The 56140-nt window shown below is 67.7% G+C and carries 50 protein-coding genes and 1 pseudogene; 31 read left to right on the top strand and 20 right to left on the bottom strand.

All coding sequences use genetic code 11. The annotated features are described in order from the left end of the window. The 7 genes and pseudogenes from glyA to F3J15_RS17445 all read left to right on the top strand — a co-directional run. Positions 1-298 (top strand): annotated as a pseudogene (gene glyA / locus F3J15_RS17415) (serine hydroxymethyltransferase); the annotation flags it as partial. Between the two features lie 6 nt (positions 299-304). Further along, a complete protein-coding gene (gene nrdR, locus F3J15_RS17420; RefSeq protein ID WP_050011738.1) occupies positions 305-784 on the top strand; it encodes a transcriptional regulator NrdR in 480 nt (159 codons plus the stop codon). 152 nt (positions 785-936) lie between these two features. After that, the gene (locus F3J15_RS17425) at positions 937-1500 is read left to right on the top strand and encodes a GspH/FimT family pseudopilin (protein ID WP_166892935.1); all 564 of its coding nucleotides are present in this window, start codon (positions 937-939) and stop codon (positions 1498-1500) included. A gap of 5 nt (positions 1501-1505) precedes the next feature. After that, positions 1506-1907, top strand: coding sequence for a hypothetical protein (locus tag F3J15_RS17430; RefSeq protein ID WP_166892938.1), 402 nt, complete (start codon positions 1506-1508; stop codon positions 1905-1907). Then, complete coding sequence (locus F3J15_RS17435) at positions 1897-2736, top strand: PilW family protein (protein ID WP_166892941.1); 840 nt, start codon at positions 1897-1899, stop codon at positions 2734-2736. Before F3J15_RS17430 ends, F3J15_RS17435 begins: the two co-directional genes overlap by 11 nt. Positions 2737-2936: 200 nt before the next feature. Continuing rightward, positions 2937-3398, top strand: coding sequence for a pilus assembly protein (locus F3J15_RS17440; protein ID WP_166893048.1), 462 nt, complete (start codon positions 2937-2939; stop codon positions 3396-3398). Then, positions 3395-3841, top strand: a complete 447-nt coding sequence (locus F3J15_RS17445) for a type IV pilin protein (RefSeq protein WP_166892944.1) — start codon at positions 3395-3397, stop codon at positions 3839-3841. The genes F3J15_RS17440 and F3J15_RS17445 overlap by 4 nt, the downstream gene beginning before the upstream one ends. A gap of 57 nt (positions 3842-3898) precedes the next feature. On the opposite strand, the gene F3J15_RS17450 is transcribed toward F3J15_RS17445, so the two are convergent. The 3 genes from F3J15_RS17450 to F3J15_RS17460 form a co-directional block, all read right to left on the bottom strand. Further along, positions 3899-4342: a DUF3318 domain-containing protein gene (locus tag F3J15_RS17450; RefSeq protein ID WP_089483519.1), complete on the bottom strand. Its 444-nt coding sequence runs from the start codon at positions 4340-4342 to the stop codon at positions 3899-3901. A gap of 43 nt (positions 4343-4385) precedes the next feature. Further along, the gene (locus tag F3J15_RS17455; RefSeq protein WP_166892947.1) at positions 4386-4775 is read right to left on the bottom strand and encodes a phage holin family protein; all 390 of its coding nucleotides are present in this window, start codon (positions 4773-4775) and stop codon (positions 4386-4388) included. 116 nt (positions 4776-4891) lie between these two features. Next, entirely contained in the window at positions 4892-5194 is a 303-nt protein-coding gene (locus F3J15_RS17460; protein ID WP_006494044.1) for a YqjD family protein, read from the bottom strand. A 318-nt stretch (positions 5195-5512) separates the two neighbouring features. Here F3J15_RS17460 and F3J15_RS17465 point away from each other — a divergent pair, with 318 nt between their 5' ends. Continuing rightward, positions 5513-6151, top strand: a complete 639-nt coding sequence (locus F3J15_RS17465; RefSeq protein WP_069247250.1) for a peroxiredoxin — start codon at positions 5513-5515, stop codon at positions 6149-6151. 145 nt (positions 6152-6296) lie between these two features. Here F3J15_RS17465 and F3J15_RS17470 read toward each other — a convergent pair whose 3' ends face one another. Continuing rightward, the gene (locus tag F3J15_RS17470; protein WP_021157157.1) at positions 6297-7484 is read right to left on the bottom strand and encodes an acyl-CoA dehydrogenase; all 1188 of its coding nucleotides are present in this window, start codon (positions 7482-7484) and stop codon (positions 6297-6299) included. Between the two features lie 310 nt (positions 7485-7794). Between F3J15_RS17470 and F3J15_RS17475 the strand changes: the two genes are divergently transcribed. Together F3J15_RS17475 and F3J15_RS17480 are read left to right on the top strand one after the other, a co-directional pair. Next, positions 7795-8586 carry an IclR family transcriptional regulator gene (locus F3J15_RS17475; RefSeq protein ID WP_166892950.1) on the top strand — a complete coding sequence of 264 codons (792 nt, stop codon included), beginning with the start codon at positions 7795-7797 and terminating at the stop codon, positions 8584-8586. A 131-nt stretch (positions 8587-8717) separates the two neighbouring features. After that, on the top strand, positions 8718-9128 hold the full coding sequence (locus F3J15_RS17480) for a GFA family protein (protein WP_166892954.1): 411 nt from the start codon (positions 8718-8720) through the stop codon (positions 9126-9128). Positions 9129-9332: 204 nt separating this feature from the next. Here F3J15_RS17480 and F3J15_RS17485 read toward each other — a convergent pair whose 3' ends face one another. Further along, positions 9333-10136 (bottom strand): EAL domain-containing protein, encoded by an 804-nt coding sequence (locus F3J15_RS17485; protein WP_069247254.1) that lies wholly within the window; start codon positions 10134-10136, stop codon positions 9333-9335. Between the two features lie 364 nt (positions 10137-10500). Between F3J15_RS17485 and F3J15_RS17490 the strand changes: the two genes are divergently transcribed. From F3J15_RS17490 to fahA, 5 genes are read left to right on the top strand one after another with little or no spacing between them, the layout of a single operon-like run. Next, positions 10501-12162: an FAD-dependent oxidoreductase gene (locus tag F3J15_RS17490; RefSeq protein WP_166892957.1), complete on the top strand. Its 1662-nt coding sequence runs from the start codon at positions 10501-10503 to the stop codon at positions 12160-12162. Between the two features lie 28 nt (positions 12163-12190). Further along, on the top strand, positions 12191-12421 hold the full coding sequence (locus F3J15_RS17495; RefSeq protein ID WP_085039566.1) for a DUF2783 domain-containing protein: 231 nt from the start codon (positions 12191-12193) through the stop codon (positions 12419-12421). Continuing rightward, on the top strand, positions 12418-13779 hold the full coding sequence (locus F3J15_RS17500; protein ID WP_166892960.1) for an MFS transporter: 1362 nt from the start codon (positions 12418-12420) through the stop codon (positions 13777-13779). The genes F3J15_RS17495 and F3J15_RS17500 overlap by 4 nt, the downstream gene beginning before the upstream one ends. A 15-nt stretch (positions 13780-13794) precedes the next feature. Next, positions 13795-15129 (top strand): homogentisate 1,2-dioxygenase, encoded by a 1335-nt coding sequence (hmgA, locus tag F3J15_RS17505; RefSeq protein WP_166892963.1) that lies wholly within the window; start codon positions 13795-13797, stop codon positions 15127-15129. Next, positions 15126-16430 carry a fumarylacetoacetase gene (gene fahA, locus F3J15_RS17510; RefSeq protein ID WP_166892966.1) on the top strand — a complete coding sequence of 435 codons (1305 nt, stop codon included), beginning with the start codon at positions 15126-15128 and terminating at the stop codon, positions 16428-16430. Before hmgA ends, fahA begins: the two co-directional genes overlap by 4 nt. 171 nt (positions 16431-16601) lie before the next feature. Here the strand turns inward: fahA and F3J15_RS17515 are convergent, their stop codons facing one another. From F3J15_RS17515 to F3J15_RS17535, 5 genes are all read right to left on the bottom strand, one after another. Continuing rightward, positions 16602-17762, bottom strand: a complete 1161-nt coding sequence (locus F3J15_RS17515; RefSeq protein WP_069247261.1) for an MFS transporter — start codon at positions 17760-17762, stop codon at positions 16602-16604. A 93-nt stretch (positions 17763-17855) separates the two neighbouring features. Further along, a complete protein-coding gene (locus tag F3J15_RS17520) occupies positions 17856-19025 on the bottom strand; it encodes an MFS transporter (protein WP_166892970.1) in 1170 nt (389 codons plus the stop codon). Between the two features lie 235 nt (positions 19026-19260). Beyond that, entirely contained in the window at positions 19261-20025 is a 765-nt protein-coding gene (gene bluB, locus F3J15_RS17525; protein ID WP_166892973.1) for a 5,6-dimethylbenzimidazole synthase, read from the bottom strand. A 180-nt stretch (positions 20026-20205) separates the two neighbouring features. Then, the gene (locus F3J15_RS17530) at positions 20206-21204 is read right to left on the bottom strand and encodes a 2-hydroxyacid dehydrogenase (protein ID WP_166892976.1); all 999 of its coding nucleotides are present in this window, start codon (positions 21202-21204) and stop codon (positions 20206-20208) included. A gap of 30 nt (positions 21205-21234) precedes the next feature. Continuing rightward, positions 21235-22218: a LysR family transcriptional regulator gene (locus F3J15_RS17535; protein ID WP_069247265.1), complete on the bottom strand. Its 984-nt coding sequence runs from the start codon at positions 22216-22218 to the stop codon at positions 21235-21237. Positions 22219-22974: 756 nt separating this feature from the next. Between F3J15_RS17535 and F3J15_RS17540 the strand changes: the two genes are divergently transcribed. Then, a complete protein-coding gene (locus F3J15_RS17540) occupies positions 22975-24186 on the top strand; it encodes an alanine--glyoxylate aminotransferase family protein (protein ID WP_166892979.1) in 1212 nt (403 codons plus the stop codon). Positions 24187-24213: 27 nt separating this feature from the next. Here the strand turns inward: F3J15_RS17540 and F3J15_RS17545 are convergent, their stop codons facing one another. Further along, the gene (locus F3J15_RS17545) at positions 24214-25149 is read right to left on the bottom strand and encodes an AraC family transcriptional regulator (protein WP_089483531.1); all 936 of its coding nucleotides are present in this window, start codon (positions 25147-25149) and stop codon (positions 24214-24216) included. 135 nt (positions 25150-25284) lie between these two features. Between F3J15_RS17545 and F3J15_RS17550 the strand changes: the two genes are divergently transcribed. From F3J15_RS17550 to F3J15_RS17570, 5 genes are all read left to right on the top strand, one after another. After that, positions 25285-26175, top strand: a complete 891-nt coding sequence (locus F3J15_RS17550; RefSeq protein WP_069247268.1) for an EamA family transporter — start codon at positions 25285-25287, stop codon at positions 26173-26175. Positions 26176-26543: 368 nt separating this feature from the next. Beyond that, complete coding sequence (locus F3J15_RS17555) at positions 26544-27203, top strand: PAAR domain-containing protein (RefSeq protein ID WP_166892982.1); 660 nt, start codon at positions 26544-26546, stop codon at positions 27201-27203. A gap of 10 nt (positions 27204-27213) precedes the next feature. After that, a complete protein-coding gene (locus F3J15_RS17560) occupies positions 27214-27759 on the top strand; it encodes a hypothetical protein (RefSeq protein ID WP_166892985.1) in 546 nt (181 codons plus the stop codon). A gap of 4 nt (positions 27760-27763) precedes the next feature. Next, positions 27764-28474 carry a M35 family metallo-endopeptidase gene (locus F3J15_RS17565; protein WP_166892988.1) on the top strand — a complete coding sequence of 237 codons (711 nt, stop codon included), beginning with the start codon at positions 27764-27766 and terminating at the stop codon, positions 28472-28474. Continuing rightward, the gene (locus F3J15_RS17570) at positions 28471-28962 is read left to right on the top strand and encodes a hypothetical protein (protein ID WP_166892991.1); all 492 of its coding nucleotides are present in this window, start codon (positions 28471-28473) and stop codon (positions 28960-28962) included. Before F3J15_RS17565 ends, F3J15_RS17570 begins: the two co-directional genes overlap by 4 nt. Positions 28963-29062: 100 nt before the next feature. On the opposite strand, the gene F3J15_RS17575 is transcribed toward F3J15_RS17570, so the two are convergent. Then, positions 29063-30277 (bottom strand): MFS transporter, encoded by a 1215-nt coding sequence (locus F3J15_RS17575; RefSeq protein WP_166892994.1) that lies wholly within the window; start codon positions 30275-30277, stop codon positions 29063-29065. Positions 30278-30613: 336 nt separating this feature from the next. On the opposite strand from F3J15_RS17575, the gene xdhA reads away from it, so the two are divergent. The 4 genes from xdhA to F3J15_RS17595 all read left to right on the top strand — a co-directional run bounded on the left by xdhA (position 30614) and on the right by F3J15_RS17595 (position 35738). Continuing rightward, positions 30614-32164 carry a xanthine dehydrogenase small subunit gene (xdhA, locus tag F3J15_RS17580; RefSeq protein ID WP_166892997.1) on the top strand — a complete coding sequence of 517 codons (1551 nt, stop codon included), beginning with the start codon at positions 30614-30616 and terminating at the stop codon, positions 32162-32164. 18 nt (positions 32165-32182) lie between these two features. Beyond that, positions 32183-34546 (top strand): xanthine dehydrogenase molybdopterin binding subunit, encoded by a 2364-nt coding sequence (xdhB, locus tag F3J15_RS17585; RefSeq protein WP_089445031.1) that lies wholly within the window; start codon positions 32183-32185, stop codon positions 34544-34546. An 84-nt stretch (positions 34547-34630) separates the two neighbouring features. Further along, a complete protein-coding gene (xdhC, locus tag F3J15_RS17590; protein ID WP_166893000.1) occupies positions 34631-35248 on the top strand; it encodes a xanthine dehydrogenase accessory protein XdhC in 618 nt (205 codons plus the stop codon). A gap of 88 nt (positions 35249-35336) precedes the next feature. Further along, complete coding sequence (locus tag F3J15_RS17595; RefSeq protein WP_069247273.1) at positions 35337-35738, top strand: polyketide cyclase; 402 nt, start codon at positions 35337-35339, stop codon at positions 35736-35738. A gap of 34 nt (positions 35739-35772) precedes the next feature. Here the strand turns inward: F3J15_RS17595 and F3J15_RS17600 are convergent, their stop codons facing one another. From F3J15_RS17600 to F3J15_RS17610, 3 genes are all read right to left on the bottom strand, one after another. Continuing rightward, positions 35773-36720: a LysR family transcriptional regulator gene (locus F3J15_RS17600; protein WP_069247274.1), complete on the bottom strand. Its 948-nt coding sequence runs from the start codon at positions 36718-36720 to the stop codon at positions 35773-35775. Positions 36721-36788: 68 nt separating this feature from the next. Further along, a complete protein-coding gene (locus F3J15_RS17605; RefSeq protein WP_089445035.1) occupies positions 36789-37427 on the bottom strand; it encodes a DsbA family protein in 639 nt (212 codons plus the stop codon). A 94-nt stretch (positions 37428-37521) separates the two neighbouring features. Continuing rightward, positions 37522-38964 carry a TAXI family TRAP transporter solute-binding subunit gene (locus F3J15_RS17610; protein WP_166893003.1) on the bottom strand — a complete coding sequence of 481 codons (1443 nt, stop codon included), beginning with the start codon at positions 38962-38964 and terminating at the stop codon, positions 37522-37524. Between the two features lie 438 nt (positions 38965-39402). Between F3J15_RS17610 and F3J15_RS17615 the strand changes: the two genes are divergently transcribed. From F3J15_RS17615 to F3J15_RS17625, 3 genes are all read left to right on the top strand, one after another. Further along, a complete protein-coding gene (locus F3J15_RS17615) occupies positions 39403-39768 on the top strand; it encodes a BON domain-containing protein (protein ID WP_069247277.1) in 366 nt (121 codons plus the stop codon). A 139-nt stretch (positions 39769-39907) separates the two neighbouring features. Then, positions 39908-41998: a D-(-)-3-hydroxybutyrate oligomer hydrolase gene (locus tag F3J15_RS17620; RefSeq protein ID WP_166893006.1), complete on the top strand. Its 2091-nt coding sequence runs from the start codon at positions 39908-39910 to the stop codon at positions 41996-41998. A 616-nt stretch (positions 41999-42614) separates the two neighbouring features. Further along, positions 42615-44450 (top strand): peptidase S1, encoded by a 1836-nt coding sequence (locus F3J15_RS17625; protein ID WP_089430682.1) that lies wholly within the window; start codon positions 42615-42617, stop codon positions 44448-44450. Positions 44451-44604: 154 nt separating this feature from the next. Here F3J15_RS17625 and F3J15_RS17630 read toward each other — a convergent pair whose 3' ends face one another. The 5 genes from F3J15_RS17630 to F3J15_RS17650 form a co-directional block, all read right to left on the bottom strand. Continuing rightward, positions 44605-45393, bottom strand: a complete 789-nt coding sequence (locus tag F3J15_RS17630) for a sulfite exporter TauE/SafE family protein (RefSeq protein ID WP_069247280.1) — start codon at positions 45391-45393, stop codon at positions 44605-44607. 341 nt (positions 45394-45734) lie between these two features. Further along, entirely contained in the window at positions 45735-47174 is a 1440-nt protein-coding gene (locus F3J15_RS17635; RefSeq protein WP_166893009.1) for a DHA2 family efflux MFS transporter permease subunit, read from the bottom strand. A gap of 139 nt (positions 47175-47313) precedes the next feature. Beyond that, positions 47314-48045: a DsbA family oxidoreductase gene (locus F3J15_RS17640; protein WP_069247282.1), complete on the bottom strand. Its 732-nt coding sequence runs from the start codon at positions 48043-48045 to the stop codon at positions 47314-47316. 207 nt (positions 48046-48252) lie between these two features. After that, entirely contained in the window at positions 48253-49056 is an 804-nt protein-coding gene (locus F3J15_RS17645) for a PAS domain-containing protein (protein ID WP_166893012.1), read from the bottom strand. Then, complete coding sequence (locus F3J15_RS17650; protein WP_166893015.1) at positions 49053-50027, bottom strand: ornithine cyclodeaminase family protein; 975 nt, start codon at positions 50025-50027, stop codon at positions 49053-49055. Before F3J15_RS17650 ends, F3J15_RS17645 begins: the two co-directional genes overlap by 4 nt. A 379-nt stretch (positions 50028-50406) precedes the next feature. Here F3J15_RS17650 and F3J15_RS17655 point away from each other — a divergent pair, with 379 nt between their 5' ends. From F3J15_RS17655 to F3J15_RS17665, 3 genes are all read left to right on the top strand, one after another. Further along, entirely contained in the window at positions 50407-51186 is a 780-nt protein-coding gene (locus F3J15_RS17655; protein ID WP_166893017.1) for an ABC transporter substrate-binding protein, read from the top strand. 73 nt (positions 51187-51259) lie between these two features. Beyond that, positions 51260-52504: an FAD-binding oxidoreductase gene (locus tag F3J15_RS17660; RefSeq protein WP_166893020.1), complete on the top strand. Its 1245-nt coding sequence runs from the start codon at positions 51260-51262 to the stop codon at positions 52502-52504. A 481-nt stretch (positions 52505-52985) separates the two neighbouring features. Then, positions 52986-55967 (top strand): hypothetical protein, encoded by a 2982-nt coding sequence (locus F3J15_RS17665; RefSeq protein ID WP_166893023.1) that lies wholly within the window; start codon positions 52986-52988, stop codon positions 55965-55967. Positions 55968-56140 lie beyond the last annotated feature (173 nt).

Genomic DNA, 56140 nt, shown 5'->3' on the forward strand with positions numbered 1-56140 from the left:
GCTGGTGGACCTGCGTGCAAAGAACATCACGGGCAAGGCAGCGGAAGCGGCACTGGGCGCGGCGCACATCACGGTGAACAAGAACGCGATCCCGAACGATCCGGAAAAGCCGTTCGTGACGAGCGGCGTGCGCCTGGGTTCGCCGGCGATGACGACGCGCGGCTTCGGTCCGGCGGAAGCGGAGCAGGTGGGCAACCTGATCGCGGACGTGCTGGACAATCCGGAAGATGCCGCGACGATCGAGCGCGTGCGCGCGCAGGTCGCCGAGCTGACCAAGCGTTTCCCGGTCTATCGCTGATCGACGATGCGCTGCCCGTTCTGCCGGCATGACGACACGCAGGTCGTGGATTCCCGCGTGTCCGAAGATGGCGCCGCGATCCGGCGGCGCCGTCGCTGCTCGGCTTGCGACAAGCGCTTCACGACGTACGAGCGGGTCGAGCTGTCCCTGCCGTTCGTCGTGAAGAAGGACGGCAGCCGCACGGAATTCGACCGTCGCAAGATCGTCGCCAGCATGCAACTCGCGCTGCGCAAGCGGCCGGTGGCTGCCGACGCGATCGACGCGGCGGTCGCCCGCATCGAATATCAACTGCTCGCGACAGGCGAGCGCGAAGTGCGTAGCGAGAAGCTCGGCGAACTCGTGATGAACGAGTTGCGCGGCCTCGATACGATCGCTTATGTCCGCTTCGCATCGGTGTATCGCCAGTTCGAGGACGTTTCCGAATTTGCCGACGTGATCGAAGAGTTCCGTCGCGCCTCTCCCGCCAAGACTCCGCGTAAGCGCTGACGCGCTGCGTTCGTTCATCGTCTTCTCCGTTGGTCAGTTCGCGCCGATTGTGTCGGTCGCGATTGCATGCCGCCAGTCGGCCATTCGGCAAATGGTGCGTGTCCGCACGTATCGCTACAGTCGTCGCATCACCTTGGCGAAGGACGACTGCGATGGGACTGCACGCTCAACCCCTGAAAAATGTATTGCGACGCGCGGGCGGGTTCACGCTCGTCGAGCTGATGGTTGCCATCTCGCTGGCGGCCGGGCTCGCGCTGTATGCTGCGCCCGCGTTCGACCAGTGGCGCATGCGCGAACGTGTGGATGCCCGCTCGCGCGCGTTGCTCGGTGCGCTGTCGTTTGCACGTACCGAGGCGACGCGTCTCGGCGTGCGCGTCACGCTGTGCCGGGCGGGTAGCGCCGGCACCTGTCTGCGTGCAGGTGAGCGGTGCGATCCGGCTGAATGGTCGTGTGACTGGATCGTCAGCGGGCAGGTCGACGGGCAGTCACGCGTGCTGCGGCGCTATCCGAGCGATGCCGAAGTGGCCGTCGCGGGTGCCGCGCACGATCTCGCGTTCGCACCGCCGGTCGGTCAGGCAATCGGTGGCATCCGGCGCTTCGAATTGCGTCCGCGACGCGACGTGCCGGGGGGTAACGACGCGCATGCGTCGCGTTGCGTACGAATCGCGGCAGGCGGCCGGGCGCGGGTTGTCGCCGGCCGTTGCGACGCGGCGTGAGCGTCATGCGCAACGCCATGCGCGGCACGTCGCTGATCGAAGCGATGCTGGCCATCGCGCTGCTCGCGACCGTGATGCTGGCCGTAGCGGGCAGCCAGCTTGCGATGGCGCGTGCGCAGCGCGCGACGATCTGGCGTGAACGCGCGCTGTGGCTGGCCGATGCGCGTATCGAGCGCTTGCACGTCGCTGCGGAGGCCGACGATGGCCTCGCGGCGCGGGTCGCGGCGTCGCTGCCCGGCGGCACGATGACGCGCGGTGATCGGCCGGATGGCGTCCGCTACACGGTTGTCGGCTGGCGCGGCGGCAATGCGGCCACCGGGCCGCGATGCGAAGCGGCGGGAAGCTCGGCGCAGCCGCCGTCGTGCGTCCGGATTCCGTATCGGGAGGCTGAAGCCGATGAACGCTGATCGCCGCATGCGCGCGCATACGTTGCTTGAAGTGTTGATTGCGATGACCGTCGGTCTGCTCGTGCTCGCGGCGGCCGGTGCGCTGTACCACGCGCAGCGCGTCGCACAGCGGCGCGCGGATGACGGATTCCGGATGCGTGATGCTGCCGGCACCGCGCTGATGCTGATCGGCCAGCAGATCCAGATGGCAGGATTTCGGCCGCTCGATAGGGATGGGGAAGGCGTGCCGTCGTTGCCACCGGTGTTCGGCTGTTCGATGGCGCGCGTGCGGGGAGAGGGCGCGCAGTTACGGTGTGAGCCCGTGCGCGGTGCATCGGACGCGCTGTTGATCCGCTACGTCGGCGATGCCGTGTCGACGTGGTCCACCGTTGGCGGCCAGGTGTCGGATTGCCTTGGGCAGGGTGTCGGTGTGTCCGGCGAACCTGCGCCGGTGGAAAACCGCTTCGACGTGCACACCAGTCCGTCGACGGGCGAGCCTGAATTGTATTGCGAAGGAAGCGGCCGTCCGGGCACGCCGCAGCCGGTCGTGTCGGGAATCGATCAGTTGCGGATGCGCTATCTTCGCCGCGGTGGCACGCAGTTCGTCGATGCCGATGCATTGCGTGGCGACGACTGGCGCGATGTCCTGGCGGTGCATGTCTGCGTGCGGGCGCGTGGCGAACCGACGGGCGAGCCGATACGGCACGTCGACTGCGACGGCCGCACTGTCGTTGCGCAAGACGGCCGCGTGAGTCTGACGCTCGATCGCATCGTCGCGTTGCGGAATGCCGCGCGCACATTCGACAATACGCCGCGTGATGTCACGGATGAATCCGAGGTGCCGCGATGAACGGAGCGGGGCCGACGCGGGAGAGGTCGCGGCGCGTCGCGACACGCAACATGCATGAGCGAATCGAAGCACGCTGTGGCGGTCCGCGGCAGGCTGCAGGTGCGAAAGTCCAAACAGCGAGCCAGCAAGCGCCGCACATACGCCTGCGGTCAGCCAGCCGCGATTGGCGTCGCGACGCGGGCCTCGCCTTGCCTGCCGTGATCGCGGTTGGCGCAGCGGTGGCGGCGCTGACCGGCACGTGGTTCGAAGCCGCACTGACGGAATCGCGCCGTACACGCGCATTATCCGATCGGCTGGTCGCATTCCACGCGGCCGACGCCGCGCTGGCAGCGTGCACCGCGCGATTGCGCCGGGGCTCGGCGCCGTACGTGAGTGAACGCGAGTCGCACGCGGAGCCCGACGCGTGGCGGCGCATGCCGGCGCTGACGGTCGCCGAAGCGTTCGCGCCGTTCGCCGGATGGCCGATGGCCGTTCAACCGCCACGATGCCTGATCGAAGCGTGGCGCGGGGCGGGGCCGGCCGGCGGCCGCGCTTACGTCGTCACCGCGCGTGGCGTCGGTGCGCACGCATCGAGCGCAGTCTGGCTGCAGCATCAGGTCGCGATCCGTGATGGACACATCGTCGCCCTGCACTGGCGTCGCGTCGCGACGGTGCTTCGATGAACGGTCGCGCGTCCGTCTACCGCTCGGCGGGATTCACGCTGATCGAGCTGATGATCGTGCTCGCGATCGTCTCGGTGCTGGCCGGATGGGGCATCCCGTCGTATCGCGAGCATGTCGTGCGCGTTCATCGCGCGTCGGCGGTCGCCGCGTTGTACCGGGCGGCCCAATATCTCGAAACAGTGGACGGTGTGCCGCCTTCGGCATTGCCGATGGCGCTCACACAAGCGCCGCCGGACGGGCGCGCGGTCTATCGACTGGCGCTCAGGCGGCCGGACCGCGACGATTCGCCGGTGAGTTACGACCTGGAGGCCATCCCGCTCGACACGGGCCCGATGCACGACGATGCGTGCGGCGCATTCACGCTGCGTTCGGACGGGACGAAAGGTAATGTGCGGCGTGACGGCGCTGACGGACAGATCGCCGCGTGCTGGGGTGTGCGTTGAACTCGGAGGAAAGGCGCGCCGCGGCGCTTGGCCGTGCGCGCAGGATGCCGACGACGGTCAGTCGTCGTGCGTGTCGAGACCACGCTCGTCGCGGGACTGCTTCCAGATCCGGTAGACCTCCCATGCCGCGAAACCGACGGTACCCCACTTCAGCGCGGGGCCCGCGCTCGCGCGCAGCAGCGAGCGAACGGGTTTGGCGAGCACGAGCGACGCGAGCGAGCTCAGCATCGGATACTGGTTGACGAGCTGGCCGAGGCTCGCGTTCAGGTTCTTGGCGGACTGGCTGAACTTGTTGCTGGACAGGCCCGGGATGAACACCTTGAGCCAGCTGAAGCGCGTGACCGCGTGGCGCATTTCGCCGGCGGCTTCCGCGAGTTCGAGCCGCTCGACTTCGGATCGCAGGATCAGCAGTTCCTTGCGGAGCGCGCGATGCTGCGACGCGCTCCAGTTCGATCGCGACGAATGGGAGCGGGGTGAATTGCCCGTGACGTTCTGGCTCATGGCGCGTCGGCGAAGTAGGTGGGAGGGGTGAGCGCGACTGCGTTCACGGCTTGCCGCGGAACAGTTCGCGGTCTTTCTCGAGTTCGGCGAGCGTTGCCTCGAATACGGTCGGCGCATCGCGCAGGCCCGAGCGGGCTTTCAGTGCGCATGCGATCCCGCCCACCGCATACAGCACGGTGATCGCCGCGAGCGCCTGCCAGCGGTAGGTATCCCAGAACGCGATCGCGATGAGCACGGTCAGGCTGATGAGCGCCATCGTCGCGAGCATCATCGCGGCGAGCCCGAGGAACAGCACGCCCATCAGGCGCTCCTTCTCCTCGGCAAGCTCGATGCCCACCAGTTCGAGGCGCGTTTGCAGAAGGCCGATCGCGGAGCCGACGAAGCGGCGCAGCGGTCCTTGGCCGGACGGCGGCGAGGTGGTGTCTGTCGTCATGGGTGAGGTGCGTGCGCGTGCAGCTAGGACAAAGCCGGCCGGCGGAAACCGCCGGCTGGCTTCGACGCCCGCAGGCCGCGCGACGCGGCCGACGGGACGAAACGGCGCAGAGCGCGTTACTTGCGGTTGATCAGCAGGCCGATCAGCACACCCACGCCGGCGGCGACGCCGATCGACGTCCACGGATGCTCGTGTACGTAATCGTCGGTCGCGCGCGCGGCCTTCTTGCCTTTCTCGACCACCACGACCTGGACGTCGGCAGCCTTTTCCTTGGCCTGCTTGAGGCGCGACATGGCTTTCTCGCGCAGCTCGGCCGCACGGTCGCCCGTGCTGCTCGCAGCTTGCTTGAGCAGGTCTTCGGCGTCCGAGAGAACGGTTTTGATATCCGACATCAGTTTCTCCTTGTTGATTTCCGACATTGCAACTCCCTTCTTGCTGTCATGCTGCAGGTTCACATCGTAGCGAAACGCCTGCCTGCTGGCGAGCCAGGAAGACACACGACGGCAGTGCAAGACCGCATGGTAAACGACTTGTAATCATCAACAGAGCGGCAAACGGGGTGAAAAGTTTCCCGCGTGGCCGTCCGTCCGTCACCGACACCGGGCAAAAATGACAAAAAAGTATGAATATCAAACGGAATAATCGTTCGCATGCCCCATTGCTTCCCGTAAGCTGACAGACTTTCCCGCGCCGACCCGGGCGCGGTTTCAACCAGCATCGTTCGAGGAGGGAACATCATGAGTCTGCGTCTTGGCGACATCGCACCGGATTTCGAGCAGGAATCGAGCCTGGGCCCGATCAAGTTTCACGAGTGGCTGGGCAACAGCTGGGGCGTCCTGTTCTCCCATCCGGCCGACTACACGCCGGTGTGCACGACCGAACTCGGGCTGACCTCGAAGCTGAAGGGAGAATTCGAGAAACGCAATGTAAAAGTGATCGCGCTGTCGGTCGACGGTGTCGAATCGCACAAGGGCTGGATCAACGACATCAACGACACGCAGTCGACGGTCGTCGGCTTCCCGATCATCGCCGATGCTGACCGCAAGGTTTCGCAACTGTATGACATGATCCACCCGAACGCGAACGAAACGCTGACGGTGCGTTCGCTGTTCGTGATCGACCCGAACAAGAAGGTGCGGCTCACCATCACGTATCCGGCCAGCACGGGGCGCAACTTCGACGAAGTGCTGCGCGTGATCGACTCGCTGCAGCTGACCGACAACTACAAGGTCGCGACGCCCGGCAACTGGAAGGATGGCGACGATGTCGTGATCGTCCCGTCGCTGCAGGATCCGGAAGAGCTGAAGAAACGCTTCCCGAAGGGCTTCAACGCGGTGCGTCCGTATCTGCGCCTCACGCCGCAGCCGAACAAGTAAGCAGCGGCTGCAAATGAGCGCGATACCGGGCCGGTGGCCCGGTGCGCGAATCCGATGAAAAACGGCCCGCCCGGCATGACTGCCGGGCGGGCCGTGTGTTTTGCGCGAGCAGGGCGTGGCTGCCGCACTCGCCGCATCCGGACGATCAGAAGAATGCCTGGATGCCCGTCTGCGCGCGGCCGAGGATCAGCGCGTGGATGTCGTGCGTGCCTTCGTACGTGTTGACCACTTCGAGGTTCACGAGGTGGCGCGCGACGCCGAATTCGTCGGAGATACCGTTGCCGCCGAGCATGTCGCGCGCGAGTCGTGCGATGTCGAGTGCCTTGCCGCACGAGTTGCGCTTCATGATCGACGTGATCTCGACGGCCGCCGTGCCTTCGTCCTTCATCCGGCCGAGGCGCAGCACGCCTTGCAGGCCGAGCGTGATTTCGGTCTGCATGTCGGCGAGCTTCTTCTGGATCAGCTGGTTCGCGGCGAGCGGCCGGCCGAACTGCTGGCGGTCGAGTACGTACTGGCGCGCGGTGTGCCAGCAGGACTCGGCGGCGCCCAGCGCGCCCCATGCGATCCCGTAGCGCGCCGAGTTCAGGCACGTGAACGGGCCGCGCAGGCCGCTCACGTTCGGCATCAGGTTCTCTTCCGGCACGAACACCTCGTCGAGGACGATCTCGCCGGTGATCGATGCGCGCAGCCCGACCTTGCCGTGGATCGCGGGCGCCGACAGGCCTTTCCAGCCTTTCTCGAGGATGAAGCCGCGGATCGCGTCCTTGCCGTTCTCTTCCAGCTTCGCCCACACGACGAACACGTCGGCGATCGGCGAGTTCGTGATCCACATCTTCGCACCGGACAGCGAGTAGCCGCCGGGCACCTTTTTCGCGCGGGTGACCATGCTGCCCGGATCGGAGCCGTGGTTCGGCTCGGTCAGCCCGAAGCAGCCGATCCATTCGCCGGTGGCGAGTTTCGGCAGGTATTTCTGCTTCTGCGCATCGGAGCCGAATTCGTAGATCGGCACCATCACGAGCGACGACTGCACGGACATCATCGACCGGTAGCCCGAATCGACGCGCTCGACTTCGCGGGCGATCAGGCCGTAGCTCACGTAGTTGAGGCCGGGGCCGCCGTATTCCTCGGGAATCGTCGGGCCGAGCAGGCCGACTTCGCCCATCTCGCGGAAGATTTCGGCGTCGGTGCGTTCGTGGCGGAACGCTTCGGTGACGCGCGGTGCGAGCTTGTCCTGCGCGTACGCCTGCGCGGCATCACGCACCATCCGCTCTTCTTCGGTCAGTTGCTGGTCGAGCAGCAGCGGATCGTCCCAATGAAAAGTTGCAGCACTCATCGTCTCATCTCCTGTCGACCCGAGTTAGCGCTTCAGCGCTTACTCGGGTCCCATGCTTCGCGGTCGACCCGAGTTAGCACTTCAGCGCTTGCTCGGGTCCCATGCTTTGCGGTCGACCCGAGTTGGCACTTCAGCGCTTCCCCGGGTCCCATGCTTCGCGGTCGACCCGAGTTAGCGCTTCAGCGCTTCCCCGGATCCCATGCTTTGCGGTCGTCCCTGATTCAGCCGGGTTTATTACCTAAGAGTTTGCTTGACGGAAGTTCCGCTGTGCGGAACAATGTTTTGCAAATCGAACCCAGTGTAGCACCAGATGACACTTTCAACCATCGACGAAACCACGATCGACGAACGCAAGTTCGTCGTCGCGCTCGCGCGCGGGCTCGACCTGCTGCGCGCATTCCGGCCCGGGGAGACGATGCTGGGCAACCGCGACTTCGCGGAGCGCACCGGGCTGCCGAAGGCGACCGTGAACCGGCTCGCCTACACGCTGACCGTGCTCGGCTACCTGCGTTACGACGAGACGCTCGGAAAGTATGCGCTCGACGCCGGCGTGCTGTCGCTCGGCTACGCGCTGCTGTCGGGCGCGGGCACGATCGACCTCGCGCGGCCGCACATGCAGGCGCTCGCGCGCGACATCGGCGCGGCCGTGTCGCTCGGCTGCCGCGACGGGCTCGACATGATCTACCTGGAGACGATCCGCAGCGAGACCGCGCTGACGCTCGGGCTTGCGCCCGGTTCGCGGCTGTCGATGCTGACGAGCTCGATGGGGCGCGCGTACCTGGCCGTGCAGCCGGAAGACGCGCGACGCGCGCTTTATGCGGAGTTGCATCGTGCGGCCGGCGGCGCGGCCGACGCCGATGCGCTCGTCGCCGCCGCGCAGCAGGCGGTGGCCGAGTTCTCGACGGGGGGCTGTTGCTATTCGTTCAGGGCGTGGCACATGGACGTCAACGCGGCGGCCGTCCCGTTTCGCGAGCCGCGCGAGGGGCGCTGGCTGATCCTGAGCTGCAGCGGCCCCGCGTCGTCGATGGACGAGGACGTGTTCCGTACGCAGGTCGGGCCGAAGCTGAAGACGCTCGCGCAGCGGCTCGGGCAGACGGCCTGAGCGGGGGCGCGAGCGGTAGGGGGCCGTCGCCGGTACGGTCGGCGGCGTACGCGTGCGACACCGCCGCCGGTTGTGTCACGGACGAACCGCGCGCATGATCGATCGCCAGCTCACCGACGACGAGGCTTGCCATGTCTCACGCAGAACCGATGGAAGGCGGATGCGCATGTGGCGCGATCCGGTACCTGATCACCCATGTCCCGGCCGACGCCGGTTTTTGCCACTGCCGGCTCTGTCAGCGCACGACCGGCGCGGCGGTCGTCGCGTCGGCATCGGTGCCGATCGACGCGTTCGAATACCTGCAAGGTGAGCCGACGGTGTATGCGTCGAGCGCGTGGGGCGAGCGGCGCTTCTGCGGCCGTTGCGGCGCGCAGCTCGAATACCGGCAAATCGATGCACCGAAGACGGTCGAGATTAATTACGCGACGCTCGACGAGCCGTCGCGCCTACGTCCGGCCTGGCATGTCTGGTATGGGGATCGCTTCCCGGGCATCGAGATCGACGACGATCTGCCCAAGTACGATGATGGTGGAAGGGCGTAAGCGGTAGGTAACCGCCGACATCGACTGCGCCGGAAACGAGGCGCGCGCGTTCCCGCGAAGCCGGTCTTTTGACGAGGCGGGGAACTGCCCGCCGGACATCGGACAACGGGGCAAGCAAGGCGGCACGATCCCCCGTCACATCACCTGCATTCCACTTTCGGCACGCGACGCCCCGCGTGTGCGAACCCCCTCATCCACCGAGGCTCAGGCCGTCACGACCTTCGCAAACACGGGCCCCTGCATGAACCGGACATCGTACTGGCGCAGCAGCTCGCACTGCGTTTCGTCGACGACACCGTCGAAGATCAGCGGAATCCGCACGCGCTGCGCATACGCGACGAGCGCCTTGACCATCCCGTCGCGCAACGCGATGCCCGCATCCATCTTGATGTAGTCCGGGCGCGCCATGTCCGATTCGACCGCGAGGATGCGGCCCGGGTCCGGCAGCTTGTCGGCGACCTTGAAGCCGTGATGCTGGTAGCTGCGCGTCAGGTAGCCGAGGAAGGTCTTGTGCGCGACCGCGACCGCCGGCAGCTCGATCACGATCCGCTCGGCCGGCAGCCCGAAGCGCTGCAGCACCGACGAGAAATGCTTGCCGTGGTCGTACTTCACGCTCTTCAGCAGCCGTTCATGCACGCGCAGGAACAGCAGCCCGTGGCGCTGTGCGCCGAAGAAATTGATCGCGTGCAGCGCGCGCGACAGGCGGTCGATCGCGACGAGCGTCTGGTCGTCGACGGCCGAGTCGACCGGATCGTGCGGCGCGCCCGTGACGACCGTGACGGCCTGGAAGCCGAGCTCGTCGCCGTAGCGCTCGATCGCGTCCGCGAACGACGTCGATTGCGGTGCGCCCGGCATCGTCACGTCGTAGATCGGTTCGTAGGCGCTGCCGAGCGTGCGCTCGGGCAGGTTCGCGCTTGCGGTGCCGCCATCGGCGAGCGCGAGGTGATCCCGCAGATACGGCAGTTGCCCGGCACGGGCGACCAGCTCGGGAATGGTGGGCGGAATCATCGGCTTAAGAAGGAAAAACGGCGGCCGAACGGGCCGCCTCGTAGCTTGATATTAGCAGCGCCGGCCAAGCTCGGCTCGGCGTTTCGTTCATATGGTTATCCCGCCTTCGACGCTTCGCCTAGGGTTTACGTTGATTTTACTATTCGTAATTGGTTTTACTATTCGTAAATCCAGGATGTGTCGCCGATCAAGAAATGCGGCAGGCGGGCGCCGCGACACGGCGCCGTTCACGAATCAACAGGAAGCAAGGAGCGAGACGTGGCGGTTGACAGAAATGGCACGTGGGAGAGCGGTGTGGCGCGCCGGCAGGCGGCGGGCGGGATGACGGGCGTGCCAGCCCGCGTCCGGCAGGGTTGAGGAGCGGATGGCGACCATGAGCATCGATTACCAGACGCTGAAGTTCGAATACCGCCCGCGTGCGCAGGACACGACCGTTCACCCGGTGATCGTCGTCGGCGCGGGCCCGGTGGGCCTCGCGGCCGCGATCGACCTCGCGCAGCAGGGCGTGAGCGTCGTGCTGCTCGACGACGACGACACGCTGTCGACCGGCTCGCGTGCGATCTGCTTCGCGAAGCGCACGCTCGAGATCTTCGACCGGCTCGGCTGCGGCGAGCGCTTCGTCGACAAGGGGGTGAGCTGGCACGTCGGCAAGGTATTCCTGCAGGACGAGCAGCTGTACGCGTTCGACCTGCTGCCCGAGGAAGGGCATGCGCGCCCCGCGTTCATCAACCTGCAGCAGTACTACGTCGAAGGCTACCTGGCCGACCGCGCGTTCGAGCTGCCGAACATCGATATCCGCTGGAAGCACAAGGTCACGGGTATCGATCAGTCGGCCGAACACGCGATGCTGACGATCGAAACGCCGGAAGGCGTCACGACGCTGCGCGCGCAGTACGTGATCGCGGCCGACGGTTCGCGCAGCCCGATGCGCACGATGATGGGCCTCGAAAGCCACGGCCGCACGTTCAAGGACCGCTTCCTGATCGCCGACGTGAAGATGAAGGCGGAGTTTCCGACCGAGCGCTGGTTCTGGTTCGACCCGCCGTTCCACCCGAATCAGTCGGTGCTGCTGCATCGCCAGCCCGACAACGTATGGCGCATCGACTTCCAGCTCGGCTGGGATGCGGACCCCGTCGCCGAGAAGCAGCCGGAGCGCGTGATCCCGCGCGTGCGGGCGCTGCTCGGGCCGGACGTCGAGTTCGAGCTCGAATGGGTGAGCGTCTATACGTTCCGCTGCCAGCGGATGGCGTCGTTCCGGCACGGCCGCGTGCTGTTCGCGGGCGATTCCGCGCACGGCGTGTCGCCGTTCGGCGCGCGCGGCGCGAACAGCGGCGTGCAGGATGCCGACAACCTCGCGTGGAAGCTGAAGTTCGTGCTCGACGGCCGCTCGGCCGACAGCCTGCTCGATACGTATGCGAGCGAGCGTGAATTCGCAGCCGACGAGAACATCCGCAACTCGACGCGCTCGACCGACTTCATCACGCCGAAGAGCCCGGTGTCGCGCGTGTTCCGCGACGCGACGCTGAAGCTTGCGCGCGACTGCGAGTTCGCGCGCAAGCTCGTGAACAGCGGCCGCCTGTCGGTGCCGGCGGTGCTCGCCGATTCGCCGCTGAACACACCGGACCGCAACGGCGACGCCTTCGCGGGCGCGATGCGGCCGGGCGCGGCGGCGGCCGATGCGCCGGTGCGTACGCAGGGCGCGTCGGGCTGGCTGCTGCAGCATCTGGGCAGCGGCTTCACCGGCGTGCTGTTCGGGTTGCCGGGCGATGCGGCCGCACTCGCGCAGGCGCTCGACGGCCTCGCGCTGCCGGTGCGGCCCGTGCTCGTCGTGCCGGCCGGGCACGCGCAGCCGGTCGCGGGTGTCGACGTCGTGGAGGACGTCGACGGCTTCGCCGCGCAACGCTACGACGCGAAGCCCGGCACGTTCTACCTGCTGCGCCCCGACCAGCACGTATGCGCGCGCACACGCACGCTCGACCGTCAGGCGCTGGCCGACGCACTGGCGCGCGCGACCTGCGCACGCTGAAAACGATAAAGACACCGGAGACTCCGTCATGCCCTCACTCGACACCCGCCCGCGCCTGGCTGACCCGGACGCGTTCTACGAAGCGCTGATCGACATGCATCGCGACCTGTCCGACGCCGACAGCCAGCTCGTCAACGCGAAGCTGATCCTGCTGCTCGCGAACCAGATCGGCGACGCCGACGTACTGCGCGAAGCGATGGCGCTCGCGCGCCAGGGCGTGACGCCGCCCGTGCATCCGGCCGCCGAGGTGACGCAATGAGCGCGGCGCCGGCCGACGCGCGCGTGCTCGAAGTCGAGCGCGTGATCGACGAGACCCATCGCCCGGGTTTCCACTGGATGCTGCTCGTGTTGTGCGGGCTGTGCCTCGTGATCGACGGCTTCGATGCGCAGGCGATGGGCTACGTCGCACCGAGCGTGATCGCCGAATGGGGCGTGCCGAAGCAGGCGCTTGGGCCCGTGTTCAGCGCGAGCCTGTTCGGGATGCTGCTCGGCGCGCTCGGGCTGTCGGTGCTGGCCGACCGGATCGGGCGGCGCCCGGTGCTGATCGGCTCGACGCTGTTCTTCGCGGTGACGATGCTTGCGACGCCGTTCGCGGGTTCGATCCCGGTGCTGATGGCGCTGCGCTTCGTCACGGGCCTCGGCCTCGGCTGCATCATGCCGAACGCGATGGCGCTGGTCGGCGAGTTCAGCCCGGCCGCGCATCGCGTGAAGCGGATGATGATCGTGTCGTGCGGTTTCACGCTCGGCGCGGCGATCGGTGGCTTCATCAGCGCCGCGCTGATTCCGGCGCTCGGCTGGCGGTCGGTGTTCTTCGTCGGCGGCGCGGTGCCGCTCGTGCTGACGATCGCGATGGTCGCGCGGCTGCCCGAGTCGCTGCAGTTCCTGGTGCTGAAAGGGCGCGTCGCGCAGGCACGCGAGTGGCTCGCACATTTCGCGCCGCAGGCCGGCATCGATGCGAACACGCGGCTCGTGGTGCGCGAGCGCGCCGCGACCGGCGCGCCGGTCGCCGAGCTGTTCAGCCACGGCCGCCTGCCGGTCACGCTGCTGCTGTGGGCGATCAGCTTCATGAACCTGATCGATCTGTACTTCCTGTCGAACTGGCTGCCGACCGTGATGCGCGACGCCGGCTATTCGCCGGGCACGGCCGTGATCGTCGGCACGGTGCTGCAGACGGGCGGCGTGATCGGCACGCTGTCGCTCGGCTGGTTCATCGAACGTTACGGCTTCGTGCGCGTGCTGTTCGCATGCTTCGCGTGTGCGGCCGTGTCGGTGGGGCTGATCGGCTCGGTCGCGCATGCGCTGCCGTGGCTACTGGTGGTCGTGTTCGCGGGCGGGTTCTGCGTGGTCGGCGGGCAGCCGGCCGTGAACGCGCTCGCGGGCCAGTATTACCCGACGTCGCTGCGCTCGACGGGCATCGGCTGGAGCCTCGGCATCGGCCGGATCGGCTCGGTGCTCGGGCCGCTCGTCGGCGGACAACTGATTGCGCTCAACTGGTCGAACGGTGCGCTGTTCCATGCTGCCGCGGTGCCCGTGCTGTGCTCGGCGCTGTTCGTCCTCGGGTTGGCGGGCGTAACGCGGCGCAGCGGCGCGCCGGCGCCGAACGCCGCCCTGAATTGATGGAGAAAGGAAACGATGACGCTTGACCTGTCGAAACCGGCGACCGCCGGCTACCAGAGCGGTTTCGCGAACGAATTCGCGACCGAGGCACTGCCCGGCGCGCTGCCGCACGGCCGCAACTCGCCGCAGCGCGCGCCGTACGGGCTGTATGCGGAGCAGCTGTCGGGCACCGCGTTCACCGCGCCGCGTGGCCACAACCGCCGCTCGTGGCTGTACCGCATCCGCCCGGCGGCCGTGCACCGGCCGTTCGAGCCGTACGCAGGCCCGCAGCGGCTCGTGTCGGAATTCGGCGATTCGGCCGACGTGCCGCCGACGCCGCCGAACCAGCTGCGCTGGGATCCGCTGCCGATGCCGGTCGAGCCGACCGATTTCGTCGACGGGCTCGTGACGATGGCCGGTAACGGCTCGGCCGCCGCGATGAACGGCTGCGCGATCCACCTGTACGCGGCGAACCGCTCGATGCAGGACCGCTTCTTCTACAGCGCGGACGGCGAACTGCTGATCGTGCCGCAGCAGGGGCGCCTGTTCATCGCGACTGAATTCGGCCGGGTCGACGTCGAGCCGTTCGAGATCGCGGTGATCCCGCGTGGCGTGCGTTTTGCTGTCACGCTGCCGGGCGGCGACGCGCGCGGCTACATCTGCGAAAACTTCGGCGCGCAACTGCGCCTGCCGGACCTCGGCCCGATCGGCTCGAACGGTCTCGCGAACCCGCGCGACTTCCTGACGCCGCAAGCCGCGTACGAAGACCGCGAAGGGGCGTTCGAACTGATCGCGAAGCTGAACGGCCGCCTGTGGCGCGCGGACATCGGTCATTCGCCGCTCGACGTCGTCGCGTGGCACGGCAACTACGCGCCGTACAAATACGACCTGCGCCTGTTCAACACGATCGGCTCGATCAGCTACGACCATCCCGATCCGTCGATCTTCCTGGTGCTGCAGTCGCAGAGCGACACGCCGGGCGTCGACACGATCGACTTCGTGATCTTCCCGCCGCGCTGGCTCGCGGCCGAGGATACGTTCCGCCCGCCGTGGTTCCACCGCAACGTCGCGAGCGAATTCATGGGGCTCGTGCACGGCGCGTACGACGCGAAGGCCGAAGGCTTCGTGCCGGGCGGCGCGAGCCTGCACAACTGCATGTCGGGCCACGGGCCCGACGCGGACACGTTCGAGAAGGCGTCCGCGAGCGACACGACGAAGCCGCACAAGGTCGACGCGACGATGGCGTTCATGTTCGAAACCCGCACGCTGATCCGGCCGACGCGCTATGCGCTCGACACCGCGCAGCTGCAGGCGGACTACTTCGAATGCTGGCAAGGCATCAAGAAACATTTCAATCCGGAGCAACGATGAGCGATACCCAAGACTGGCGCGCGACGCTCGACCCGGCCCGCAAGAGCTGGGTCGAGACGGCGAACGACGCCGCCTGCGATTTCCCGATCCAGAACCTGCCGTTCGGGATCTTCAGCGATGCGAAGCAAGCGTCGCGCCGTGCGGGCGTGGCGCTCGGCGACCAGATCGTCGATCTTGCAGCGCTCGCGCGTGCGGGCCTCGTGACGCTGCCGGCCGGCGCCGACGTGTTCGCCGCGCCGACGCTCAATGCGTTCGTCGCGCTCGGCCGCGACGCGTGGCGCAGCGTGCGCGTGCAGCTGTCGAACCTGTTCTCGCGCGACAACGCGAAGCTGCGCGACGATGCGGCGCTGCGCGCGCAGGTGCTCGTCGCGCAGCGTGACGCGACGCTGCATCTGCCGGTCGAGATTCCCGGCTACACCGATTTCTATTCGTCGAAGGAGCACGCGACCAACGTCGGCTCGATGTTCCGTGATCCGAAGAATGCGCTGCTGCCGAACTGGTCGGAGATGCCGATCGGCTACAACGGCCGCGCGTCGTCGGTGGTCGTGAGCGGCACGCCGGTGCGGCGCCCGAGCGGGCAACTGAAGCTGCCCGACCAGGAGCGCCCGGTGTTCGGCGCGTGCCGCAAGCTCGACATCGAACTGGAGACGGGTTTCATCGTCGGGAAGGGCAACGCGCTTGGCGAGCCGATCGCGTGCGAGGACGCGGAAGCGCACATCTTCGGGATGGTGCTGCTGAACGACTGGAGCGCGCGCGACATCCAGCAATGGGAATACGTGCCGCTCGGGCCGTTCAATTCGAAGGGCTTCGCGACGACGATCTCGCCGTGGATCGTCACGCTCGACGCGCTCGAACCGTTCCGCGTCGCGCAGCCGGAGCAATCGCCGCAGCCGCTCGCGTATCTGCAGCATGCGGGCAAGCATGCGTTCGACATCGCGCTGGAAGTAAGGCTGCGCGCGGAAGGGGCCGCCGAGGCCACGTCGATCTGCCGCACGAACTTCAAGCACATGTACTGGACGATGGCGCAGCAGCTCGCGCATCACACGGTGGCCGGCTGCAACACCCGCGTGGGCGACCTGATGGGTTCGGGCACGATCAGCGGGCCGACGAAGGATTCGTTCGGCAGCCTGCTCGAACTGACGTGGAACGGCAAGGAGCCGGTCGCGCTGAACGGTGGCGGCAGTCGCACGTTCATCGAGGACGGCGACGAGCTGACGCTCGCCGGCTGGTGCCAGGGCGACGGCTATCGCGTCGGCTTCGGCACGTGTGCGGGCAAGATTTTGCCGGCGCGCGGCGCGTGACGGATCGCAGCGCGAAACGTTACGCGTAGGTCACGTGTAGAACGCGCGTAGTCCGGAAGGACAGGGCGGCCCGCATTGCGCGGGCCGTTTTCGTTTACCGCGGGAGGGACGCGAGCGGGCCGATGCGTATCGGTGCATGATGCTGCGCACCAACGCCAACGCCAATCTGCATCAGACCGCGCGCTGCAGCGCGACGCGGCGCTCCCACAGCGCGGCCGCGACGAACGCCGCGACACAGACGACCAGCACGCCGACCAGCGCGTTGCTGCCCAGTTGTTCCATCAACGCGCCGGCGACCAGCGGGCCGCCGAAGCTCGCGGCGCTCCACGATGCCGACACGAGCGAGCTTGCGGTGACGAGCGCCGCACCGCGGAAGCGTTCACCGCACGCGACGAGCGACAGCGTGTAGATGCTGCCGGCCGCCGCGCCGAGCACGAACAGCAACGGCCAGCAGAGCCACGGATTGGCGATCACGAACGGCAGCAGCGGCAGGCCGGCGAGCACGATCCAGCCTGCGCCGAGGTGCACGCGTTCGCGGCCGAGCTTGTCCGCGAGCCAGCCGATCGGGAACTGCATCGCGGTATCGCCGAACAGCATGATCGACGCGAGCAGCACGGCGGTGGCGCTCGCGACGCCGTGATCCATCGCGTAGAGCGGCAGCAGCGACAGCGCGAGCGTATCGAACAGCGCGAAGAAGCCGGTGCCGATGATCAGCGCGGGCATGCGCGGCAGCACGTCGAGCCAGCGGCCGTGCGCTTCGTGATGCGCGTCGTCGCCGGCGAGCGGCGCGCGCCGGATCGTCGCGAGCGTCGGCAGCGCGAGCAGGAACAGCGCGCCGCACAGCGCGAAGCGGATGCTCGTCGCCCCGGCGATCTGGCTCACGAGCACGGGGCCCGCCATCTGGAACAGCGTGAAATTGGTCGCGTAGATCGCGACGACGCGGCCGCGCGTCGAATCGTCGGCGAGCTGGTTGACCCATGCCTCGCCGATCGTGAACAGCAGCATCAGCGCGGCGCCGCACAGCACGCGCAGCACGCCCCACAGGATCAGGTTCGACGTGAACTGCATCAGCGCGGTAGCGGCCGCGAGCAGCACGACCGACACGACGATCGCGCGGCGCGAGCCGATGTGTCGCGCGAGCGCGGTGACGAACGGGACGATCGCGAGGCCGCCGAGGGCCTGCGCGGCCGTCAGCATGCCGACGACGTTGGTGCCGTGTCCGGCTTCGGTCAGCGCGAGTGCGGTGAGCGGCAGCGTGGCGCCGGTGCCGAGACCGACGACCGCGACGCTCAGAATGAGTGCGAGGAAATCGCGATTAAGAATGGCTTTCATCGGCGGGGATGCTACACCGCGGACCTTGAAAGGTCCATGAAGGCCATCAGGTCCACGTGGGGTTGTGTGCGCAACGATTGCAGCAGGGTTGCTTTACACGTACTCGGTCGGCACGGTCACCGGTCGACGTTCGAGCGACGCCGACCACAGCGTGAGCGCGAGTGCGGCAACGGCCATCGCGACGCCGACCCACGGCAGGTTCACGAGCGACACGCCGGAGCCGATCGCCATCCCGCCGAGCCACGCGCCCGTCGCGTTGCCGAGGTTGAACGCGCCCTGGTTCAGCGTCGATGCGAGGTTCGGCGCGTCGCTGGCGCGGTCGACGATCAGGATCTGCAGCGGCGGCACGATCGCGAACGCGAGGATGCCCCACACGAAGATCGTCGCGAGCGCGGCGAACGGCAGGTGCATCGTGCCCGCGAACAGCGCGAGGATCACGCCGATCAACGCAAGCGTCGCGATCAGCGACGGCATCCGCCGCCAGTCGGCGAGCTTGCCGCCGAGCGTGCCGCCGACCGTCAGCCCGAGGCCGAACAACAGCAGCACGTAAGTGACCTGGCGCGGCGAGAAGCCCGTCACGTCCTCGAGGATCGGCGTGATGTACGTGAACACGCTGAACAGGCTTGCCGAGGCGAGCACGCTGATGCCGAGCACCATCAGCACCTGCGGATGCTTCAGCACGCTGAATTCGCGCGTGATGCTGGTGTCGGGCATCGCGAGATGCTTCGGCAGGCAGACGGCGAGCGCGGCGGCCGCGGCGATGCCGATGCCGGTGACGGCCCAGAACGTCGCGCGCCAGCCGTATGCCTGGCCGAGCGCGGTGCCGAGCGGCACGCCGAGCACGTTCGCGAGCGTGAGGCCGGTGAACATCAGTGCGATCGCCTGCGCACGACGGTTCGGCGCGACGAGGTTGCTCGCGACCACCGAGCCGATCCCGAAGAACGCGCCGTGGCAGAACGCGGTGACGACGCGCGCGGCCATCAGCACCGCATAGCCCGGTGCGATCGCGCAGAACAGGTTGCCCGCGATGAACAGCCCGATCAGGCCCATCAGCGCGCGCTTGCGCGGCATCTTCGCGGTGACGATCGCGAGGATCGGCGCACCGATCGTCACTCCGAGCGCATAGCCCGACACGAGCATGCCGGCGGCCGGGATCGACACGCCGAGATCGCGCGCGACATTGGGCAGCAGCCCCATGATCACGAACTCGGTGGTACCGATTCCAAATGCGGCGACGGCGAGGGCGAAAAGAGGTAAGGGCATCGCGGTGGGCTCGGGAAAAGCCGCCGCTCGGGCTGGCGCAGGATGCGCGGGACGGGCGGACGGTAAGGCGAACGACAGCGGCGATTCTACTTCAGTGAAAACCCCTATGCTTGGGGCCAAAACGGTTGTTGCCGGCGTGCGACGGGATGGCCCGCATGGTGCTCACAGTGTGGGATTGGGCGGGCTTTGCGGCGGTGAAATTGCGGGGGGCGGAACGATGACGGCGGGGGGCTCGTCAGGCGATGCGTTCGGGGGACCCGCCGACGCTCGTGGTCGAAGCGCTTGCCGAGTTGGCCCCAGTTTCCGTTGCCGCGCCCGCCACGTCGGCGGGCGACGAAGGCGAGCCGGCGGCGTCGATCGCGGCCGGATCGTCCCAGCCGTTTTCGAACAGGCACGCTTCGATCGGCATCCGCGCCGCCCAACGCTCCTGCTCGAGCATCGGCTTTGCATAGAACGCGTCGACGTGCCCGACGCACAGCACGGCGATCGGCTTCGCGCCGTCGGGCATCCGCAGCAGCGTGCGCAGCGCATCGACGTCGAACAGCGATACCCAGCCCATCCCGAGACCTTCGGCGCGCGCCGCGAGCCACATGTTCTGGATCGCGCAAGCCGCGGACGCGAGATCCATCTCCGGCAGCGTGCGACGGCCGAACACGTGGCGCTCGCGGCCGTCGGCGAGCGCGACGACCAGGAGCTCGCCGCATTCGCGCACGCCCTCGACTTTCAGCCGCATGAATTCGTCCTGGCGCTCACCGAGCGCGTCGGCGGTCGCACGGCGCTCGGCCTCGACCAGCGCGTGGATCGCGGTGCGCAGCGCCGGATCGGTGATGCGGATGAAGCGCCACGGCTGCATGAAGCCGACGCTCGGCGCGTGATGCGCCGCGCGCAGCAGGCGTGCGAGCACGGCAGGATCGACGGGCGCCGGCGTGAAGTGACGCATGTCGCGCCGTTCGAAAATGGCGCGGTAGACGGCGGCGATGTCGGAGTCGTCGAAACGCATGGACGGGAGGGGGCGGGATAACGTCGGCGCAACGATAGCAGACGGCGCGCGAGCCGCGTTACATCATTTGAAACAAAGCGAGAAATTGTTGATGTAAAAGGTCGTGTTTTCAGCGTTGATCAAAAGCAAACGATTGCGGTGTCGCTTGCAACCGTGAAACGGGCCGGTTTCGTCGATTTCTCAGCGATTCGCCGTCACGACGTTCTGCGGCGTGCCCGCATGCCACGCCTCGATGTTCAACAGGGTGGTGTGCGCGATTTCGGCGAGCGCCTCGCGCGTGAAGAATGCCTGGTGCGACGTGACGATCACGTTCGGGAACGTCAGCAGCCGCGCGAGCACGTCGTCCTGCAGCGGCAGGTCGGAGTGATCCTCGAAGAAGAGCCCGCTTTCCTCTTCGTACACGTCGAGCCCGAGATGGCCGAGCTGGCCGCTCTTGAGCGCGTCGACCAGCGCCTGCGCATCGACGAGGCCGCCGCGCCCGGTGTTGATCAGCATCGCGCCGTGCTTCATCCGCGCGAGCGTCCGTTCGTTGATCAGATGGTGCGTCGACGGCAGCAGCGGGCAATGCAGGCTGACGATGTCGGCGTCGTGCAGCAACGCGTCGAGCGCGACATAGCGCGCGCCGAACGCGATCAGCTCGTCGTTGTACGGCGGCACCGAGTGCGCGAGCACATGCGTCCCGAAGCCCATCATGATCTTCGCGAACACGCTGCCGATGATGCCGGTGCCGATCACACCGACGGTCTTGCCGTGCAGGTCGAAGCCGAGCAGGCCGTTCAGCGAGAAGTCGCCTTCGCGGGTGCGCGCGACGGCGCGCGGCAGGCGGCGGTTGAGGGCGAGGATCAGTGCGACCGCGTGCTCGGCCACCGCGTGCGGTGAATAGGCGGGCACGCGCACGACCGTGATGCCGAGCCGCTCGGCGGCGGCCAGGTCGACGTGGTTGAAGCCCGCCGAGCGCAGCGCGATCAGCCGCGTGCCGCCGTCCGCCAGCCGTTCGAGGACGGCCGCGTCGACGGTGTCGTTGACGAACGGGCAGACGACGTCATAGCCATGCGCGAGGATCGCGGTTTCCGCGTCGAGGTGCGACGGCTGGAAGTGCAGCCGATAGCCGAACTGCCGGTTGGCGGCAGCAAACGAATCGTCGTCGTACTGCCGGCTGCTGAACAGGATCACGCGCACGCTGCACCTCCGAAGGCTGACGCGCGCAGTTTACTGCAGCCCCGTGACGATGTCGGAGCGGTCGGGGCCGCGCGACGGCCGCAGGAAGCCGTAGTCGGTGCGTTCGCGGGCCGGCTGCGCGCTGAAGTGATCGAGCGCGTGCTCGACGAAGCTGCGCGTGCGCGCCGGCACGTACTGGCGATTCGGGTAGACGAGCGACAGCTGCGTGTCGGGATCGTCGATCCGGTAGCCGGCCATCAGCCGCACGAGCGTGCCGCTGGCGAGCGCGCTGGCGACGCACGGCTCGGGCAGCACCGCGATGCCCGCGCCGGCCACGGCGGCCGCGTGGACGAGCGCGAGCTGATTGACCGTGCAGGCCGGGCGCACCGTGACGGAATGCGCGACGCCGTCGTGGCCGACCAGTTGCCACGTGGGCGCATGCTGATGCGGCGCGAGCGTGACCCAGTCGTGGCCCGGCAGGTCGTCGGGCAGGCGCGGCTCGCCGCGTCGCTCGAGATAGGCCGGCGCCGCGACCGCGACGAACGGGTTGGGCGCAAGGGCGTGGCCGATCAGCGTCGGATTGCCGTCGAGCCGGTTGCCCGTGACGATGCCGACGTCGTACCCGGAATCGAGCACGTCGAGCGGCCCCTCGGCGACGGTCAGCTGCACGCGCAACTCCGGGTAGCGGTGCCGGAAGCTGCTGACGAGCGGCGTCAGCGCAAGCGGCGACAGCAGGCCCGACGCGACGACGCGCAGCGTGCCGGCCGGCTCGCGCACCGCATGTGCGACGGACGATTCGAGGTGGTCGAATTCCTCGAGCAGCGCCCGGCACCCGTCGAGATAGCGCACGCCGGCCTCGGTGAGCGACAGGTTCCGCGTGGTGCGGTGGATCAGCCGGGTGTTCAGGTGGCCCTCGAGCATCGCGATCGAACGCGTGACGAGTGCATTGGACACACCGAGATGGTGCGCCGCGCGCCGGAAGCTCTGTTGCTCGGCGACGCAGACGAATACACGCATGGTCTGAATCTGGTTCATGGCTTGCGTATTTCTGGCCCGGTTGATTGATTATGGTTGTGGTTTTACGCCGCGCAGCTCGAAAGCGCATCACGCGGCCCCTCAGTTTTTGCATCGTATCGAAAAATCGTTTTCTTCGATTCCGCAGACGATTGTTCAATACAGAGCGATATCCGTCAACCTGAGAAAATGGGCGGGTTGCGGAAAATCGAAATCGGGAGTAACGCGTTAAACGCAGTGCTGTCTCGCATGCCGGCCGTTCAAAGGTGGCACGGTATTCGAATAAGCATGTTTGGCACGAATGTTTTGTAGTTAAATCAAATTGTTACGAGATATTTTCGTGGGTTTGTTCAGGTATTGCCAGGAAGCGTTCCCCAATTCATGCCGTAGTAAGGGATGTTTTTCTGCCGTGCGGGGGTTTAGCGTATCGGATTCCGCGCGGCGATTTTCATCACGGATCCGGTCTATTTCAATCGATACGGAAGTCGCGCTGAAGCGGCGATGTCGACGAAGCGCGGTGTTATTGACGGAGAAAATCGTGCGCTTGACGCACGAGTGGAACCGTTTCACAACCTGGCCGGCAATCCATTTTCAATCCGGATGATCGGCGTGCGACCCGCGCACGGCTGGCTGGCCCGGTCGCCGGACCGGGCCACCGTCGCGCTGTCCGGCCGCGCGTGCCTCTTGCGCGAGGCGGCGGAACGCGGAATGATCGATCAGTTCGCCATGCAGCGCGGCGGGCGTCCGTGCACTTCCTTTCCTCACCTTTTACCAGCCATGTCCATCGATTACTCGCCGATTCCCTGTCCCGTCGTCGTGCCGCTCGACGCGATCCTGCCCGAAGAACCGCTGCTGATGATGGGGGCCGGCCCGGTCCCGATCCCGGCCGCCGTCGCGAAGGCGAACACGATCGTGATCAACCACCTCGGCGCGACGATGGCGAAGATCATCGAGCAGGTGAAGGAGATGGCGCGCTACGTGTTCCAGACCCGCACGAAGTGGGTGCTCGGCGTCGCGGGCCCCGGTTCGGCCGCGATGGAGATGGCGATCTCGAACCTCGCGTGGCGCGGCACGCGCGTGCTGTCGATCCGCAACGGCTTCTTCAGCGCGCGGATGGCCGAGATGGCCACGCGCGTCGGCGCCGACGTCGCGACGCTCGAAGTGGCCGACCGCGCGGTCGCCGGCCTCGACGAGATCGCGGACGCGATCGCGCGCGAGCGGCCCGAGATCGTCACGATCGTGCAGGGCGAGACGTCGAACACCGTTTGGAACCGCGACTTGCGCGACATCGCGGCGCTCGCGAAGGCGGCCGGCGCGCTGGTCGTGGTCGACGCGGTGTGCACGCTTTCGACGATGCCGCTCGAGATGGACGCGTGGGGCATCGACGCGGTGATCACCGGTGGCCAGAAAGGGCTGTCGTCGATCCCGGGCGTGTCGCTGATCGCGTTTTCCGACGCCGCGTGGAACCGCATGAAGCAACGCCCCGAACCGAACGCGCACTGGTGCCTCGACATGGCGCTCGCGGAGAACTTCTGGCACAACGCCGGCTATCACTACACGGCGCCCGTGTCGGGCGTGCTCGCGCTGCACGAAGCGCTGCGGCTCGTCTGCGCGGAGACGCTCGAAAGCCGCTTCGCACGCCACCTGCGCTGCTCGCTCGCGCTGCAGGCGGGCGTCGAGTCGATGGGGCTCAAGCTCTATGCGCCGAAGGACTGCCGGCTCAATTCAGTGGTCGGGATCGAGACGCCGGAAGGGCTCACGCCGGGGATGGTCTGCGGCCATATCTCGAAGCAGTACCAGGTCGAGATTTCCGGCTCGTTCGGCTTGCCGATCGTACGGATCGGGCAGATGGGCGAGCAGTGCCGCGAACACAACCTGTTCCGCACGCTGCATGCGTTCGGCCGCACGATGGTCGACCTGAAGGTGCCGGTCGACCTGCCGGCCGGCGTCGCGGCGCTCGAACAGGAACTCTCGCGGCGCGGCGCGTAAGCGGGGAAACGACGAAAGGGGCCGCGCTCAGCGGCCCTGCATCGCGCGCCGGTACGTATTCGGCGTCGTGCCGTGTGCGTCGCGGAAGCGATGGCTGAAGTGGCCGGCGTTCGCATAGCCGCAGTCGGCCGCGATCTGCGCGAGCGGCAGCGCCGTCGTGCGCAGCAGCTCGCGTGCCCGCGCCAGCCGTTGCTCGGCCACCCACGCGTGCGGCGCGCGGCCGAACGACAGCCGGAACATCCGCGAGAAGTGGTATTCGGACAGCGCGGCGACGTCGGCGAGTTCGCCGAGCGTCAGCGGTTGCGTCAGGTACGTGTCGATGTAGTCGCGCACGCGGCGACGCACGGCCGGCGCGAGCCCGCCGCGGAACGACGTGTCGGTGCGGGTCGTGCTCTGCCCGCGCAGCAGCAGGCTCAGCACCTCGTGCGCGGTCTCGTTCACGCGCAGCCGTTCGTCGGCATCGTCCCAGCCGTCCAGCGCGAGCGAGCGCAGCAGCGCGGCGACGCGCGCATCCTCGAAGTAAGTGCGGTCGGCGAGCTTCAGCTCGCGCGGCTCGCGGTCGAGTTCGCGGATCGCGCGCTGCGTGAAGTGCTCGGGCAGGAAATACAGGTGGATGAAGTGCATCTCGCCGCGCACCCACCAGCGCGATTCATGGTCACCCGGCAGCGCGCACAGCAGGCTCGGTGCGCCGTAGCGCGGCACGCGCTGGCGCTCGGTCCGGTAGCCGCCGTCGAGGTAGCACGACAGCGTGTGGTGGCCCGGCTGCTCGTAGACCGTCTCGCTTTCGTCGGTGATCCGCGTCCATTCGGCGATCGCGAGATGGTCGCCGAGCCACGCGAAGCGCTCGAGCGTCGCGTTCGCGTCCGCGAGCGTGCGGCAGACCGACTGCAGGCCGAACGGCAGATCGCCGCCAGCCAGGGCGGTGGGGTGGTCGACGGGCGGCGCGGAAAGGGAGGGGCTCATGATGGGCCGAGTATAAGCGGGCGCGCGGCGCCGCGTGCGGCGGCCCGAAAAAGACCGCAATTCCGGACAATCGGCGTGCGCCCGGCGGCGGCATAGTCGGGATCCGTTTCACCTGCTTTTTGGATCGTTGCCGCCATGAACCTGTCGCTTTATTTCGTCACCGTGCTGATCTGGGGCACCACCTGGATCGCGATCAAATGGCAGCTCGGCGCCGTGCCGCCGCCCGTGTCGATCGCATGGCGCTTCTGGCTCGCGGCCGCCGTGCTGTTCGCGCTGCTGCGCGTGATGCGCCGACCGGTGCGCCCGCCGCGTGAAGCGTGGCGCTTTCTCCTCGCGCAGGGCTTTGCACTGTTCTGCCTGAACTTCCTGTGCTTTTACTATGCGGAGCAGGTCGTGCCGAGCGGCCTCGTCGCGGTGATCTTCTCGACCGCGCCGTTGCTGAACTCGATCAACGGCCGGCTGTTCATGGGCCGTCCACTGCGGCCGTCGGCGATCGCCGGCGCGCTGCTAGGGCTGGCCGGCATCGCGTGCCTGTTCTGGCAGCAGATGGCCGGCCATCTCGACGACCACGCGACGTGGACGGGGCTCGCGATCGCGTTCGCGGGCACGATGTGTTTCTCGATCGGCAACCTGCTGTCGAGCCGGATGCAGTCGATGGGGCTGCACCCGCTCGCGACCAACGGCTGGGCGATGCTGATCGGCGCGGCGATCCTGACCGTCGGCAGCGTGGCGGCCGGGATGCCGTTCACGCTCGACACGAGCCCGCGTTATCTCGGCGCGCTCGTCTACCTGGCCGTGCCCGGCTCGGTGATCGGCTTTACCGCCTATCTGACCCTCGTGGGCCGGATCGGGCCGGAGCGCGCCGCGTACTGCACGGTGCTGTTCCCGATCGTCGCGTTGGCCGTGTCGACAGTGTTCGAGGGCTACCAGTGGTCGCCGCTCGCGGTGGTGGGGCTGCTGCTGGTGGTGGCCGGCAACCTGGTCGCGTTCGACCTGACGAGGCGGTTGTTTTTGCGGGCGGCGTGATCGGCGTGCCGGGTACCGCGACGCGCAAGAGCGCGGTTATCTGACGTTCTATCCGGAGGACGACCCTCCGGATGGGGAAGGTGTTCCCTCACGTGTGAATGATTGGTTTTCGACTTGAGGCCGAATCACCGGCAAGCGCACCCGGGCGGGATGAACAAGTTGGCTGCCGGATGGAAAGCAACCCCGAAGAAATCAAGCTATCGCACCGATCCACCGGCGTATTCCCGCGCTAGGTCGATTCAAACGGTAAAACAGAACAATTCACATCTGTTATGGATGTCGAATCATATTCGTCCGATTGATCGACGTTTCTTATCTGGAATAGCGTCTCTAGGCAGCCATTCCATTTACTGAGACAGGGAAGCCGGATGAAAAACGAACTCAAAGCACCGACCCATCTTTTCGCCACCGTTGGCGCGCTCACGGAACGCGGTGGACGTGTCACCACCGCAACCAGCGGCCTGACATTGGCCGGATTGGAAGTCGCCTGCGTCGGCGATGTAGTGACCTATGACGACGGTAGCGAGGCCGCGATTATCGACGGCGCGGGAAACAACCATAGCGGAGGCAAGCCATTCGCGTTAGTGGGCAGCCGGTTGAGCAACGGCGACCGCATTACCGAAACGCTGCGCACTTCGTGGGGCATTCACGCACGGGATGGGCAATGCGTTGCGGGCCTGTTCGATCCGACCTATTTGCCGCCGCTCGCGCCGCCTGCCTACAGACTGGCCGTACGTGGCGCGACAACAGCGCGCGGCGGTGCATTGCGCGAGCCGTCCGGTACGTGGGAAGTAGCGCCGCACCTGGGAAAGGCTGCCACGGTGGGCGACCTGATCCACTATCCGGACGGTTCAACCGCGCGCGTGACGAGCGGTCTGGGTTTGGCAGACGGGCCCGACTTCGCGCCGCTCGCATTCGTTGGCAGCGAACTCGATAACGGCGACACGATCACCGATAGTCCCGAACGACAAGGCGTAGCGTCGTCCGTTGTATTTAGCGTCGTCACCCGCTCGTCCATGCCCCGCTGAGGTAGCGTCCATGATTCGCTACTTTCTTGCCAAAGGCGACCGCGCCGGGGAAGCCGTGATTGTCGAAGGCCTCGACAGCGTGACCTGTTCCAATCCGCCGCCGAAGGTTCATATCGCCACGCTGGATATGAAGACCTACTGTACGGCGTGCAAGCGCGAAGGGTACATCGCACCGCAAGGGCCGCGCCGGCCCGGTACCGGCCCGAACGGCAAACAGTGGGCATTGAGCGGGGATATCAATGTCTGCGGATGCAACCCGCCGCCGATCTTCTACGCTGAGCGCGGCATGCGGATGATTTTCACTGCGGGCGAAATTTCGACGCTGGATGGGCGCAAACCTGGCGCAGCCCATCTGCCGTTTGCCTTATCGGATGCCGTACATGACGAGCAATTTACCTTGCTCGATGATGCACACCGCCCGCTCGCCAACGTTCGCTATCGAATCGTCACCGACACCGGGCAGATCTTCGCAGGCACCACGGACGCGGCCGGGCAAACAGATCGAATTGCCACCGACGCCGCAGCATCTTTGAAAATCCATACGAAGGGGCAATGACGCAATGAGCGGTTTTTCGGGAAATAAATACGACTTCGAAGTTCAGGAAAACGAAGAATGGGTCCTCGTCCATTCGGGGGCCGTCACCAATACCAATCCGGGGTCGATGGTCTATGTGTCCATCAACACGACACCCATATGCGCGAACATGACCAACAAGGCGTTCAGGGAATTAGTCATGAAGGCCCGCGATGCGGCGATTTCGTTGATACAACAGCGTATCGCGGGTGTGACTACGTGGAACGTAGCGGAACAGGCGCGTGCCCGCCTCTACTTCGGCCGTGCCGACGACGACATCCGAACAACCCTGGCGATCGGGCTTCCGAAGCTGCTCAACGCGATGCAAGAGCTTGTTCCGGAGAAAATTGTTCGATGGGATGACGCCATGAACAAGCAACTCACCTGCGGTGTGATACCCGACAGTGGCAGCAACACGGCTGGAGTATGCAAGCTAGACTCCGAAAAACGAATTATTGCCATCTATTCGAAGTTCTGTACGATTTCAAACGGCGACTTGTGGACGGCGGCGAAGGTCAAGACACTCATTCACGAATGCACGCACTATATCGACACTTTCGATTCGGATGACATTGCGTATTTCGATACGGAATCCGGATTGAGAATTTTTGCAATGAGCAATCCTGATAGCGCGATCCGAAACGCGGATAGCATTACGGGATACATTGCTACCTTCGACAGGACGGTCATGAAATGAAGACCCACATCAAAGATGCCATCCGGAGCGCATCAGCGATGCTCGCATTATTCGCATACCTTGGCATCACGCCTGCACACGCATGCACCATAGGCGAGTCGGTCCGAATCCGGTTGCCGCTAAACGGCATTGCCGTTTCCAAGGCCGACAGGCTAAGAATCGCCGACGCAGTAATCGAGGCAAAAAATTGGCCAGGCGTCGAAATTCAAGCCGTCATAATATCCGGCGCTTATACGAAAGAACGGAGCGGTGAACGGCTTAAAGATGAGCGCGCCATGGGGATTGGCGCATATCTAAAACAACTGGGAATCAAGAGTGAAAACATCGTCGTCGAAAAGAAGACATTCACCGATGAGATGGTGCGAAAGAGCGACGGAACGCTAGACTTGTATCAGATTGATATCGAACTGGTTCCCCTGTGCCGGGGCGGATGTCAAAAGCTTTGTGACGACCCTCGTGTAACGCCCCGAAGCCGGGCGATCCAGTGAGGCCAATGACGCCCGCAAAGAGCGGGCGTCATTGACTCGCGGGCGATGGTTCGCGAACGCGTTCCGCACAGCGTTCGCCGATCATTACCCTCTTCTGTCCTTATGCCGCCGCGCCGCTTCCCTCGACCCGCGCCTGCCGCTGGTACAGCACCATCGACAGCGCGACGCCCGCGGCAGCCGCCACCGCCGCGAACAGGAACACCTGCGGATAGCCGAACGCGCCCGCGACATAGCCGGCGAGCGGGCCCGTGATGCCGAGCGACAGGTCGAGGAACACCGAGTACGCGGACAGCGCCGCGCCGCGGCTCGCGGGCGGCACGAGTGCGACGGCCTCGACGCCGAGCGCCGGGAAGATCAGCGCGAAGCCGAAACCCGTCAGCGCGGCGCCGACGAGTGCGATGTGCGGCACCGGCGCGAGCCACAGCAGCAACAGGCCCGAACATTCGAATGCGAACGACACGATCGCGACGCGGAAGCCGCCGTAGGTCTTGATCGTGTTCGCGAACAGCAGGCGTGCGCCGATGAACAGCGTGCCGAATACGGTCAGCGACAGGGCGGCGTTCGGCCAGTGGCGCGCCGCATAGTACAGCGTGACGAAGGTCGCGATCGAGCCGAAGCCGGCCGAGCCGAGCGCGAGGCCTAGGCCGTGCGGCAGCACGCGCGTAAACACGCTTGCGTACGACATCCGTTCGCCGTGCACGAGCGGCACCGAAGCGATCAGGCGTGCGAGGTAGAAGCCGATTGCGGCAAGCGCGATCACGAGCACGCCGATCAGCGCCGGATTCAGCGTATTCGCGATCGCGACGCCGACCGGCGCGCCGAGCGCGAGCGCGCCGTAGGTCGCGATGCCGTTCCACGAGATCACCTTCGCGTTGTGCGTGACGCCGACCCGGCCGATGCCCCACAGGATCGCGCCAGTGCCGCACAGGCTCTCGCCGACGCCGAGGACGAGCCGGCTCGCGACCAGCAGCACGAGGCTCGCGACCGGCCAGTGCGCGAGCAGCAACGCGACGAGCAGCAGCACGCCCGACACGCCGCAACCGACCAGCCCGCGCAACACCGTCTGCTTCGGGCCGAGCGTATCGGCCAGGCGCCCGGCGAGCGGCCGCGACGCGAGCGTCGCGAAATACTGGACGCTGATCGCGCCGCCGGCGACGATCGCGGAAAAGCCGAGGTCGCCGTGGACGAAGCCCGGCAGCACCGCGAGCGGCAGGCCGATGGTCAGGTAGCAGATGAACGTGAAGCAGACGACGGACACGATTTGCAGCGTGACCGCGAACCCGCTGCGCGGCGGTGTGGCGGAATCGGTTGACATGGGGTCGGAACGAATGAACGAGACGGCAGAGGACGGCGAAAAAGGGAATCGGGATTTTCCCATGGAACCGGTTTTCACGCAGGTACCATTTAGTTAATCGCGACCTGTTTTCGACGATCACGGACGGTCGCGGGGGCGCTGGGAAGAGGCTCGGCGCGCCGTGTGGAAAGGGCGTCGGGCGGGCCCGGCGCTCATATCGCGGCAGTTATATGGGCCCCATGCGTGATGGGCTATGGGTTGCGAAATTTGATGGTGATAGCGTGCAAACTGTCAGAAAAACGTCGGTCGAGCGCAAAGCGCGGGCCGCCTTGCCCCCATTTGAAGAACCATCGAGACATGAGTGAGCCGATCCGCTTCTACCATCGTCACGCGATCCGCGAAGTCAGCGGCGCGGACGTTACCCGCACCGTGCTGCAATACCTGCGCGAGGACGCGCATTGCACCGGCACCAAGGAAGGCTGCGCGGAAGGCGACTGCGGCGCGTGCACGGTCGTCGTCGGCGAGCTGACCGACGCCGGCGCGGTCGAGTTCAAGGCCGTCAACGCGTGCATCCAGTTCCTGCCGACGCTGGACGGCAAGGCGCTGCTGACGGTCGAGGACCTGCGCCAGCCGGACGGTGCGCTGCATCCGGTGCAGCAGGCGATGGTCGACTGCCATGGTTCGCAATGCGGGTTCTGCACGCCCGGCTTCGTGATGTCGATGTGGGCGCTGTACGAGAAGCACGGCCACGAAGGCTGCGGCCGTGCCGGCACGTGCGCGAAGGCGAAGGACGTGCCGACGCGCACCGAGATCGCCGATGCGCTGACCGGCAACCTGTGCCGCTGCACCGGCTATCGCCCGATCGTCGATGCGGCCGTTCAGATGTTCGACGCGCCGGCGCCGTCGGCGCCGGTCGACACCGCCGCGCTGGCCCGCACGCTCGCGTCGCTCAAGCGCGACGATACGTTCGACTACACGACGATCAACGGCGCGCGCTTCGCGGCGCCGCGCACGCTCGACGGGCTGGCCGCGCTGAAGGTCGAGCGTCCCGACGCGCGCATTCTCGCGGGCAGCACCGACATCGGCCTGTGGGTCACCAAGCAGATGCGCCGGCTCGACGACCTGATCTACGTCGGCCAGATCGCCGAACTGCAGAACATCGTGCACGGCGACGACTGGATCGAAATCGGGGCTGGCGTGACGGTCGAGAAAGGGTATGCGGCGCTGGCCGGCCAGTATCCGGAACTGACCGAGATGTGGAAGCGCTTCGCGTCGCTGCCGATCCGCAACGCGGGCACGATCGGCGGCAACGTCGCGAACGGCTCGCCGATCGGCGATTCGATGCCGGGCCTGATCGCGCTCGGCGCGCGCGTGGTGCTGCGCGGCGGCGACACGGTGCGCGAGCTGCCGCTCGAGGCGCTGTACACGGGCTATCAGCAGAAGGACATGGCGCCGCACGAATTCGTCGTCGGCCTGAAGGTGCCGACCCGCACCGGCGCGCGCGAGAAGCTGCAGTTCCGCACGTACAAGCTGTCGAAGCGGTTCGACTCCGACATCTCGGCCGTGTGCGCGGCGTTCGCGTTCATCGCGGACGGCGACACGATCCGCGAGCCGCGTATCGCGTTCGGCGGGATGGCCGCGACGCCGAAGCGCGCGACCCAGACGGAAGCCGTGCTCGACGGCGCGCAGTGGCACGAAGCCACCGCGCAGGCGGCGATGCAGGCGCTCGAGCGCGACTACCAGCCGCTGTCCGACATGCGCGCGACGAGCACGTACCGCCTCGATACCGCGAAGAACCTGATGTATCGCTTCTGGCTGGAGACGCGCCCGCACGACCCGCTGCCGCCGCAAGCCCTGAATGTGCGTGAAGTGGCCGCCGAACCCGGCACCGACGCGGCGCGCGTCTGAAGACGGAGAACACCGAACATGAACCAGCAAGCAGAACCGTTCCTGAGCACCCTCGACCCGCAAGCCGACGCCGCGCAGGTCCACGTCTCGCGCGCGCACGAATCCGCGCACCTGCACGTCAGCGGGCGGGCCACCTACACCGACGACATCCCGATCGTCGCGGGCACGCTGCACGCGGCGCTCGGCCTGTCGGCGAAGCCGCACGCGAAGATCGTGTCGATGAACTTCGACGCGGTGCGCGCGACGCCGGGCGTGGTCGCCGTGTTCACGGCCGACGACATCCCGGGTGTCAACGATTGCGGCCCGATCATCCACGACGACCCGGTGCTCGCGAAGGGCATCGTGCAGTTCGTCGGCCAGCCGATGTTCATCGTCGTCGCGACGTCGCATGAAATCGCGCGGCTCGCCGCGCGCCGCGCGCAGGTCGACTACGAGGAGCTGCCGGCGATCCTCACCGCGCAGGAAGCGCGCGCGGCCGAAACCTACGTGATCCCGCCGCTGAAGCTCGCGCGCGGCGACGCGGCCGCGCGGCTCGCCGTCGCGCCGCACCGCGAGTCGGGCGAAATGCTGCTCGGCGGCCAGGAGCAGTTCTACCTCGAAGGGCAGATCGCGTACGCCGTGCCGAAGGACGACGACGGGATGCACGTGTACTGCTCGACGCAGCACCCGAGCGAGATGCAGCACCTGGTCGCGCACGTGCTCGGCGTCGCGTCGCACAACGTGCTGGTCGAATGCCGCCGGATGGGCGGCGGGTTCGGCGGCAAGGAATCGCAGTCGGGCCTGTTCGCGTGCTGCGCGGCGCTCGCGGCGTGGAAGCTGCTGTGCCCGGTGAAGTTGCGTCCGGACCGTGACGACGACATGATGATCACCGGCAAGCGGCACGACTTCCATTACCGCTTCGACGTCGGCTACGACGACGATGGCCGCATCGACGGCGTCGCGCTCGACATGACGTCGCGCTGCGGCTTCTCGGCCGACCTGTCGGGCCCGGTGATGACGCGCGCGGTGTGCCACTTCGACAACGCGTACTGGCTGGGCGACGTGAACATCGCCGGTTACTGCGGCAAGACCAACACGCAGTCGAACACCGCGTTCCGCGGGTTCGGCGGCCCGCAGGGCGCGTTCGCGATCGAGTACATCCTCGACGACGTCGCGCGTTCGCTCGATCGCGATCCGCTCGACGTCCGCTATGCGAACCTGTACGGCAAGACCGAACGCAACGTCACGCCGTACGGGCAGACGGTCGAGGACAACGTGCTGCAGGAGCTGCTCGGCGAACTCGAAGCGACGAGCGACTACCGTGCGCGGCGTGCCGGCGTGCGCGCATTCAACGCACGCAACACGGTGCTGAAGAAGGGCATCGCGATCACGCCGGTGAAGTTCGGCATCGCGTTCAACGTCACGCACTTCAACCAGGCCGGCGCGCTGGTGCACATCTACACCGACGGCTCGGTGCTCGTGAACCACGGCGGCACGGAGATGGGACAGGGGCTCAACACGAAGGTCGCGCAGGTCGTCGCGCACGAGCTCGGCATCCGCTTCGGCCGGATCCGCGTGACGGCGACCGACACCAGCAAGGTCGCGAACACGTCCGCGACGGCCGCGTCGACGGGCTCGGACCTGAACGGCAAGGCCGCGCAGGATGCGGCGCGCCAGCTGCGCGAGCGGCTCGCGGTGTTCGCGGCGAAGCAGTTCGGCGACGGCAAGGTCGACGCGGCCGACGTGACGTTCGGCAACGACGTCGTGTGGATCGGCGGCAACGGCGTGCCGTTCGGCGAAGTGATCGCGAAGGCGTACCTCGCGCGCGTGCAGCTGTGGTCCGACGGTTTCTACGCGACGCCGAAGCTGTACTGGGATCAGTCGAAGCTGCAGGGCCGGCCGTTCTACTACTACTCGTACGGCGCGGCCGTGTCGGAAGTCGTGATCGACACGCTGACGGGCGAGATGCGCACGCTGCGCGTCGATGCGCTGCACGACGTGGGTGCGTCGCTGAACCCGGCGCTCGATATCGGCCAGGTCGAAGGCGCGTTCATCCAGGGGATGGGCTGGCTCACGACCGAGGAGCTGTGGTGGAACAAGGGCGGCAAGCTGATGACGCATGCGCCGTCGACGTACAAGATCCCGACGGTGAACGACACGCCGCCGGAATTCAACGTGCGGCTGTTCAAGAACCGCAACGTCGAGGACAGCATCCATCGTTCGAAGGCCGTCGGCGAGCCGCCGCTGCTGCTGCCGTTCTCGGTGTTCTTTGCGGTGCGCGATGCAGTGGCCGCGGTCGGCGACTACAAGGTGAACCCGCCGCTCGACGCGCCGGCGACCGGCGAGTCGATCCTGCGTGCGGTCAGCGCGGTGCGTGCGGCACGCGCCGGTCAGGCAGGCTGAGATGAAACGCCTCCCACGCTCACTTCGTTCACCGTCCCCCGTGGGGGCGGTCAGCCTCCTTGGGGCAGCCCGGCGGAGACCGACATGAACGGCCCCGCACGCTCGCTCCGCACCGCGTCGCCCCCGGCATTCGCGCCGGGCACCGGCCAGCGCAACCGGGCGACCGGCACGCCGGCGCCGATGCACATCGTGCTGTTCGGCGCCGGGCACGTCGGTCACGCGCTCGTCACGCTGCTCGGCGCGCTGCCGTGCGTCGTGCAGTGGGTCGACACGCGCGACGAGCTGTTCCCGGACGAATGTCCGCCGAACGTGCAGCCGGAGCCGACCGACACGCCGGAGGCCGTGGTCGACGCGGCGCCGCCCGGCGCGTACTTCCTCGTGATGACGCACAACCACGCGCTCGACTTCTCGCTCGCCGCGCAGATCATGCGGCGGCGCGACTACGCGTACTTCGGGATGATCGGCTCGCGCACCAAGCGCGTGAAGTTCGAGCGCCGCCTTGCCGCGCGCGGCGTCGATCCGGCGCGGCTCGTGGAGATGGTGTGCCCGATCGGCGTCGCGGGCATCGTCGACAAGGCGCCGGGCGCGATCGCGGTGGCCGTGTGCGCGGAGCTGCTGCAGGTGCGCTCGGGCATGCCGGTGGCCGACGCGAAGGCGGCCGCATCGGGGCGTGCGCGCGACGACGTGTCCTGCGCGCGATAGCGCCGCGCGGCCAGCGCAGGGCCGCGCGATTTTGCCTACACTGCACGACGACGCGCGGCATCGGGCCGCGCCTTACCGTGCACGTGCCATGTCCGATCATCAGGTTTATCTCGACGCGCTCGATGCGAGCCTCGTCGCCATCGAGCGCTGGCTGTCCGGCGTCGATACCGCACCCGAGGCGCTCGATGCGCTGCTCGCCGCGTTTTCCGCCGAATTCACGATGATCCTGACCGACGGTCGCGTCGTCGATCATGACGGTACGCGCGCGCTGTTCGCGAAGCTCGCCGGCGCGAAGCCGGGGCTGCGCATCACGCTGTCGGACACCCGCGTGCTCGCGGCCGACGCATCGCATGTGACGCTCACCTATCTCGAAGCGCAGCACGCGGCGTCGGGCGAGCTGCCCGCGCGCCGTGCAACCGCCGTGTTCGAGCGCGACGCGGCGGGCGTCGTGCGCTGGGCCCATCTGCAGGAAACCTTCTGCACGGCCTGAGCTTGAGCGGCCGCGCCGTGTTTCGTGCCGCGGCTCAGCGCTTGCGGCTGCGGGGAACCGTCAGCTCGTCGGACACGCTCTGCATCAGCGCGCACAGCCACGCGATGTCGGTCGGGCGGTCGGGCTGCGGATGCGTGAGCAGGTAGCTCTTGATGCGCGGGAACGGCACGGGCGGCGTGACGACCACGAGCGGCAGCAACTGCGCATAGTGCGTCGCGAAGCGGCGCGTCGTCGTGAAGATCAGGTCCGATTGCAGCAGCACCTGAGGCACGATGCCGAAGTAGGGCAGCGTCGTCACGATGCGTCGCGTGAGGCGCGCGCGTGTCAGGCCGATCTCGATCGCGTTGCGCTTGTCGCCGGTGTACGGCGTCGGCGCGACGTGCGCGGCCGACGCGTACGCTTCGCGCGTGAGCGGCTCGCGTGCGAGCGGGTGCGCATCGCGCATCAGGCACACGATCGTGTCGGAGAACAGGTCCTGGCGCGCGAACTGCGGGTCGGGCTTCGGCCAATTGCCGATCACGAGATCGAGCGCGCCCGATTCGAGCGCGCCTGCGTGATCGAGTGCGGGATTCAGCGAATCGATTTCCAGATGGGCATGCGGCGCCGCGTCGCGAAAGCGCTCGATCAGCGTCGGCATGAAGAAATCGTTCAGGTAATCGGGGGCGGCGACGCGGAACGTGCGCCGCGCGGTCGACGGATCGAAATCGCCGTGCGGCGTCGCGATGAAGTCGACCTCGCGCAGCGCGCGCTGCGCGGCCTCGAGCAGCGACGCGCCGTATTCGGTCGGCACCATCCCGGATTTGCCGCGCACGAGGATCGGGTCGTTCAGCGTCTCGCGCAGCTTGCGCAGCGCGGTGCTGATCGCGGGCTGGGTCTGGTTCAGCCGCAGCGCGGCCTGCGTGACGCTGCGCTCGAGCAGCAGCGTGCGCAACACGCGCACGAGCCAGATATCGAGCGAGGCGGTACGGTCGTCTTCTTCCATCGTAGGGGGTGATTCGGCGGAAGCGTAACCTTACCGCAGCCGCGCGTTGGCGTGCGTGATACCGGCCATCACACGCGGCCCTTCGGCAGCGCGCTGATCCGCTTGACCTCGCGCGATTCGAGCCAGTTCGGCGTGCGCGCGCAGTACAGCACCATCGGCAGCGCGTCCTCGCCCCAGAACAGCTGCTGGTTCATCCAGAACGTCGGCACGCCGAACACGCCGAGCGCGATCGCGTCGGCGTTGTTGCGGGCCAGTTGCGCGGTGGTCTCCTCGAACTCGATCAGCTCGTCGCCGTGGCCGACGCCGACGCGCTCGCACAGTGCCGCGAAGCCTTCCGGCGTCGACGGGTCGTTGCCGTCGTGCCAGATGAAGCGGAACATTTCCAGCACGGTCGCGATGTCGGCGCGCAGCGCGATCGCGAGGCGCAGCACCTTGTCGGAATCGAACGGATGGGCGGGCGGCATCTTGAAGCGGATGCCGAGCTGCTCGGCGCGAAACAGTGCGTGACGGTACGTGAACACGCGCTTGGCGGGCACGTCCGCGCTCGGGCGTTGCCCCCAGTGGCGCTGCAGGTGGGGCAGCGACACCGCGACGGGCTCGAACGGCACGTCCGGCCATTTGTCGAGCTGTTCGAGGAGCAGATAGGAGAACGGCGACACGAAGTCGTAGAACCAGGCGGGTTGGGCGGTATCGAGGCCGGTTGTCATGGCGATCTCCAGAAGGTGGGGCGTGCGGCGCCTGGCGGCGGCCTCCATGTTACGCGGCGGCGCGCGCATGCAGCAATGATCGCGGATCGTCCGCTCACGCGGAACCGGGAGTCGCCCGAGGGGGCGTGCCGGCCGGCGGCGCGGCCTCGGCACGTGCCTGCGGCGGGCCGCCGGCGCCCGGCGGGCCGGCCGGCGTGTCGTGGTCGTGCGCGGTGAGCCGTTCGCGCACGAAGCCGATGTGCTCGCGCAGCACGTAGAACTGCCCGGCATAAGCCAGCGGCATCTTCATCCGGTTGACGGCTTCCTCGATGTCGTCGAGCTCGTCGAGCAACTGCACGCGCTCCTCGGCCGTGTGCTCGCCGAGCGCGCGGCGCTCGAGCGCGATCAGCGCGCCGTACCAGCGATAGATGCGCGAGCGCACGCGCCAGCCGTACAGCGACGGCACGAGCCGCAGCCCGGGGATCAGCACGACGATCAGCGGCACGACCACGACGAGCAGCCGGTCGACGAGGCTCGCGACCCAGAACGGCAGCCGCCGGTACAGGAAGGTCTTGCCTGACTTGTAGTAGCGCGCGGCGTCGTCGGAGAGCGGGAACCCGCGCGTGACGGGCGACGGGAATTCGCCCGCGTGCTGCAGGATCGTCGCGTGGCCGTGCACCTCGCGCGCGGCCTCGATCAGCAGGTCGGACAACGCGGGGTGCAGCGAGTCGCGCGCGACGAGTTCGATGGTCGGCGCGACCGTGTGGATGTCGGCGGGCGGCAGGTTCCGGCCGAGATCGTAGACCCCCATCGGCAGCGTGATCGCGGTCAGGTACGGAAAGCGCCGCGCGTACGCCTCGGCCTGCGTGAACGAATACACGTGCACGCCCGGCGCGCGGAACAGTTTCGCCATCACCGGGATCTGCGTCGAGTCGCCGGACAGGAACGCCGCGTCGATCTTGCCGTCGAGCAGCGCGGTGGCCGCGTCCTCGCCGGCGGTCGGCAGCAGCTCGGTCGAGCCGCCCGGCACGATGCCGTTCATCTTCAGCAGCGCGAGGCTCAGCTCGCGCGCGCCGCTGCCTTCCGCGCCGAGCGCGAGCCGCTTGCCCTTGAAGTCGGACAGGCGCGCGACGACCGGGCCGCGATACATGATCGCGAGCGGCACGTAGCCGATGCTGCCGAGCGACACGAGATGTTCGTCGCGCTCCTTCGGGCCGATGCCGCTCTGCACGAAGCCGACGTCGACCGGCGCGTTCGGGTTCGACAGCCGCGCGAGGTTCTGGGCGGACCCCTCGGATGACTGGACGTCGAGCGTGACGCCGTTCTTCGCGAGGATCGTCTTGTATTTCTGCGCGGCGTTCCAGTACGTGCTGCCGGGCGGCCCGGACGAGATCACGAGCGTGGACGGCGGTGCCGGCTGGATCAGCTTGACCGCGAGCCAGACGGCCGCGCCGGCGAGCAGCACGGTGGGGCCGATCGACAGCGCGAGGTCGCGCCACGACACCGCGACGAAGCGGGCGAGGATGCGGCGAGGCGGGCGAGGGCGGGCTGGCTTCATGGGGGCGGCGGATGACGCTGGCGTGACGTATCGGTGACGATCGGACGGTTGTCGTGGACGCCGCCGATGCTCGCGGCGATGGTACCCGGTTTCGCCGGGCGTGCGCGAGTGGGGCGGCCTGGCGCGGCCCGGCGGCGACAATGGCGGGCGCCCCCGCGTCAAAAGCTTTGCGCTTCCGCGGGCGCTGGATTACATTGTGCGACGCAGCCGCGCCCGATTTGCGCGCGACCCGGCACCCAATGAGACCGGGCGCGTTCGGCCGGCGGCTGTCCGGCCCGGCCGGCCCGCTTTCGCGTGCGCCTGCCGCCAGCCCGTCTCGCCTCTCTCGTATCGCCGTGGAAAACACCGGCTGTCCCGCCCGTTCGCGCGCGGGCCGGCTGTTTTTGGGGGTAATCGGCCGTACTGTGCACGGCCGTTCCGGAGTGATAAGGAGATAGCATGAAGTCGATCGTGTTGAGAGCGTTGGGCGTCGCCGCCGTGGCGGCCTGTCTGTCGGGCAGCGTGTATGCGCAGTCGAGCGATGCCGCGGCATCGGAAGCGCCCGCGGCCGCGACCAGCGCGCCGAAGGCCGCCGCGAAGACCGCAAAGAAGGCGAACCGCAAGCTTGGCTACGCGGTGCGCAAGGCCATTACGAAGGCGGGCGGCATCGACGTGGCGAACATCGTCGTGCGCTCGAAGGGCGGCGCGATCACGCTGGAGGGCACGGTGCCCGACCAGGCCCAGATCGACAAGGCGGAAGAGGCGGCGAAGGGCGTGAGCGGCGTGACGTCGGTGTCGAACAAGCTGACGGTTCAGCAGCAGTAACGCCGGGCAGCGGCGCGTGAGCGCCGCATGCGCCCGTTTTCAGGCGGGCCCCGGCATGCCGGGGCCCGTTTGCGCTTCAGCGGCCGACAGTCGCGCGCGGCGCGGCGGCGGACCGATAACGATATCGGAGGGGGCGGCGATGACGAAGCTCGGGTGGGGCAGGCGGGTGGTGTGGGGCGCGGCGCTGGCCGCGGTCGCGATACTCGGCGCCTGTAACGGCGACGAGTCGGCCGAGCGCAACCGGTTGCCCGGTTTCGTGTCCGGCAACGTGCGCACGACGGCCTATGACGGCGCGAGCGACGACCTGCTGACGGCGGGCCTCGGCAAGACGGGCCTCGGCTCGGCGAGCGCCCCCGGCTTGGCGAATGCCGCCCGGCCGACGAGCGCCGAGCTGCGCCGTCTCGCGATCTGGTCGAACTACCGCGCGCTCGTCGACATGAGCGCCAACGGCGGCTACGGCCGCTTCTGGGGGCCGAACGTCGACCTCGACGGCAACGACACGCTCGGCGAAGGCAAGATCCCCGGCACCGAATATCTCGCGTACGCCGACGACGGCAGCGGCAGCAAGAACGTCACGCTGCTCGTGCAGGTGCCCGCCAGCTTCAATCCCGCGCAGCCATGCATCATCACCGCGACGTCGTCGGGCTCGCGCGGCGTGTACGGCGCGATTTCCGCGGCCGGCGAATGGGCGCTCAAGCGCGGCTGCGCGGTCGCCTACAACGACAAGGGTGGCGGCAACGGCGCGCACGAGCTGATGTCGGACACGATCACGCTGATCGACGGCACGCTCGCCAACGCGGTGCTGGCCGGCACCGCGAGCCTGTTCACCGCGAACGTCACCAGCGGCGATCTCGCCGCGTTCAATTCCCGCTTCCCGAACCGCTATGCGTTCAAGCACGCGCATTCGCAGCAGAATCCCGAGCAGGACTGGGGGCGCGTGACACTGCAGTCGGTCGAGTTCGCGTACTGGGCGCTCAACGAGCAGTTCGGACCGCTGGTCGACGGCTCGCATCATGGCGTGCGCTATCGCGCGGGCGACATCACGACGATCGCCGCGTCGGTCAGCAACGGCGGTGGCGCGTCGCTCGCGGCGGCCGAACAGGACAACCGCGGCTGGATCACCGCGGTCGTGGTCGGCGAGCCGCAGATCAACGTGCGGATGGCGCCGAACGCCATTGTGCGCTCGGGCGGCCAGCCCGTGCCGTCGTTCGGCCGGCCGCTGGCCGACTACGCGACGCTCGCTAACCTGCTGGAGCCGTGCGCGGCCGCGTCGGCGTCGCTTGCCGACGCGCCGTACCTGAGCGCGCTGCCGGCGGCGACCACGCAGTCGATTCGCACCCAGCGCTGCGCGACGCTCGCCGCGGCCGGGCTCGTGTCGGGCGCCGATACGCAAAGCCAGGCCGCCGACGCGCTCGCGCAGCTCCACGCGGCCGGCTACCTCGCCGATTCCGACCTGCTGCAAGCGCCGATGTGGGATTCGCAGGCGATTCCGGCGATCGCGGTGACCTATGCGAACGCGTACACGCGCTCGCGCGTCACCGACAACCTGTGCAATTTCAGCTTCGCGACGACGAACCCGGCGACGGGCGCCGTCGTCGCGCCCGCCACGTCGCCGATGCCGGCCGTGTTCGGCGTCGGCAACGGCGTGCCGCCGACGGCCGGCATCAACCTCGTGTTCAACACGGGCGCGGGCGTCGATCACCGGCTCGCGACGCCCGATGCAAGCTTCGCGGGCGCGCTGTGCCTGCGCCAGCTCTGGACAAACGGGATGCTCGGCATGCCCGCGAACGTCGACGCGGTGCGCGTGAACGCGAACCTGCAGGGCAAGCCGGCGATCATCGTGCAGGGCCGCAGCGACGCGCTCGTGCCCGTGAACCACGCGTCGCGCGCGTACGTCGCGCAGAATGGCGTCAGCGAAGGCGCGCGCAGCCAGCTCGTGTTCTACGAGGTGACGAACGGGCAGCACTTCGACGCGTTCCTGCCGGTGCCGGGCTTCGACACGCGCTTCGTGCCGGTTCATTACTACAACCTGCAGGCGCTGAACCTGATGTGGAAGCACTTGAAGAACGGCGCGCCGCTGCCGCCGTCGCAGGTGATCCGCACGGTGCCGCGCGGCGGCACGCCGGGCGCCGCGCCCGCGCTGACGAGCGCGAACCTGCCGCCGATCTCGGCCGCGCCGGGCGCGAACGCGATCACGGTCGGCGCCGGCGCGATCGACGTGCCGCTCTGACGGCGAGCGTCGTACCGCCCTCGCGAAGCCGGACAGTCGTCCGGCTTTTTCTTTTGGGGGCTCTGGAATCGGTCCCGAACTGCCTTTTATCGGAATGGCGAGCGCCGTAACAAATTATTACTTTACGGCGATAAATCGGGACCCTAATATGCGCCGGTATTTTCACTTAATTTAATAAATTCCAGATACGAGAATATTCCTTTCCGTTTAGTTAATCGATCCTTTCGATTTTATTAAATCGGCTCGAGTCGCGATTGATCGTCGCTTTGCGATTAATCGACCTCTCGCCGAGGGGGATTGTTCGTCTGTTCGAAGCGAGGCGCCCTTGTTGGGGCTGGCCTGGTGAGGCATGCTTTTGCCGTCGATTTTGTGCGGATGCAAATGCGCTGAATGAATATGTATTGCTGCGGATTATCGAATTGTCGTTCGCAATGGAATTGATTTCATTGTGCGGTCGCAAAAAAATATGGGTGGGGTAAATCATGCCGGTCGGTATTCACCGAGCCGGTAAAAAACTCGGAGTGCGTCGCATAACGAATGCATTCCCGGTGCGGAGCGCCGGCGCAAATGATCCTTTGCGACCGGCGGTATTTATCGTTCTGTTCGAGAGGCAATAATGACGACACGGAAGTCCTTGAAAGACGGTTTCGCGCTATTCGGAACGACACTGAGCGTGCCGCTCGCAGCGGCCGCGGCCGCTGCGCTGCTCGTCACGGGGTGCGGCGGCGACGACGGGTCGAGTCCGGCCGCTTCGGCCGCCGCCGCCGCCGCGACGTCGGCCGGCGCCAGCACGTCGGCCAACACCACCGCAACGGCCGCCGCGGCCGACCAGCCGTACGTCGACAACGACGTGTACGGCACCGGGCCGAACGACGCGGTCACGGATTCCACGGAAGGGGCGGCCGTCGTGCACCGTACGGTCACGATCGGCGGCAAGACCATCAAATACACGGCCACCACGGGCCACCTGACGACGATCGATCCGGTCACGTCGGCGCCGAACGCGAAGATGTTCTACGTCGCGTACACGCAGGACAATCCGGACCCGTCGAAGCCGCGCCCGGTCACGTTCTTCTACAACGGCGGCCCCGGCTCGTCGTCGGTCTACCTGCTGCTCGGCTCGTACGGGCCGAAGCGCCTGCAGTCGTCGTTCCCGAACTTCACGCCGCCCGCGCCGTACAAGCTGCTCGACAACCCGGACAGCCTGCTCGACCGTACCGACCTCGTGTTCATCAACCCGGTCGGCACCGGTTACTCGGCGGCGATCGCCCCGGCGAAGAACAAGGACTTCTGGGGCACCGACCAGGACGCCCGCTCGATCGATCGCTTCATCCAGCGCTACCTGACCAAGTATTCGCGCTGGAATTCGCCGAAGTTCCTGTACGGCGAGTCGTACGGCACCGCGCGCAGCGCGGTCGTGTCGTGGGTGCTGCATGAGGACGGCATCGACCTGAACGGGATCACGCTGCAGTCGTCGATCCTCGACTACGCGAACGCGCTGTCCGCGCCGGGCACGTTCCCGACGCTCGCCGCCGATGCGTTCTACTGGAAGAAGACGACGCTCAACCCGACGCCGACCGACCTCGACGCGTACATGGTCCAGGCCCGCAACTACGCGGACAACACGCTCGCGCCGCTCGCGCAGAAGCCGAACCCGCAGGACGGTGGCTTCGTGAACGTGCGCCTGAACCTGAACCTGCAGACCGCGCAGCAGATGGGCGCGTACATCGGCACCGATCCGACGTCGCTGATCCAGACGTTCGGCAACCCGGCCGCGCTCGGCAACGTGCCGTCGTCGAACGACAACCCGCCGTACACGTTCTTCCTGACACTCGTGCCGGGCACGCAGATCGGCCAGTACGACGGTCGCGCGAACTTCACGGGCAAGGGCATCGCGCCGTACATCCTGCCGAACTCGGGCAGCAACGATCCGTCGATCACGAACGTCGGCGGCGCGTACACGGTGCTGTGGAACAGCTACATCAACACCGACCTCAAGTACACGTCGACGTCGTCGTTCGTGGACCTGAACGACCAGGTCTTCAACAACTGGGACTTCAGCCACACCGACCCGACCGGCGCGAACAAGGGCGGCGGCAATACGCTGTACACGGCGGGCGACCTGGCGTCGACGATGAGCGTGAACCCGGACCTGAAGGTGCTGTCGGCCAACGGCTATTTCGACGCCGTCACGCCGTTCCACCAGACGGAGCTGACGCTCGCGCAGATGCCGCTCGACCCGACGCTCAAGGCGCAGAACCTGACGATCAAGAACTACCCGTCGGGCCACATGATCTACCTGAACGACGCGTCGCGGACCGCGCTGAAGGGCGATCTCGCCAACTTCTACGACGGCATCCTGGCCAACCGCACCGCGCTGCAGCGCGTGCTGAAGCTGCAGATGCGCACGCAGCAGCTCAAGCAGCAGAAGTTGCAGCAGCAGGGGCAGTAAGCGCCGCGGGCGGCTTGCGCCGCCCCGGATGGACGACAGCCCGATCGGCGCAGGCCGGTCGGGCTGTTTTCATCGCGGGCGAAAGGACCAGCGCGTCCTGCGCCGACAGAGAAATGGCGTCAAACCGTCGAGGACAGGGCGTTCTCGCCGCGTGTTACGCGAGCACGAGCCGGATGCCGACCGCGACGAGCGTCGAGGCGAGCAGGTTGCGCAGCAGCCGTTCGGGCGCGCGCGCCGACAGCAGGCTGCCGATCACGATGCCGGGCAGCGAGCCGAGCAGCAGCGACAGCAGCATCGACCAGTCGACCGAGCCGAGCAGCCAGTGGCCCATGCCCGCGACGAGCGTGAGCGGCACCGCGTGCGCGATGTCGGAGCCGACGATGCGGGTCGTCGCGAGCATCGGATACAGCAGCAGGAGCACGGTCACGCCGATCGCGCCCGCACCGACCGACGTCATCGACACGAGCACGCCGAGCACGGCGCCCGTCAGCACGGTCGACCACAGCGTGCGCGCGGGGCTCGGCGCCAGCGGGTTGCGTGCGGCGAACGCGGTGAGCTGCGGCCGGAAGATCAGCGCGAGCGACGTGAGCAGCAGCGCGATGCCGAGCACGAGCTGGATCATCCGCGCGGTGCCCGGCGTGTTCATCCCGTGCGTATGCAGCCACCACAGCGTGACGGCCGCGGCCGGGACGCTGCCCGCCGCGAGCCGGCCCGTGATGCGCCAGTCGATCGAGCCTTTCAGGCCGTGGACGAGCGTGCCGGTGGCCTTGGTCGCGGCCGCGTACAGCAGGTCCGTGCCGACCGCCGTTGCGGGGTGGACGCCGAACAGCAGCACGAGGATCGGCGTCATCAACGAACCACCGCCAACGCCCGTCAGGCCGACGAGGATGCCGACGAACAGGCCGGACAACGAGTACAGCAGATCGATATGGGGAAGCGACATCGGAAGCAGACGGTTATGCGGCGACGGTTATGCGATGTTCGGCGGCGGCGCGTGGCCGCGGCGCGCGCATCAAAGTCCGCCATTGTCGCAAATGTGGCGCGTCGATGTACGACTGCGTTAAAAATCGAATGGGAAAGCCCGTGAGGCGGGCATCCGGCTGGAAGTAAAACGGGCGTTTGAGTGGCGCGGGGGCGTGGTGGCCGTCCTCCTCGCGGCTGATCGGCGCGAAACGCCCCGTGAAGCGAGAGCCGATGCCAGACCCGGCACGTATAAAAAAGGGCGCGACAGTGCGCGCCCTGGTTCGACGGCGGCGGTGGACACCACCAGCCACCAGCCACCAGTCAGTGCATCGCGGGGCCGACGCCTTCGACTGCACCCTGCTGCCGGATGCGCAGCGCGAGGCCGATCAGCGCGGCGACGGCGGCGAATGCCGCGCCGAACGCGAAGGCCGCATGGTAGCCGCCGTTCAGCGCGTCGAGCGGCGCGGCATTCGCTGCCGCGAGCGCGTCGGCGCGGGCAGCCGCGAGGCTCGCGAGCACGGCGAGGCCGAGCGCGCCGCCCATCATGAACGCGGTGTTGACGATCCCCGACGCGAGCCCGGAATCGGCCGGATCGACGTCGCTCATCGCGGCGAGCAGCACCGGATTGAACGCGACGCCCGCGCCGATGCCGAGCAGCGTCATGCCGGGCAGCACGTGCCAGACGAAGCCGCCGTCCACCGGCGCACGCGAGAACAGTGCGAGGCCGCAGGCCGCGATCAGCAGGCCGGCCGCGATCGGGCCGCGGATGCCGAAGCGCATCACGATCCGCGCGGACAGCCCGAGCGAGAACGCGGCCATGATCAGGTTCGCCGGCAGGAAGGCGAGACCGACCTGCAGCGGCCCGTAGCCAAGCACGCGCTGCATGTACAGCGCGGACAGGAAGAACCACGCGAACATCGCGGCCGCCCACAGCACGGCGATCACGTTCGCGAGCGAGACGTTGCGCGAGGCGAACAGCGAGAGCGGCATCAGCGGATGCGCGGCGCGCGCCTCGATCGCGATGAACAGCGCGAGCAGCGCGACGGCCGCGCCGATCAGCGCGACGGTCTGCGTCGACAGCCAGCCGGCTTCGTTGCCGCCGACGATCCCGTAGACGGCCAGCATCAACGACGCGGTCACGGTGATCGCGCCCGCGACGTCGAGCCGCGCGTTGCCGGCCGGCGCGCGCAGGCGCGGCAGCAGCGCGGCGCACATCGCATAGACCGCGATGCCGATCGGCAGGTTGACGAGGAAGATCCAGTGCCACGACAGCGAGCTCGTCAGCAGCCCGCCGAGCAGCACGCCGATGCTGCCGCCGCCCGCGCAGACGAAGCCGTACACACCCATCGCGCGGGCGCGTTCGCCGGGCTCGGTAAAGAGATTCATGATCAGCGACAGCGCGACGGCCGATACGACCGCGCCGCCGATTCCCTGCACCGCGCGCGCGGCGATCAGCATCGCCTGCGATTGCGCGAGGCCGCACGCGAGCGATGCGAGCGTGAAGACGACGAGGCCGGCGAGGAACATGCGCCGCTGGCCGTACAGGTCGCCGAGCCGCCCGCCGAGCAGCAGGCAGCCGCCGAACGTCAGCAGGTACGCGTTGACGACCCACACGAGGGCCGTCTCGGTGAAATGGAGGTCGGTGCTGATCGACGGCAGGGCAACGTTCACGATCGTGCTGTCGAGCACGATCATCAGCACGCCGAGGCAGAGAACGATCAGCGCGTACCAGCGCTTCTCGCCGTGAATCCCGTGGGTCATGGGCTTGCCGCCTTCTGATCGTTATTTGAACGGCTGCATTGTAGACCCCCTCGGCGCGCGCTTCCTGCCGGTTTGTGGCAGCAGCGATGCGTAGTCGCGCGTCCGGGCGGGACGCGCGTGACGATGGACGCGACGGGCGTTACGAGCGCGCCGGCAGTTCGCAGCCGTCGGGGCCGCACGCGGCTGCGTCGCCGCCATCGAGTTCGACGATGCCGTCGCGCCATGCCTGGTCGAGCGCCTGCGCGAACGCGTCGGCCGGTTGCGCGCCCGATACCGCGTAACGGCCGCCGAACACGAACAACGGCACGCCACGGCCGCCGATCTGCGCGGCGCGGGCGGCATCGGCGTCGACTTCGGCGTGGTACTGGTCGCTGCGCAGCACGGCTTCGACGGCCGAGCGCTCGAGCCCCGCTTCGACCGCGAATTCGGTCAGCTCGGCGTGATCGAACAGCGAGCCGTGCTCGCAGAAATACGCGCGGTACAGCCGCTCGGTCAGCACGTGCGCGCGGCCTGTCGCTTCCGCGAGCTTCACGAGCCGATGGCCGTCGAGCGTATCGCCGACGAGCGTGCCGGGCAGGTCGTAGCGCAGCCCGACGCTCGCGGCCGCATCGGTCACCTGGCGCAGCATCTGGTCGACCTGCGCGGGCGACATCCGGTACTTGCCGGCGAGCATCGCCTCGACCGGCTCGACGGGCTGGCCGGGCATCAGCCGGTACGCACGCAGTGCGACGTCGACGCGGTCGGCGTGCGCGAACGCGGCGAGCGCCTCGTCGAAGCGGCGCTTGCCGATCCAGCACCACGGACAGATCAGGTCGGACCAGATTTCGACGGTCAGGGTCGGGCGGGCAGTCGGGGCGGGAGCGGTCGTCATGGGCGGTTCCGGGCAGCAAAAAAAGTGTAACCGGGACTATATCATTTTGTTCTTCGACGCTTCGTGTTGGCCGGGCGGCCATGCGGTCATATGAAACGGGCGCCCGGCGTATCACGAAGCATAGACACGGAAGCGGCGTCCCGATAGCGAATGCCGATGCCCGGCCGTCGCCGTGTGCTGCGGCGAACCGGCCCGAAAGGGGAGCGCTTACGCGTCGCCCTGCGTTTCCTTCAGGTGCTTGAGGTGCTTGAGGTGCTTGTAGACGGTCGCGCGGCCCATCCCGAGCACGTTAGCGACATAGTTCGCCGCGCTCTTGCCGCGGAACGCGCCCTCCGCGTAAAGCGCTTCGACGAGCTCGCGCCGGTGCTCGCGCGTGAGCCCGTTCAGCCCGACCTGCCGCTCGCGCAGCCAGCCGTGCAGGAACGTGTTGATGCGCTCCTGCCAGTCGTCGCGGAACAGCTCGTCCGGCTGCGCGACGACGCCCGCGCCCTTGATGAACAGGTCGAGCGTCGCGCGCACCTCGTCGAACACCGCGATGTTGAAGTTGATGCACATCATCCCGGCCGGGCGGCCTTCGTCGTCGAACAGCACGTTGCTGACGCAGCGCATCCGCCGGCCGTCCCAGTTCAGCTTCTCGTACGGGCCGATCACGCGCTCGCGTGCGGAATGATCGATTTCCTCGAGCGCGGAATCGTCGCCGACCTCGCGCTTCGACAGGTTGTTCGCGAGATACAGCACGGTCTGGTCGTGCAGGTCGTGGATCACGACTTCCGCGTACGGGAAGAACAGCGCGGCGATACCGTCGGCGATCGGCGCATAGCGGGTGAGCAGCAGGTCTTTGACGGGGGATTTCTTCTTGCGCATCGGGTTCGCCATCTCGGGTGGGCGGGGGCCGGGCAGCGCATCGGGCCGGGGTGCCGGCGCACCGTTGGCCGGCATGCCCGTGCGCCCGCGCGCGGCCGCCGCGGCGGTTGTGCCATTGTATCGGCCCCGCGCGCGCGTGCCGCTCATGCGCGCGTCAGGTGCGTGTACAGCGCGTGCGCGATCGCGATGTCCTCGAGGCCGAGGCCGATCGAGCGGAAGAACGCGTGACGGGCGTACGACGGTGCCGGGCAGGTGCCGGCGACGAGCGCGGGCAGGTCGCCGGCGATCCGCGCGGCGTCCCAGCCGTGTTCTGCCGCCGCGATCTGCATCTCGCCGGCGCTCGCGGGCGTCGTGTGCCGGTAGTCGCAGTACACGTCCATGTCGGGCAGCCAGGCCGGCGGGATCTCGTGCGCGCGTGCGACGTTCGTGCTGATCGACGTGACGAGCGCGGGGCGCGTGAGCATCCCGTCGCCGAGCACGGGCGTGCCCGACGACGTGCACAGCATCACGACGTCCGCGTCGCGCACGCAGGCTTCGACGCTCGCCGCGGCGCACGCACGCGGATCGAGCTGCGCGAGCGCCGCCTGCTGCGCCGCGTCGCCGGCGAGCGAGGGCGAGTACACGTGAATCGTCTCCCAGTCGCGCAAGCCTGCCGTGTGCCGCAGGTGCGCGAGGCCGACCGCGCCCGCGCCGACGATCGCGAGATGGCGCGCGTCGCGCGGCGCGAGGCAGTCGACCGCGAGCGCGGTCGTGCCGGCCGTGCGCTCGACGGTGAGCCGCCCCGCGTCGCACCACATCAGCGGCTGGCCCGTGCGCATCGACATCAGCGCGGTCCACGCGGTGACGATGGGTCTCCCGTCGGGCTTGCCGCCCGTCACGACATACGGCGACAGCTTCGCGCCGAACACCTGCGCGTCGGCGAGCGCGCCGAGATATGTGATGAAGTCGCCGGCCTGGTCGGGAAACAGCGTGAGCGTCTGCGGCGGCTGCACCGCGCGCGCCGCGGCGAGCGACGCGAACATGCGGCGCAGCGTGCCGAGCACGTCGAGCGACGGCAGGGCCGCGCGCACCGCGGCTTCGTCGACGGTCAGCGGCAGGGTCGGGGCGGTTTGCGTCATGGGGACATCTCCGGTCGGGGCCGGACAGGACAGTCTCGATCGACGGTGTCCGGCAATGTTCGTGATGGACGAAAAGTCTAATATAGACAAACAAAATCCGGATAATTTTTCTTTTCGAGACTCCGTGTCGTCGCGTGGCTCGAAAAAAACGCCGGTAAATCAAAGGCATTTATGGTGGATGGCGATCTTTTGATGTCGCGTATCGGGGCACGATTCTCGTATCCCCTATAGTCTATAGTAGACTTTAAGTCTATATTTCGTGTGCAGGACACGATGCGCCGCCGTGTGGCGGCCGCCTGCTTCGAATGCCGATCGGGCGTCCGGCCGGCACCGTCGTGCACCGATCTTCATCGCCTCAATCCAGAACGGAAGGACCGTCATGAACTGGAAGCTCTCCCTTTGCGCCGCCGCGGCGCTTGCCTGCGCGGCCGTCACGGCCCATGCGGAACAGACCACGTTGCGCTTCGGGATCGAAGCCGCCTATCCGCCGTTCGAGAGCAAGACGCCGGCCGGCCAGCTGCAGGGCTTCGACGTCGACATCGGCAACGCGGTGTGCGCGAAGCTGAACATGAAATGCATGTGGGTCGAGAATGCGTTCGACGGCCTGATCCCGGCGCTGCAGGCGCGCAAGTTCGACGCGATCAACTCGGCGATGAACATCACGTCGAAGCGCCGGCAGAGCATCGATTTCACGCCGGCGATCTACGTGGTGCCGATCGTGATGATCGCGAAGCACGGCTCGCCGCTGCGGCCCGACGTCGCGAGCCTGCGCGGCAAGCACGTCGGCGTGCTGCAGGGCTCGTCCCAGGAGGATTTCCTGAAGGCGCACTGGGCCAACGCGGGCGTGGCCGTGGTGTCGTACCAGGATCAGGACCAGATCTACGCCGACCTCGTCGCGGGTCGCCTCGACGCGGCCGTGCAGGAAGCACAGACCGCGCAGGACGGTTTCCTCGACAAGCCGGCCGGCCGCGACTACCAGATCGTCGGCGAGCCGCTGAAGGATCCGGCGACGCTCGGCGAAGGCACGGGCTTCGGGATGCGCAAGAACGACAAGGCGCTGCAGGCGAAGATCGTCGGTGCGCTCGACGCGCTGAAGAAGGACGGCACGCTCAGCGCGCTGTCGCAGAAGTACTTCAAGCGCGACATCGTCTCGAAGTAATCGTAATGACCGCCGTGCGCCGGCCGCCGCGCCGGCGCGTGTCGCATCGAATCTCGACGCAGTACGGGGAACCATGGATTTCGACGTCATCGTTCTGGGGGCCGGCATCGTCGGCGTGTCGTCGGCGCTGCATCTGCAGGATCGCGGGCTGCGCGTCGCGCTCGTCGACCGGCGCGCGCCCGGCGAGGAAACGAGCCACGGCAATGCGGGGCTGATCGAGCGCTCGTCGGTCGTGCCGTACGCGTTTCCGCGCCGGCTCGGCACGCTGCTGCGCTATGCGCGCAACCGCTCGGTCGATCTCTACTGGGACTACCGCGCGCTGCCCGCGTATGCGGGCTGGCTCGCGCGCTTCTGGCGCGAATCGTCGCCGCAGCGGCTGGCGGTCGCCGCGCGCGACTTGTTGCCGCTCGTCGCGGCGAGCGTGGTCGAGCACGACGCGCTGCTCGCGCGCACCGATGCGCAGCCGCTCGTGCACGACGGCGGGTGGATCGAGGCGTTCCGTTCGCCTGAGTTGTTCGATGCGGAAACGCGCGCGCAGCAGCGCGTGGCCGACGCGCACGGGCTGCGGATGACCGTGCTCGACGCACGTGCGTTGCGCGCACGCGAGCCCGGTATCGGCGACGCGTTCTGCGGCGCATTCCACTGGCAGGACCCGAAGACCGTGTCGAGCCCGGGCGGGCTGACCAAAGCCTACGCGCGGCTGTTCGAGCGCGACGGCGGCACGTTCGCGCTCGGCGATGCCCGGACGCTCGTGCAGGTGGAGGGCGGCTGGCAGGTCGGTACCGAACACGGGCCGATCTCGGCACGCTCGGCCGTGGTGGCGCTCGGGCCGTGGTCCGATCACGTCTTCGAGCCGCTCGGCTATCGGATTCCGCTGCGCGCAAAGCGCGGCTATCACATGCATTACCGGCCGACGCGCGCGCCGTTGAACGTGCCCGTGTGCGATACCGAGGCAGGTTTCGTCGTCGCGCCGATGGAAGGCGGCCCCCTGCGGCTCACGACCGGCGTCGAGATCGCGCTGCGCGGCGCACCGCCGACCGGCGTGCAGCTCGCGCGCGCCGAGCCGCTGGCGCGCGACGCGTTCGGCATCGGCGAGCGGCTCGATCCCGAACCGTGGCTCGGGATGCGACCGTGCACGCCCGACATGCGCCCTGTGATCGGGCCCGCGCCGCGCCATCGCCACCTGTGGTTCGCGTTCGGCCATTGCCATCACGGGCTCACGCTCGGCCCCGCAAGCGGACGACTGCTCGCCGAAATGATGACGGGCGCGCCGACCTATATCGATCCTCATCCGTACCGGCCCGCGCGCTTCGGCTGATCCGGCGGTGCGCTGCGTCGCGCGCGCCGCCCTTCACAATGTTTCAATCTGCTATCCGAATTATCGGAAATCACGCAATCGGAAATGATCTGCGTAATCGGCAAGAAAGATAATCGCGAAATAAAGAAAATCAGAAAATCGGCGATTTATCAATGCATTTTCATATTGCTGAAATGCGTAATGGGCAGCCGCTCGCGACGTGAGGCACACCGTCGCAGCGGGTGTTCCGGTGTTACGCGGAATGTACCGGAACACGTTACCACGGGGCTCGCAAACGTTACGTTACATCCGTGTTTCGTCGGCCTTTTTCGTCAGATGATTGCGGCGCCACGGCCGTGAATTTCGTCTGAAATCGATTAAAAAAGCGTTATTGCCCGTCAATAGGCAGACGAATCGATCCTGTTTTTCGAATTGGCACACTTCGTGCAATCCGTCCCCATGCTTTATCAACGTTGTGCCAACCGAGATGGGGAAAATAAAGATGAGACACAATTTTAAATTGACGGGTGTGGCGCTGTCGGTTGCGACGGTGTTCGGGGTACTGGCTTCGGGTTCCGCGATGGCGGGGGCCCTTGATGCGCTGCCGATTCCGCAAGTGATCGTCAACCCGCCGACGAACAGCGTGTCGGTCGGGTTGGTCGCGACGGGTACGTCGCCGCTGGGCTCGGTCACAGTGGCGGCAGGCGGGGCGGGCGCGATCCAGACGTCGCTGGGCGATCCCGGCCAGGTACTGTCGGGCGCCGTGGGGGCGGTGACGGGCGCACTCGGCGGTGGCGGCGGCACGGTACAGCCGCTCGCGCCGGTCCAGGGGGTGCTGAATCAGGTGACGGGTGCGTTGGGCGGCGGCAACCCGGCGGGTGCGTTGACCGGTGCGCTGAATACGGCGACGGGGACGCTGAGCAATGCGGTTGGCACGGTAACGGGGGCACTGGGTAATGTCGGCGGCGGGTCGAATCCGCTGGCACCGGTTCAGGGTGTCGTCAATCAGGTGACGGGTGCGGTCGGTGGTATCGGCGGTGGTTCGAACCCGCTGGCGCCGGTGCAAGGCGTCGTCAATCAAGTAACGGGCGCGCTCGGTGGCGGCGACCCGGCAGGCGCACTGACTGGCGCGATCGGCACGGTCACGGGCGCACTGGGCGGCATCGGTGGCGGCTCGAATCCGCTGGCGCCGGTACAAGGTGTCGTCAATCAAGTGACGGGTGCGCTCGGTGGCGGCAACCCGGCAGGCGCACTGACCGGTGCACTCGGCACGGTGACGGGCGCACTGGGCGGCATCGGTGGCGGCTCGAACCCGCTGGCGCCGGTTCAGGGTGTCGTCAATCAAGTGACGGGTGCGCTCGGTGGCGGCGACCCGGCTGGCGCGTTGACGGGCGCTCTCGGCACGGTCACGGGCGCTCTCGGCACGGTCACGGGCGCCCTGGGCGGTATCGGCGGTGGCTCGAATCCGCTGGCGCCGGTTCAGGGTGTCGTCAATCAAGTGACGGGTGCGCTCGGTGGCGGCGACCCGGCTGGCGCGTTGACGGGCGCTCTCGGCACGGTCACGGGCGCCCTGGGCGGTATCGGCGGTGGCTCGAATCCGCTGGCGCCGGTACAGGGCGTCGTGAATCAGGTCACGGGCGCGCTCGGCAGCGGCAACCCGGCAGGCGCACTGACCGGCGCGCTCGGCACGGTGACGGGCGCATTGGGTGGCATCGGTGGCGGCTCAAACCCGCTGGCGCCGGTACAAGGCGTCGTGAACCAGGTCACAGGCGCGCTCGGCAGCGGTAATCCGGCAGGCGCGCTGACCGGCACACTCGGCACGGTGACGGGCGCATTGGGCGGCATCGGCGGCGGCGCGAATCCGCTGGCTCCGGTTCAAGGCGTCGTCAATCAAGTGACGGGCACGCTCGGCAGCGGCAATCCGGCAGGCGCGCTGACCGGCGCACTCGGCACGGTGACGGGCGCACTGGGCGGCATCGGCGGCGGCTCGAACCCGCTGGCGCCGGTTCAAGGCGTCGTGAACCAGGTAACGGGCACGCTCGGCAGCGGCAATCCGGCTGGTGCGCTGACCGGCGCGCTCGGCACGGTGACGGGCGCATTGGGCGGCATCGGTGGCGGCTCGAATCCGCTGGCGCCGGTACAAGGCGTCGTGAACCAGGTCACGGGCGCGCTCGGCAGCGGCAATCCGGCTGGTGCACTGACCGGCGCGCTCGGCACGGTGACGGGCGCATTGGGCGGCATCGGTGGCGGCTCGAACCCGCTGGCGCCGGTACAAGGCGTCGTGAACCAGGTCACGGGCACGCTCGGCAGCGGCAATCCGGCAGGCGCGCTGACCGGCGCACTCGGCACGGTGACGGGCGCACTGGGCGGCATCGGCGGCGGCTCGAACCCGCTGGCGCCGATCCAGAGCGTCGTCGACCAGGTCACGGGTACGCTCGGCAGCGGCAACCCGGCCGGCGCACTGAGCAACGCGGTCAACACGATCACGGGCACGCTCGGCAACGTCGGCGGCGCGGGAAGCCCGCTGGCTCCGGTGCAGGGCGTCGTCACGCAGCTCGCCGGCACGCTGGGCGACGCGGGAGGCCCGCTGGCGCCGGTGCAAGGCGTCGTGAACCAGGTCGTCGGCACGCTGTCCGGCGCGGGTGGCGGTAGCCCGATCACGCCGATCACGAACCTCGTCAACGGTCTGCAGAACGCGCTGCCGACGGGCGGCAACGCAGCCAGTGCGCTGACCGGCGCGCTGGGCTCGGTGACGGGCGCACTCGGCAACCTCGGCGGCTCGAACCCGCTGGCGCCGGTGCAGGGCGTCGTGAACCAGGTCGTCGGCACGCTTGGCAGCAGCAACGCGGTCGGCACGGCCACGAACGCACTGGGTAACGCGGTCGGCTCCGTCGTGGGCGCACTCGGCAACCTCGGCGGCTCGAGCCCGCTGGCGCCGGTACAGGGCGTCGTGAACCAGGTGGTCGGCACGCTCGGCAACCTCGGCGGCTCGAATCCGCTGGCGCCGGTGCAAGGCGTCGTGAACCAGGTCGTCGGCACGCTGTCGGGCGCGGCAGGCAGCAACCCGATCGCCCCGATCACGAACCTCGTGAGCGGCCTGACGGGCGGCAGCAACCCGGCCGGCGCACTGACCGGTGCGCTCGGTTCGGTGTCGGGCGCACTCGCGAACGGTCCGGTGGCCCTCGGGCAGGCGGCCGGCGCGCTGTCGGGCGCGGCCGGTTCGACGGCAGCGGCGGGCGGCAGCCTGCTCGGCTCGGGCGCGAACGCGGCCGGCGGCACGGCGGGTGCAGTCGGCTCGCTGCTGACGACGGGCGCCAACGCCACGGCGACGGTCGTCAACGCGGTCGGTACGACGGTGGGCACGGCGCTCGGCTCCGCGCCGGGCCTGTCGGTCACGCCGCACTCGGGCAACAGCGCGCCGGGCAACCCGCTCGCGCCGGTGTCGTCGCTGCTCCAGTCGCTGACGGGCGCACTGCCGAAGTAACCGGCCGCGCACGCACGGCGGAGCCAGGATCGGCCGCCGTGCGCAACGGGCCGCACGACGCGGCATGACAGCGATGTCATGCCGCGTTGTCTTTGGTGTCCCTTTTTTCTTTCGTCGGACGAATGGCCGCCGCCAACGGCGCTCGCCGGCCGGCGTGGAATAACCGGTCGCCT

The organism is Burkholderia sp. Ap-955 (genome assembly GCF_011753045.1).
Lineage (GTDB): Bacteria > Pseudomonadota > Gammaproteobacteria > Burkholderiales > Burkholderiaceae > Burkholderia > Burkholderia lata_D.

What these genes read in the sequence shown, in the direction of transcription:
- nrdR (WP_050011738.1), top strand. Translation starts at nt 305, where the DNA reads ATGCGCTGCCCGTTCTGCCGGCATGACGACACGCAGGTCGTGGATTCC.
- F3J15_RS17425 (WP_166892935.1), top strand. Translation starts at nt 937, where the DNA reads ATGGGACTGCACGCTCAACCCCTGAAAAATGTATTGCGACGCGCGGGC.
- F3J15_RS17430 (WP_166892938.1), top strand. Translation starts at nt 1,506, where the DNA reads ATGCGCAACGCCATGCGCGGCACGTCGCTGATCGAAGCGATGCTGGCC.
- F3J15_RS17435 (WP_166892941.1), top strand. Translation starts at nt 1,897, where the DNA reads ATGAACGCTGATCGCCGCATGCGCGCGCATACGTTGCTTGAAGTGTTG.
- F3J15_RS17445 (WP_166892944.1), top strand. Translation starts at nt 3,395, where the DNA reads ATGAACGGTCGCGCGTCCGTCTACCGCTCGGCGGGATTCACGCTGATC.
- F3J15_RS17450 (WP_089483519.1), bottom strand. Translation starts at nt 4,342, where the DNA reads ATGAGCCAGAACGTCACGGGCAATTCACCCCGCTCCCATTCGTCGCGA.
- F3J15_RS17455 (WP_166892947.1), bottom strand. Translation starts at nt 4,775, where the DNA reads ATGACGACAGACACCACCTCGCCGCCGTCCGGCCAAGGACCGCTGCGC.
- F3J15_RS17460 (WP_006494044.1), bottom strand. Translation starts at nt 5,194, where the DNA reads ATGTCGGAAATCAACAAGGAGAAACTGATGTCGGATATCAAAACCGTT.
- F3J15_RS17465 (WP_069247250.1), top strand. Translation starts at nt 5,513, where the DNA reads ATGAGTCTGCGTCTTGGCGACATCGCACCGGATTTCGAGCAGGAATCG.
- F3J15_RS17470 (WP_021157157.1), bottom strand. Translation starts at nt 7,484, where the DNA reads ATGAGTGCTGCAACTTTTCATTGGGACGATCCGCTGCTGCTCGACCAG.
- F3J15_RS17475 (WP_166892950.1), top strand. Translation starts at nt 7,795, where the DNA reads ATGACACTTTCAACCATCGACGAAACCACGATCGACGAACGCAAGTTC.
- F3J15_RS17480 (WP_166892954.1), top strand. Translation starts at nt 8,718, where the DNA reads ATGTCTCACGCAGAACCGATGGAAGGCGGATGCGCATGTGGCGCGATC.
- F3J15_RS17485 (WP_069247254.1), bottom strand. Translation starts at nt 10,136, where the DNA reads ATGATTCCGCCCACCATTCCCGAGCTGGTCGCCCGTGCCGGGCAACTG.
- F3J15_RS17490 (WP_166892957.1), top strand. Translation starts at nt 10,501, where the DNA reads ATGGCGACCATGAGCATCGATTACCAGACGCTGAAGTTCGAATACCGC.
- F3J15_RS17495 (WP_085039566.1), top strand. Translation starts at nt 12,191, where the DNA reads ATGCCCTCACTCGACACCCGCCCGCGCCTGGCTGACCCGGACGCGTTC.
- F3J15_RS17500 (WP_166892960.1), top strand. Translation starts at nt 12,418, where the DNA reads ATGAGCGCGGCGCCGGCCGACGCGCGCGTGCTCGAAGTCGAGCGCGTG.
- hmgA (WP_166892963.1), top strand. Translation starts at nt 13,795, where the DNA reads ATGACGCTTGACCTGTCGAAACCGGCGACCGCCGGCTACCAGAGCGGT.
- fahA (WP_166892966.1), top strand. Translation starts at nt 15,126, where the DNA reads ATGAGCGATACCCAAGACTGGCGCGCGACGCTCGACCCGGCCCGCAAG.
- F3J15_RS17515 (WP_069247261.1), bottom strand. Translation starts at nt 17,762, where the DNA reads ATGAAAGCCATTCTTAATCGCGATTTCCTCGCACTCATTCTGAGCGTC.
- F3J15_RS17520 (WP_166892970.1), bottom strand. Translation starts at nt 19,025, where the DNA reads ATGCCCTTACCTCTTTTCGCCCTCGCCGTCGCCGCATTTGGAATCGGT.
- bluB (WP_166892973.1), bottom strand. Translation starts at nt 20,025, where the DNA reads ATGCGTTTCGACGACTCCGACATCGCCGCCGTCTACCGCGCCATTTTC.
- F3J15_RS17535 (WP_069247265.1), bottom strand. Translation starts at nt 22,218, where the DNA reads ATGAACCAGATTCAGACCATGCGTGTATTCGTCTGCGTCGCCGAGCAA.
- F3J15_RS17540 (WP_166892979.1), top strand. Translation starts at nt 22,975, where the DNA reads ATGTCCATCGATTACTCGCCGATTCCCTGTCCCGTCGTCGTGCCGCTC.
- F3J15_RS17545 (WP_089483531.1), bottom strand. Translation starts at nt 25,149, where the DNA reads ATGAGCCCCTCCCTTTCCGCGCCGCCCGTCGACCACCCCACCGCCCTG.
- F3J15_RS17550 (WP_069247268.1), top strand. Translation starts at nt 25,285, where the DNA reads ATGAACCTGTCGCTTTATTTCGTCACCGTGCTGATCTGGGGCACCACC.
- F3J15_RS17555 (WP_166892982.1), top strand. Translation starts at nt 26,544, where the DNA reads ATGAAAAACGAACTCAAAGCACCGACCCATCTTTTCGCCACCGTTGGC.
- F3J15_RS17560 (WP_166892985.1), top strand. Translation starts at nt 27,214, where the DNA reads ATGATTCGCTACTTTCTTGCCAAAGGCGACCGCGCCGGGGAAGCCGTG.
- F3J15_RS17565 (WP_166892988.1), top strand. Translation starts at nt 27,764, where the DNA reads ATGAGCGGTTTTTCGGGAAATAAATACGACTTCGAAGTTCAGGAAAAC.
- F3J15_RS17570 (WP_166892991.1), top strand. Translation starts at nt 28,471, where the DNA reads ATGAAGACCCACATCAAAGATGCCATCCGGAGCGCATCAGCGATGCTC.
- F3J15_RS17575 (WP_166892994.1), bottom strand. Translation starts at nt 30,277, where the DNA reads ATGTCAACCGATTCCGCCACACCGCCGCGCAGCGGGTTCGCGGTCACG.
- xdhA (WP_166892997.1), top strand. Translation starts at nt 30,614, where the DNA reads ATGAGTGAGCCGATCCGCTTCTACCATCGTCACGCGATCCGCGAAGTC.
- xdhB (WP_089445031.1), top strand. Translation starts at nt 32,183, where the DNA reads ATGAACCAGCAAGCAGAACCGTTCCTGAGCACCCTCGACCCGCAAGCC.
- xdhC (WP_166893000.1), top strand. Translation starts at nt 34,631, where the DNA reads ATGAACGGCCCCGCACGCTCGCTCCGCACCGCGTCGCCCCCGGCATTC.
- F3J15_RS17595 (WP_069247273.1), top strand. Translation starts at nt 35,337, where the DNA reads ATGTCCGATCATCAGGTTTATCTCGACGCGCTCGATGCGAGCCTCGTC.
- F3J15_RS17600 (WP_069247274.1), bottom strand. Translation starts at nt 36,720, where the DNA reads ATGGAAGAAGACGACCGTACCGCCTCGCTCGATATCTGGCTCGTGCGC.
- F3J15_RS17605 (WP_089445035.1), bottom strand. Translation starts at nt 37,427, where the DNA reads ATGACAACCGGCCTCGATACCGCCCAACCCGCCTGGTTCTACGACTTC.
- F3J15_RS17610 (WP_166893003.1), bottom strand. Translation starts at nt 38,964, where the DNA reads ATGAAGCCAGCCCGCCCTCGCCCGCCTCGCCGCATCCTCGCCCGCTTC.
- F3J15_RS17615 (WP_069247277.1), top strand. Translation starts at nt 39,403, where the DNA reads ATGAAGTCGATCGTGTTGAGAGCGTTGGGCGTCGCCGCCGTGGCGGCC.
- F3J15_RS17620 (WP_166893006.1), top strand. Translation starts at nt 39,908, where the DNA reads ATGACGAAGCTCGGGTGGGGCAGGCGGGTGGTGTGGGGCGCGGCGCTG.
- F3J15_RS17625 (WP_089430682.1), top strand. Translation starts at nt 42,615, where the DNA reads ATGACGACACGGAAGTCCTTGAAAGACGGTTTCGCGCTATTCGGAACG.
- F3J15_RS17630 (WP_069247280.1), bottom strand. Translation starts at nt 45,393, where the DNA reads ATGTCGCTTCCCCATATCGATCTGCTGTACTCGTTGTCCGGCCTGTTC.
- F3J15_RS17635 (WP_166893009.1), bottom strand. Translation starts at nt 47,174, where the DNA reads ATGACCCACGGGATTCACGGCGAGAAGCGCTGGTACGCGCTGATCGTT.
- F3J15_RS17640 (WP_069247282.1), bottom strand. Translation starts at nt 48,045, where the DNA reads ATGACGACCGCTCCCGCCCCGACTGCCCGCCCGACCCTGACCGTCGAA.
- F3J15_RS17645 (WP_166893012.1), bottom strand. Translation starts at nt 49,056, where the DNA reads ATGAGCGGCACGCGCGCGCGGGGCCGATACAATGGCACAACCGCCGCG.
- F3J15_RS17650 (WP_166893015.1), bottom strand. Translation starts at nt 50,027, where the DNA reads ATGACGCAAACCGCCCCGACCCTGCCGCTGACCGTCGACGAAGCCGCG.
- F3J15_RS17655 (WP_166893017.1), top strand. Translation starts at nt 50,407, where the DNA reads ATGAACTGGAAGCTCTCCCTTTGCGCCGCCGCGGCGCTTGCCTGCGCG.
- F3J15_RS17660 (WP_166893020.1), top strand. Translation starts at nt 51,260, where the DNA reads ATGGATTTCGACGTCATCGTTCTGGGGGCCGGCATCGTCGGCGTGTCG.
- F3J15_RS17665 (WP_166893023.1), top strand. Translation starts at nt 52,986, where the DNA reads ATGAGACACAATTTTAAATTGACGGGTGTGGCGCTGTCGGTTGCGACG.